Genomic DNA, 56,403 nt, shown 5'->3' with positions numbered 1-56,403 from the left:
GGCCGTCGCCTCCGGGACCGGCGGCTGGTTCTGCTCCTCGGGCACGGTGATCCTCGAACGCGGCTAGGGCTGACTGGGGCCGGCCAGGGCCCATGGCCAGTCCGGTCGACCGTGGGAGGACCGGCCGTCATGCGCGGTCCGTCCGGTCATGGGCGGTCCGGCCGGCCATGCGCGGTCCAGGCGGCTCGTGGGCGGTCCAGGCGGCTCGTGGGCGGCGGTCCGAAACGCCTCTTCCCGGTTGCGTGAGTACGCTGGCCCGGTCAGTGGATCTACGGGCGGCCGGAGAGGGGTGTCGCGTGGTCAAGCGGTTCGCCCTGCCTCTGGCCTGCACGCTCGTGCTGATCGCCGCCGCGCTGTGGACGCCGTGGGCCAGTCCTCAGCCGAACGGCCGGGAGAACTGGACGAACCAGGCCGCGGCCGAGTTCTGGACCCCGGAGCGGATGGCGAACGCCATGCCGCAGACCGCTCCGTTCGGGCCGGAGGAGCTGCCCGCTCCCAACGCGAACGTCAGCACGACCATCGCCCCGGCCGGCGCCGCCCGGCACATCAGCGGTATCCCGACCGTCGGCGTGCTCTTCTCCGTCGACGACTCGGCCGAGGCCCACTTCTGCTCGGCGAGCGTCGTCCACAGCCCTTCCCGCAGCCTGCTGCTGACGGCTGCGCACTGCGAGGCCGGTACTGACGTCGTCTTCGTCCCGGACTACGTGAAGGGCGCGAAGGTGCAGCCGTACGGGACCTGGGCCGTCGACCAGGTCTTCACCGACCCCCGATGGACGGATTACGACACCGGCTCGGGCTCCGACTACGACTTCGCCTTCGCCCGCGTGAGGAAGAACGACCAGGGCAAGAGCATCGAGGACATCACCGGCGCCAACGTCCTGGCCCGGACGCCCGGCTGGACCAACAAGGTCACCGTGATCGGCTATCCCGGCGAGGCCTTCGACCCGACCGGCCGGGCGATCAGCTGCACGACGGCGACCTCCCGGCTGGCCGGCCTGCGCCAGTTGCAGATGGACTGCGGCGGCTACTACGACGGCACGTCCGGCAGCCCGTGGCTGCTGGACTTCGATCCGCGGACGCGAACCGGGAAGGTCATCGGCCTGGTGGGCGGCCTGGACGGCGGCGGCCCGGACGACAGCGTCTCGTACAGCCCGCTCTTCGAGGACGCCTTCTTCACGCTCTACGGCACGGCGGGCGGCTGAGAGACGGGCCCCCGCGCACGGGTTCACAGGTTCACCAGGTTCACGGGTTCACGGGCTCACGGGGCTGACGCGTCGCCCGCTTCTCCTGCCGCCTTCGCGTCGCCCGCCCCGTCCGCGTCGCCCGCCTCGTCCACGCGGTTCTGGGCCTCCAGGACGTGCAGGCCGTGCTCGGCCGACCACTCGCCCACTGCCCGGATCGGGCCGAGGAATGAGCGGCCCAGACCCGTGAGTTCGTACTCGACGCGGGGCGGCGCCTCCGCGTAGGCGTGGCGCTCGACGAGCCCGTTGTACTCCAGGCGGCGCAGCGTCTCGTTGAGCACCTTCGCGCTGATCCCGCCGATGGCCGTCCGTAGCCGCCCCGGGCGCATGGGGCCGTCCGCGAGCGTGAACACGACGACGCTGTTCCACTGGTGGGTCAGCAGGTCGAACCCCACCCGCGCCCGGCAGTCCGCCAGGAAGTCGCCGTCGCCCTTCATCGCACCCCCGTCGCGCCACTGGTCGGAGCGCCACCGGCCGTCCGATGGTGGCACTACCGACGGTGGCCCCTCCGATGGGAACCGAACGGTTCCTGTCGGCCTGCCTAGATTCGCTCGGACCGAACCGACGGGTCAAGCGAAGGAGATCGGCATGAGAATCGGAATCTTGGGCGCGGGGGCCATGGCGGGGGCGCTGGGAGCGGGCTGGGCGAGAGCCGGACACGACATCGTGGTCGGGGCGCGCGATGCGGCCAGGGCGACGGGTCTGGCGGCCCGGCTCGGCGTCCGTGCGGGCACGTTCGCGGACGCCGCCGTCCACGGCGAGGTGGTGCTCGCGGCCCTTCCGCACGCCGCGATGCGCAACGTGATCGCGTCGCTGGCCGAGCCGCTCGCGGGACGGACGGTGATCGACTGCTCGAACCCAATCGTTCCGAGGCCCGGCGGGCTCGTTCTCGTCACCGAGGGCGGCCCGTCCGCGGCCCGCCGTATCGCGGACGCGGCGCCCGACGCGCAGGTGGTCAAGGCCTTCAACGTGTGCGCGGCCGGGGTGTGGGCCGAGCACGCGGAAGGCCTGGCCGTCCCCCTGTGCGGGGACCACGCGGGCGCCCTGTCCCTGGTGCGCACGCTCGTGACGGACCTGCGCGCGGTCCCGCTGGACGCGGGCGGGCTCGACCGGGCCGGCTACCTGGAGGCCACCGCCGCGTTCGCGATCGGCGTGTGGTTCACCGGCGGCGACCCGCGCGCGGCGCTGCCTCCGCTGGAGCACGCCCTGAGCTGACGGTGGCCGGCTCGTCGGAAGCGGCCGGCTCGACTGGAGCGAAGACGGCGACGGCTGGTGCGTCGGGGGCGGCTTCGTCGGTGCGGAAACGTACGCGCAGCTCCATACCGATGCGCAGGGCGGACGCTTCGCAGTCGATGACCTCGGTCATCATCCGTGGGCCCTCGGCGAGATTCACGACGGCGGCGACGTACGGCACCCGGGTGCCGAACGGCGGCAGGTCGTTGAGATGGACGACCGACCAGGTGTAGAGCGTGGCGCGGCCGCTCGCCTGCTCCCAGGCGACGTCCTCGCTCCAGCAGGACGGGCAGAACTCCCGCGGATAGTGGTGCGCGGCCCCGCAGGCTGCGCAGCGCCGGATCAGCAGGCGGCCGTCGGCGGCGGCCTCCCAGTACGGCCGGGTGAAGGCGTCGATGTCGGGAAGGTCGAAGCGCTGCGCCGTCACAGGAACAGCCCCCACAGGTTGTCGAGCGACCACGCCTGCCAGCTCATCGCGAAGAGCGCGACGAGCGATATGAGCGCCATCATCGCGTTCTGCCCCTGCTCGGCCCAGTCGTGGATCATCAGGACGAGATACAGCAGATTGAGGAGCAGCCCGCCGACGAGGGCCACCGGTGTCAGCAGGCCGACCGTCAAACCCAGCCCGAGCGCCAGTTCGGCGTACACGACGACGTACGCCATCAGCTTGGGCCGCGGCGCGACGACGCTGGTGAAGCCGCCCTGCACAAAACTCCAGCGGTGTTTGTCCGCCACGCTCTTCGCCCAGGCGATGCCGGTGCCGCGCTCGAACCAGCCCTTCTTGTCCTTGTGCCGCCAGCTCTCCAGCCACCACAGACCGAGGCCTATGCGCAGCACGGCGAGCCATTCGGCTCCGGTGAGCCAGATCGTCTGCATCGCAGGCCTCCCTCTCGAAATCTGACGGTACGTCAGTTCATCTGATGGAGACGGATCCGCGCAAGAGTCCGGCGCCAAACGCCCTCGGATTGATCGCTTCCAGGGCTACTCTCACTCCCGCGCCACCCGTCACCTTCCGGTTCGTCCCTCCGACAGCCCTCCGACAGGCCCCGGGAGCACCACATGGCCGACCATCCCACCTCCTCCGCCTCGCCGGCCCCCTCCGCGCCCACCCCGCCCCCGCCGCCCACCGCCTCCCCCGACGCGATCGTCATCGGCGCGGGACCCGGCGGCCTCGCCGCCGCGGCGGCGCTGGACCGGCGTGGCATCCGCACGCTCGTACTGGAGCGCTCGGACGCCGTGGCCTCGTCCTGGCGCGGCCACTACGACCGGCTCCACCTGCACACCACCCGACGGCTGTCCGGCCTGCCCGGCTTCCCCATCCCGCGCGCGTACGGACGCTGGGTCGGCCGCGACGACGTCATCCGCTACCTGGAGCGCTACGCGGCGCACCACCGGATCGACGTCGCGACCGGCATAGAGGTGTCCCGGATCGACCGCGTCGCCCCCGCGGGCAGCGTCGACACCGCCGATCGCGCCGGCACCGGTCCCGGAGCAGGCGGCGGCCAAGGCGGCAAGGGCGGTACGTGGCAGCTGCCCGCCACCGGCGGACGGCTGCTCACCGCCTCCGTCATCGTGGTCGCCACCGGCACCAACCACGTGCCCCACCTCCCGGAGTGGCCGGGCCGCGACACCTTCTCCGGCGAACTGCTGCACGCCGCCCACTACCGCAACGCCGAGCCCTACGCGGGCCGCGACGTGCTCGTCGTCGGCGTCGGCAACACCGGCGCCGAGATCGCCGTCGATCTCGTCGAAGCGGGCGCCGCACGCGTACGGATCGCCGTCCGTACGCCGCCGCACATCCTGCGCCGCACCACTGCCGGGTGGCCCGCCCAGGCCACCGGCATCCTCTGCCGGCGGCTGCCGGCCGCGCTCGTCGACCGCGTCGCCCCGTACGTGGAGCGACTCAGCGTCCCCGACCTGTCCGCCTACGGTCTCGCCCGCCCCACCTCCGGCCTCTACTCCCGCGTCCTCGACGACGGAGCCATCCCGGTGCAGGACGTCGGTCTCATCGACGCGATCCGCGCACGGCGGGTGGAGCCCGTCGCCGCAGTCGAGAGCTTCGACGGTGACAAGGTCGTGCTGTCCGACGGTTCGCGCATCAGCCCGGAGGTCGTCATCGCCGCCACCGGATACCGGCGCGGCCTCGAACCCCTTGTCGGCCATCTCGGCGTCCTCGACAGCAACGGCCGCCCCGTCGTCCACGGCCCGCACACCCCTCCGGGCGCTCCCGGCCTCTACTTCACCGGCTTCACCAACCCCATCAGCGGTATGTTCCGCGAACTCGCCATCGACGCCCGGCGCATCGCCCGCGCGGCCGCCCGAACCTCCCGGCGGGCGTGACCGGCCGGCCGTCCACCCCGTACCTACTTCGTTCCGGCCCTAGCTCCGGCTCTCGGTCCTGCCCTCCCTCCCGCCTTTACCCGCGCCTTCACTCCGGCGGCTCACGGGACCCGCCGGCGCTCCGGCGTGTCCGCTCCACCCGCATACGTCCCCTTCCGGCCGCGTCCGCCTCCGGACCCCGCGCTGTCCGCTTCCGGCCAAAATGCCACCGCCAGACCCACCGGCGTCGATTCGCGGCGCCCAAAACCCGCTGAATAGCGGCCCAGTTGGCCTCCTTCACATCTTTCACATGCCCGCACTGTTCCTGACAGGTCGTCAGTTCAGTAATCTGACTATGCGTCAGTTCTGTATACCTTCGAGCAGGAGCGGGCGAGACCGATGCTTGGATCGACATACAGCACCCGCAGCCCCGGCCCCGGGCCCGCCGCACGCGGCGCGTCCGACACCGACGTCGGTGGCCGTCCGCTGCACAACACCGTCCCGGACCTCGACCGGTTCTTCCGGCCGGAGACCGTGGCGGTCATCGGCGCGTCCGACACGGAAGGACGACCGAACACCGGCATCACCAGACAGCTCATCGCCTGGTCGCAGCGGGTCGGGGCCCGGCTCTTCCCGGTCAACCCCGGCCGCGAGACCGTCTTCGGCCTGCCCTGCCATGCCTCGGTGGCGGACCTGCCGGAGACCGTCGACCTCGCGGTGGTCCTCGTCGGTGACCCCCTTCCCGTCATCGAGCAGTTGGGTGAGGCCAAGGTCCGGTTCGCCGTCGCCTTCGCCTCCGGATTCGCCGAGACCGGCGCGGAGGGCGCCGCCGCGCAGACCCGGCTCGCCGAGGTCGTCGCCGCCTCCGGCATGAGGCTGCTCGGCCCGAACACCAACCTCAACGCCTTCGAGAAGTTCCGCGACGACCTCACCGGGCCGGCGATCGCCCTGATCACGCAGTCCGGCCACCAGGGCCGGCCCCTCTACACGCTGCAGGAACTGGGCATCCGCATCAGCCACTGGGCACCCACCGGCAACGAGGCGGACCTCGAAACCGCCGACTTCATCTCGTACTTCGCCGAGCAGCCCGAGGTCGGGGCCATCGCCGCGTATGTGGAAGGGCTCAGGGACGGCCGCTCGTTCACCCTCGCCGCCGACCGCGCGGCCCGTAACAAGGTGCCGGTGGTGATGGTGAAGGTCGGCCGCACCGAGACCGGAGCCCGGATGGCTGCCTCCCACACCGGCAAGCTGACCGGCTCCGACGCCGTCGTCGACGCGGCGCTCAAGCAGTTCGGCGTCATCCGCGTCGACGGACTCGACCAGCTCCAGGACACCGCGACGCTGCTCGCGCGGGCCAAGCCGCCCACCGCCGACGGTGTTGTCGTCTATTCCATATCCGGCGGCACCGGAGCCCACTTCTCCGACCTCGCCACGGCCGCCGGACTCGACATCCCGCTCCTGTCCGACGTGAAGCAGACCGAACTCCACCAGTGGATTCCGGACTACCTCAACGTCGCGAACCCGATCGACAACGGCGGCCACCCGGTGGGCGACTGGCGCGGCCGGAAGATCATCGACGCGATTCTCGCCGACCCCTCCGTCGGTGTGCTCATCTGTCCGATCACCGGTCCGTTCCCGCCCATGAGCGACAAGCTCGCGCAGGACCTGGCGGACGCGGCAGAAGCCACGGACAAGCTGGTGTGCGTGGTGTGGGGCTCGCCGCTGGGCACCGAGGACGCCTACCGCACCACCCTCCTCGGCTCGTCCCGGCTCGCGACCTTCCGTACCTTCGGCAACTGCATCAGCGCCGTCAAGTCCTACCTCGACCACCACCGCTTCGCCGCCGGCTACCGCTCCCCCTTCGACGACGCCCCCCGCACCCGCTCCTCCTCCGCCCGCAAGGCCCAGGCACTGATGCGCGCGGGCCACCAACTGAGCGAACACGCGGCGAAGCAGATGCTGCGCGCGTACGGGATCCGCGTGCCGCGCGAGCAGCTGGTCACCAGCGCCGCCGGTGCCGTCCGGGCCGCGGGCCTGGTCGGGTACCCCGTCGTCATGAAGGCCTCCGGCGCGCAGCTCGGCCACAAGACCGAACTCGGGCTGGTCAAGATCGGCCTGACCTCCGCCAGCCAGGTCCGCGACGCCTACCGCGATCTGACCGACATCGCCCGCTACGAGAGCGTGGACCTCGACGGCATCCTCGTCTGCCAGATGGTCGAGCGCGGCGTCGAGATGGTCGTCGGCGTCACCCAGGACCCCCTCTTCGGCCCGACCGTCACCGTCGGCCTCGGCGGGGTGCTCGTCGAGATCCTCGCCGACGCCGCCGTGCGCGTGCCACCGTTCGGCGAGGACATGGCCCGCGACATGCTCGGCGAACTGCGCGGCCACCGGCTGCTCGAAGGGGTCAGGGGCGCGCCCCCGGCCGACGTCGACGCGCTCGTCGATGTCGTCATGCGTGTGCAGCGGATGGCGATGGAGCTCGGCGGCGATCTCTCCGAACTCGACATCAACCCGCTGATGGTGCTGCCGCGCGGCCAGGGAGCGGTGGCGCTCGACGCGCTGGCGGTCTGCCGGTGACGGGGGCGGGGGCTGGGGCGGCTGACATGACGAGCCCGGCGGACACGGCCCGCGCGGCCGTAACAGCCTGGCCGGCGGCCGGGCCGCCCGTAACCGGCCCCGAAATCCGACCCGGACACCGCTCGGCGCTGCGCGCGCAGCCCTCCGTACAGCAAGGAGCCACTTCCTCATGACGCCCACCCCCCGTGAAGATCCCGTTGATCCGGTTGATGTTGATCCGGTTGCTTCATTGGTACTTCACGCCACTGACAACGGCGTCTCGTGGATCACTCTCAACCGCCCGGAGGCGATGAACGCCGTCACCTGGGACCAGCGCGAACGCATCATTTCCCTGCTCGAAGCGGCATCCGCCGACCCCGACGTCCGGGCCGTCGTCATCACCGCCACCGGCCGCGCGTTCTGCGCGGGTGCCGACCTCAGCGGCGGCGCGGGGCTCGGCGAGCGCGTCGCGGGCGACGTCGCCCGGACGATCCGGCGCGGCGCGCAGCGCCTCGTCGCCGCCGTCCTGGACTGCGAGAAGCCGGTGATCGCGGCGGTCAACGGCACCGCGGCCGGTATCGGCGCGCATCTCGCCTTCGCCTGCGACCTCGTTCTCGCCTCCGACCGGGCGAAGTTCATCGAGGTCTTCGTCCGCCGCGGGCTCGTGCCCGACGGCGGCGGCGCGTATCTGCTGCCGCGGCTCATCGGCCCGCAGCGCGCGAAGGAGCTGATGTTCTTCGGCGACGACCTCCCGGCCGCCGCCGCCGAACGCCTCGGCCTCGTCAACCGCGTCGTCCCCGCCGACGACCTGGAGAAGACCGCCCGCGAATGGGCCGAACGCCTCGCCTCCGGCCCGACACGTTCCATCGCCCTGACCAAGCAACTGGTCAACGCCTCACTGGACGCGGACCGTTCGACGGCTTTTGCGGCGGAAGCGGCCGCCCAGGAGATCAACATGACGACGGACGACGCCCAGGAAGGCGTCCGGAGCTTCGTGGAGCGCAGGTCCCCGGAGTTCGGAGGGCGGTGACGACGCGATCCCCACACCCGCGAACGCAATATTGAACGCGTTCAAAAGTATGCCCTGCGCAAGCCGCCGACGGATGCCCCTTCCAATCTGACAGACCGTCAGGTTCAATGGTTGATGTGATGGGACACGCAGGGATGGCGGCCACCGCCGTCCGGTACCTCAGGTCGGTAGGGGCCGCCACGACGGCGGGGCCCGTGGAACCGCTGCCGCGCCCGGACTTGCGGGCTGTGGGGCCGGACGAACGGGCGCCGGTGGATCCGGGGGTGTTCCGGAAGGTGCTGGGCACGTTCGCGTCCGGGGTGACGATCGTTACGGCTCCCGGGGCGGAGGGCCCGACCGGGTTCGCGTGCCAGTCGTTCGCGTCGCTGTCGCTCGATCCGCCACTGGTGACGTTCATGGTGGCGCGTACGTCCACGACATGGCCGAAGATCGCGCGCGCCGGTGTCTTCTGCGTCAACATCCTCGGCGACGAACAGGGCGCCCTGTGCCGCGGCTTCGCCGTGAGCGGGGCGGACAAGTTCGCGGGGGTCGACTGGACGCCGGCGCCCGTCACGGGGTCGCCGCGGCTGGCGGGCATACCCGCGTGGATCGACTGCACGATCCACGCGGTGCACACCGGCGGCGACCATCTGATCGTCGTCGGCCGGGTCAACGAACTCGGCTGCACGGAGCCCGATGACGCGGACGGCGCCACACCCGGGGTCGGGCCTCTGCTCTTCTACCGTGGACGCTTCGGCCGGTTCGCCCAGTAGTTCACGCAGCGGGGCCTGCGGTGGGGCGGCGGTTCACATCCTCATGCGCTCGCGCACTCACGCCAACGCAGTGGCCGGGATCCCCGTCGAGCGTCCTCGTCGGATGACCAGGACCATCAGCGCCGCGACCGCGCACAGCGCGCCAGAGCTGTACCAGACGATGTCGTAGGAGCCGAAGGCGTCACGCGCGACACCGCCCAGGAAGGCCACGACGGCGGCGCCGATCTGGTGTGCGGCCAGGACCCAGCCGAAGACGATGGCACTGTCGTCGCCGTAGTACTCACGGCAGAGGGCGATGGTCGGCGGAACGGTGGCGACCCAGTCGAGGCCGTAGAAGACGATGAAGACGATCATCGGCGGGTGCACGGTGTTGGCCATCAGCTGCGGCAGGAACATCAACGACAGTCCGCGCATCCCGTAGTAGACGGCGAGCAGCCGGCGCGCCTCGAACCGGTCGGTGAACCAGCCGGAGGCGATGGTTCCGGCGATGTCGAAGATCCCGATGACGGCGAGCAGCGACGCGGCCGCCGTGACCGGCATGCCGTGGTCGTGGGCGGCGGGCACGAAGTGGGTTCTGATCAGGCCGTTCGTGGAGGCGCCGCAGATCGCGAACGATCCCGCGAGCAGCCAGAAGGGGCCGGTGCGGGCCGCGACGGACAGTGCTTTCAGCGCCCGTCGGGCGGCGCCGCGCGCCGGGACCGGCTTCGGGGTGAACTCCGCTGCCCCGTACGCGGACAGGCCTACGTCCGCCGGGTGGTCGCGCAGCAGCAGCCAGACGAACGGGACGACGGCGAGCGCCGACAGGGCCACGGTCGCGGCGGCGGGGCGCCAGCCGTGCTGCTCGACGATCCAGGAGAGCAGCGGCAGGAAGACCAGTTGTCCGGCCGCGCCGGCCGCCGTCAGGATGCCGGTGACCAGTCCGCGGCGGGCGACGAACCACCGGTTGGCGACGGTGGCGGCGAAGGCGAGCGCCATGCAGCCGCTGCCCGTGCCGACGAGGATGCCCCAGCACAGGATCAGCTGCCAGGTCTGCGTCATGAAGATGGTGAGGCCGGCGCCGAGCGCGATCGTGGTGAGCGCGGCGGCGACGACACGGCGGATGCCGAATCGATCCATCAGGGCGGCGGCGAACGGTGCGGTGATTCCGTACAGCGCGAGGTTGATGGAGACCGCGAAGCCGATCATCCCGCGTGACCAGCCGAATTCCGCGTGCAGGGGCTCGATCAGCAGGCCGGGCAGCGAGGCGAACGCGGCCGCGCCGATGATCGTCACGAAGGTGACCGCCGCCACGAACCATGCGCGGTGGACCCTCGACCGCCGGCCGGAGGCGGCCGCCGCGGCGACCGCGGAGGCCGTAGGGGCCCCAGGCGTCGCGGAGGTCGCGGGCACCGCATCGGCCGGTATCGCGGGGTCGGGCGTCCCGCCGTCCGATGCCCCGGTGACCGGAAGATCCTGCGGGTTCTGCACGGGGGCTTGAGGTGTCTGCGTCACACGATCAGCTTCGGGCCTGCGCCGACACCGAACGAGTGGCCCGATGGCCATGATGTGAAAGAATCGGGCCATGACGACTCCGGACAGGAAGAGGACCACCGGAACTCCCGAAGCTGCCGACACCCCCGCAGGACCGTTCCGGCACCGGGACCGGCATCGGGTGGCGGTCCTGGTCATGCCCGGCGTGATCCCGTTCGAGCTGGGGATCCCCGCCCGGATCTTCGGCGGGGCCCGCACCCAGGAGGGTCGCAAGCTCTACGAGGTCGTGACCTGCTCGGCCGTGCCGGGGCTCGTCCAGACCGACGCAGACTTCCCGATCCTCGTCGAGCACGGACCCGAGGTCCTGGAGGCGGCCGACACCGTCGTCGTCCCCGCCACGCACGAGCTCGACGACATCTACGTCTCGGGCCGGCTGTGCGGCCCGCTGGCCGGCGCCTTCGCGCGCATCCGGCCCGGCACCCGCGTCGTGTCGATCTGCACGGGCAGCTATCTGCTGGCCGCCGCCGGCCTGCTGGACGGCCGGCCCGCCACCACCCACTGGGACAGCGCCGACCACTTCCAACGTCTCTTTCCGCAGGTCAAGGTCGACCCCGACGTTCTCTACATCGACGACGGCGACATCCTCACGTCGGCCGGCGTCGCCTCCGGCATCGATCTCTGCCTGCACATCGTCCGGCGGGACCACGGCACCGCGGTCGCGAACGCGGTCGCCCGCCGCACCGTCGTCCCCCCGCACCGCGACGGCGGCCAGGCCCAGTACATCCAACGTCCGCTCCCCGAACCGCAGCTGGCCAGCACCACGGCCGCCCGCGCCTGGGCGCTGGGCCGTCTCGACCAGCCGCTGACGCTGCGCGAACTCGCCCAGCGCGAGTCGATGAGCGTGCGGACCTTCACCCGGCGGTTCCGTGAGGAGGTCGGGATCAGTCCGGGGCAGTGGCTCGTGCAGCAGCGCGTCGAACGCGCCCGCCACCTGCTGGAGTCCAGCGGTCTGAGCGTCGACCAGGTCGCGCACCAGGCCGGATTCGGTACGGCGGCGTCCATGCGGCAGCACCTGCACGCGGCGCTCGGCGTCTCACCGTCCGCCTACCGCCGCACCTTCAACGCCACCGCACCCGCCCCCGCCACACCCACCGTCTGAGGCAATACCCCCTCCGACGTCCCCTCCGACGCCGCCGCTTCCGCCAACACTGCCGACGACAACATCTGCGACAGCGACAGCGTCCGCGCCCACGCCCACAACGCCCTTCCGCCGCGCCGCCCGCGCCCCTCCCACCGCGCTCACCGCCGTCAGCACGAGGGTGAGCGCCACGCCGCACAGGATCGCGGTCGACGGCGACGCCACGCTCTGCACCGCGCCCGCGAGCACCGCGCTGGAGGTGTAGCCGACGCCGATCGCCGCGTACAGCACCGAGTACCCGGCGCCCTGCGCGCTCGGCGGGAGCGCCTCGCGCAGCGAGAGGTTCCGGGTGACGTGCACGCCTGCCTCCAGCACTCCGGCGAGCAGGAGCGCCACCGCGATGGCGCCCAGTGCGGGTACGACGGCCGTCAGCGTCACACAGGCGCTGAGGCCGAGCAGCAGGACGAGGGACTGCGTTCCCAGCCGCCCCGGCCACCCGCGCGTCCCGTAGACGAACGCTCCGACGCCCGCCGCGACGGAGTATCCGGCCAGCAACGGTCCTGCCCAGCCGACCGCGAGGCCGCGCTGTTCCAGCAGGGCGGGCAGGACGAGTTCGGTGAGCGCCAGCAGGGACAGTCCCGCGGCGCCGGTCACGTAGACCGGCCAGGCGGCCGCCAGCGTCCGTGTCATGGACCGGCCCTTGCGATCGGCCGCGTCCGCCCGCCAGCCGGCGGGGAGGGCGAGCAGTCCGACGGCCGCCAGGGCGGCGAGCACCGCCGACAGGGCGAGGGGAACGGCCGGGGCCACGCTCAGCGCCAGGCCGCCGGCCAACGCCGGGGAGGCGGCCGCAATCCCGAAGGTCAGCACCGATTCGGCGCTCAGGGCCCGCGCCGCGGCCTTCTCCGGCGCCAGGTGCATGAGCAGCATCCGCAGGCCTCCCGGCACCGCCGCGGGTCCGCCGCCCGCCAGGACGGCCAGCGCCGCGAGCACCGCCGGGTGGGCGTTCGGCAGCACTGCGAGCCCGGCGAAGCCGGCGCCGCCGGCCACCAGTCCGGCCGCCAGGTGGATCCGCGCCCGTTCCGGTCGCATCAGCGTCCCCAGCCAGGGCGCCGCGATGACCTCGCCGATGACGAACGCCGCGGCCAGCACCGCCCCGAGCCCGTAGCCGCCCGGCCGCTCCCGCACCAGGAAGACGAGCGCCAGTGGCCCCATGACGGCCGGCGTACGGCCGGCGACGGCGACGAGCGCCCAGGTCAGCACGGGTCGGGTGGCGAGTTCGCGGTATCCCATGCCCGGAACGTAAACCGTGACACCGTGGCAGACTCAAGGGATGCGGATCGGGGAGCTGTCCGAGCGGACCGGCGTTGCCGTCCGCCTGCTGCGCTACTACGAGCAGCGCCACCTGATCCGCCCGCTGCGGCGGGCGAACGGCTATCGCGAGTACGCCGAGGACGACGTACGGCTGGTCGGCCGGATCCGTACGCTGCTCGCCGCCGGGATCTGCACCCCGATGATCGCCCGCATCCTGCCGAGCGTGTGTGAGGACGAGGAGGGCGTGCTGGTGCCGTGCACGCCGGAACTCGCCGACGAGCTGCGGCGCGAACGCGCCCGGATCGACGACCAGGTCGCCGAGTTGCTGGCGTCCAGGCGGGTGCTGGACCTGGTCATCGACGCGGCGCCCACCGCACTGGCGGCGGACGAGCCCGTCAGGAGGTGAGTCCGTCCCCCTACGGCCGGACTCGTCAGAAGGTGAGTACCCCCCGTGCCACCCGGCCGTGGTGGGCGTCGTCGGCGGCCTTCGCGAAGTCCTCGACGGGGTACGTCTCGGTGACGAGTTCGTCGAGCAGCAGCCTGCCCTGGCGGTAGAGCTCCGCGTAGAGGGCGATGTCGCGCTGCGGGCGGGACGAGCCGTACCGGCAGCCCAGGATGGACTTGTCCAGGTACATGGACGACACCAGGAAGCTCGCCTCCGCGTCGGCCGGCGGCACGCCCAGCAGGACGGCTTGGCCGCGCCGGTCGAGGAGGTCGATGGCCTGGCGGATGAGTTTGACGTTGCCGACGCATTCGAAGGTGTGGTCCGCGCCGGTCGGCAGCAGCTCGCGGACGGCCGCGACGGTGTCGTCCACGGCGGACGCGTCGATGAAGTCGGTGGCGCCGAACTGCCGGGCCACGTCCCCCTTGGCGGGGTTGGCGTCCACGGCGACGATCCGGGTGGCGCCCGCTATCCGGCACCCCTGGAGGACGTTGAGGCCGATTCCGCCGGTGCCGATGACGACGACCGTGTCGCCGCGGTCGACCTTCGCGCGGTTGAGCGCGGCGCCGACGCCCGTCAGGACGCCGCAGCCGATCAGCGCGGCGGAGGTGAAGGGGATCTCCTTCGGGATCTTGACGGCCTGCACCGCCTTGACCACGGTCTTCTCCGCGAAGGCCGAGTTCGAGGCGAAGTTGAACAGGTCCTTGCCCTGCCGGGAGAAGGGCTTGCCCGGGTAGCCGATCGCCTTGCGGCACATGGTCGGGCGACCGCGGTCGCACTGTGCGCAGGTTCCGCAGTTGGCGAGGGTCGACAGCGATACGTGGTCGCCGGGAACGACGTGGCTGACCCCGGGGCCGACCGCCTCGACGATGCCGGCGCCCTCGTGGCCGAGGACCACGGGTATGGGGAACGGGATCGTGCCGTCGATGACGGACAGATCGCTGTGGCACAGGCCCGCCGCCTGGATGGCGACCAGCACCTCGCCGGGGCCGGGGCCGCGGACCTCCAGGTCGTCGACCACCTGGGGCTGCGTGCCCTCGAAAATGACACCTCTCATGAACTGTCCTGTTCCCTCAAGGGCCTTCGGTTCAGGAAGGCCAGACGACCGATTGGAGTTCGCTGTACGCGTGCAGTCCGAACGAGCCGCCGTCCCGGCCGACCCCGCTCTCCTTGAAGCCGCCGAACGGCGTCTCGGGGTGGCGCTGAACGGTGTTGATGCCGACGTTGCCGCTGCGCAGCCGGGCGGCGAGCGCCCAGGCGCGGCCCGCGTCGTCGGCGAAGACGTAGTCGTAGAGGCCGTACGGGGTGCCGTTGGCGATCTCCACGGCCTCGTCCTCGGTGTCGTACGCGAGGGCGACGACGACCGGGCCGAAGAGTTCTTCCTGGGCGACGGTCATGCCGGGGGTGACGTCGGCGATGAGGGTGGGGGCGACGTAGAAGCCGGGCTTGAGGTCGGGACGTTCGCCTCCGGTGACGACGCGGGCGCCCTGGGCGCGGGCGCCGGCGATGTACGCCTCGACCCGGTCGCGCTGGGCCGCGCTGATGAGCGGGCCGACGACGGTCGAGTTATCCACAGGGTCCCCGGTGGTCAGCGCTCCGGCGTACTGTGCAAGTGCGGTGATCACCTGCTCGTACTGGTCGCGGTGGACCAGTACGCGGGTGGGCGCCGTGCAGATCTGACCGCTGTGGAAGGCCCAGGTGGAGGCGACCGCCCCGACCGCCGCCTTGAGGACCGCTCCACCCGATTCCGGCAGGACGATCGCCGCACCCTTGCCGCCGAGTTCCATCAGCGTGCGCTTCAGCGTCCGGCCGGACGCTGAAGCGATCGCTTTCCCGACCGCCGTCGACCCGGTGAAGCTGATCATGTCGACGTCCGGGTGCGCGACGAGTGCCTCGCCCGCCGCCGCGCCCGATCCCGCGATCACGTTGAACACTCCGTCGGGCAGGCCTGCCTCTTTGAGGATCTCGCCGAGCAGCAGGCAGGTGAGCGGGTCCTGCGGGGCGGGCTTGGCCACCACCGTGTTGCCCATCGCCAGGGCGGGGGCGACCTTTCCCGCGAGGTTGGCGAGCGGGAAGTTGTACGAGGTGACGCAGCCGACGACGCCGACCGGGCGGCGCACGGCGGCGGCGCCGATCAGTCCACCAGGAGCGAGAGGGGAGGCCTTTACGGGTTGTGGGGGAAGCGGGACGACATCGGGCTCGACCGCGCCGCGGGCGTAGCGGCGGAAGCGGTCGGCGGCCGGCGGCAGTTGCAGGGCGGAGGCTACTCGCGCGGTGGCGCCGGTCTCGGCCTGGAGGAGGGGGACGAGTTCGGCGGCGCGGGCGGAGATCGCGTCGGCTATCCGGTCGAGGACGGCGGCACGATCGCGCGGGGCGGTGCGCGACCAGCCGTCGAAGGCAGCGCGGGCCGCCCGGACGGCCGCGTCCACGTCGTCGGCAGTCGCCTCGGGGGCGTGCCCGACGATTTCCTCGGTGGCCGGGTTGATGATCGCGTAGTGGCCCTGGGCGGGCTCGTGCCACTGGCCGTTGATCCAGTGCGCGTAGGTCGGGGGTACAGGTCGGCTCATGGCCGCGGCTCCTTCGGGAGGCCGAGCACCCGCTCGGCGATGATGTTGCGCTGGATCTCGTCCGAGCCGCCGTAGATCGTGTCGGCACGGCTGAAGAGGAACATCCTTTGCAGCGCGTCGAGTTCGTAGGGCCGGGACGGGGTCCAGTCGGACGGGCCGGCGGCGGCCTCCGTTCCCCGGACCGCCATGGCCAGTTCGCCGAGCCTCTGGTGCCAGCCGCCCCAGAGCAGCTTGGCGACGCTGGGGGCGCCGGGCGAGTCGGTGCCCAGGGTGCGCAGGGCGTTCCAGCGCATCGTCTTCAGTTCGGCCCACTGGCGGACGATCCGGGCCCGCAGGATGGGTTCGGTGTCGGCGCCGGTGGTCCGGGCGAGGTCGGTGATCTCGCGCAGTTCCTGCTCGAAGCCGATCTGCTGGACGAGGGTGGAGACCCCGCGCTCGTAGCCGAGCAGGGACATGGCGACGGTCCAGCCACCGCCCTCCGTCCCGACGAGGTGGTCCGCGGAGGCGCGTGCGTCGTCGAAGAAGACCTCGTTGAACTCGGCGTCGCCCGACATCTGGCGGATCGGCCGGACGTCGATCCGGTCGGGCTGGTCCATCGGCACCAGCAGGAAGCTGAGGCCGTGGTGACGGCGGGATCCTGGTTCCGTGCGGGCCAGGACGAAGCACCAGTCGGCGTCCTGGGCGAGGGACGTCCAGATCTTCTGGCCGGTGATCCGGTAGCCGCCGTCGGCGTCCCGGACCGCCGCGGTGCGGATCCCGGCCAGGTCGGAGCCGGCGTCCGGTTCGCTGTAGCCCTGGCACCACAGTTCCTCGCCGCGGGCTATCGACGGCAGGAAGCGGTCCCGCTGTGCGGGGGTGCCGTGGGCGAGGAGGGTGGGCGCGAGCAGGTTCTCGCCGATGTGGCCGGACCGGCCGGGGGCACCGGATCTGGCGTACTCCTCGCCCCAGACGACCTGTTGGGCGAGGGTGGCCCGGCGGTTGCCGTAGTCCCCGGTCCAGCCGAGTCCTATCCAGCCGGCGGCACCGAGGGTGCGCTCCCAGCCGCGCCCGCCCGCCGGCCACCCGTCACGGTGTTCGGCGAGCCAGGCCCGCGCCTGCGCGCGGAAGGATTCGGCCTCCGGGCCGAACGTAAAGTCCACGGATCCTCCGGTCATCGGGCCGATAGTGAAGAGCCGGACGGTCCCTATGCGTTGGGTCGCTCGGCCGCGGCCGCTGCCGCGCGCATCGCTTCCAGCTGTTCGAGCATCGGCATCGGGTCGACGCCGATGGTTCCGGGCAGGACGTCCGCGATGCGTTCCGGTGTCCAGGGACCGTCGCCCCAGGCCGATCGCAGTTCGCGGGGCTGCGCCCAGACGGCGATCTTCGGCCCGGCGACGGTGTAGACCTGCCCGGTGATGTCGGAGGCTCGCTCGGAGAGCAGGAAGACGACCATGGCGGCCACGTCCTCCGGTTCGCCGATCTCCTTCAGCTCCATGGGCACGTTCGCCGACATGCGGGTGCGCGCGACGGGGGCGACGCAGTTCGCCGTCACCCCGTACTTGTTGAGGCCGAGTGCGGCGCTGCGCACCAGCGAGATGATGCCGCCCTTCGCCGACGAGTAGTTCGCCTGCGAGACGCTCCCCTGGTGGTTGCCGCTGGTGAAGCCGATCAGGGTGCCGGCGCCCTGCTTGCGCATGACCGCGGACGCGGCCCGGAAGACGGTGAAGGTCCCTTTCAGGTGGGTGGCGATGACCGGGTCCCACTCCTCCTCGCCCATGTTGAAGAGCATCCGTTCGCGCAGGATGCCGGCCACGCACACGACGCCGTCGATGCGCCCGTACGTCTCGACGGCCGTGGAGACGATGCGTGCGCCGCCCGCCATCGTCGACACGTCGTCGGCGACGGCGACGGCCTCGCCGCCCGCCGCCTGGATCTCCTTGACGACCGACTCCGCGATCTCGCTCGCCGGTTCGCTCGCGCCGTCGATCGAGACCCCGTAGTCGTTGACGACGACCCTGGCCCCCTCGGCGGCGCAGGCGAGCGCGACCGCGCGCCCGATGCCACGCCCGGCACCCGTAACAGCGACGACTTTTCCGGTCAGGAAGTTGCCCACGTCCCGCCCCTTCTCATGGTTTCTGACGGACCGTTAGATTCTAGGAGTGAGTACACACCCCAGCACAAGCCCTACGACCAGGAGGCCGCTGTGACGCTTCCCGCCGAGTTCCACGACATCGCCAAACGGATCAACAACTGGGGGCGGTGGGGCGAGGGCGACGAGATCGGCACGCTGAACCTGATCACCGACGAGGTGGTGCGCATCGCGGCCGGGACCGTACGCAGCGGCCGCCGCGTCCCGCTGGCCCTGCCGCTGCAGCAGGACGGGGTGCAGACGGGCATGATCCCCGGCCGGGTCAACCCGCTGCGCACGATGGTCGCGCTCAACCTGGAGATGTTCGGCCCGGGAACCATCGCCACCAGCGACGACGCCGTCACGATGGGCCTGCAGGCGGCCACCCACTGGGACGGCCTGACCCATGTCTCGCACTCAGGAAAGATCTACAACGGCCGTCCGGCGGACTCCGTCACCGCGCACGGCGGCGCCGCCTTCAGCGGCATCGAGAAGGTGCGGACCCTGGTCTCACGCGGCGTGCTGCTCGACGTCGCCGCCGCCAGAAAACTCGACCGGCTGCCCGGCGACCACGCGGTCACCCCCGAGGATCTGGAGGCGGCCGAGGAACTGGCGGGCACCACGGTCCGCGCCGGGGACATCGTGCTGGTCCGCACCGGCCAGATGCGCTCCTACCTGGGCGGCGACAAGCACGGTTACGCCTTTCCGTCCCCGGGGCTGTCCATCAGGACACCGGAGTGGTTCCACGCCCGTGATGTGGCGGCGGTCGCCAACGACACGCTCACCTTCGAGATCTTCCCGCCCGAGACAGAGAACCTCTGGCTGCCGGTGCACGGCCTCGATCTGGTGGAAATGGGGATGCTGCAGGGCCAGAACTGGAATCTGGAGGAGTTGTCAGAGGCCTGCGCCGAGGCGGGGCGGTACGAGTTCTTCCTGGATGCCACGCCCGAGCCCTTCGTGGGCGGGGCAGGCAGTCCGGTCGCACCGGTCGCAGTGCTCTAGGCGTTTCAGGCTGATCCGCTGATCCACGAGAGCCCGGTCCGTGAGAGGACGGTCTGCGAGGGGCCGGTCTGTGAGGGGCCGGTCCGCGAGAGGCCGGTCCGCGCGGGCGATCCGCTCGGCGCGGTCCACCTCGCACCAGATCCGCTTGCCGGCACCTTCGGGCTGCCAGCCCCACCGGTCGGCCAGCCCGTCCACCAGCTCCAGGCCGCGACCCCCGGTCTCGTCGCGGTGCGCGTGCCGCGGGGTGGGCGGGCAGTCGCTGGAGTCGGCCACCTCGACCCGGACCGTCGAGTCGGAGGCGTCGGGGAAGAGCATGCGCAGCACTGCCGGACAGCCGGTGTGCACGACCGCGTTCGTCACGAGCTCGGAGATCAGCAGGATCAATGTGTCAGCGAGCGGTTCGTCCGCCCCTATGCCGGAGCCCAGGAGTCGCGAGCGCGCCCACCGCCGGGCCCGGCCCACTTCCGCGGGATCCACACCGACCTCGAGCTGAACCTGAAGCACCTGCACCGCTCACACCATCCGAACCGGCGGACACATCGCCTCGCGCCACACAGGAGTCACCGTGCGTGACGTCCATGTAGCACAGCATGATTGACCTACAGTCACCCCAACAAGCGCTTCGGGCATATTCCAGCGCAAAGGAGTATGCGTACCGCATACTGTGCGGATCACAATCCGGGGCATGTGGGGACGATTCGAACACCCAGACGTCCCAGGCGCGGCGCCCGCCCGGCTCCGCCGGGCGGCGACCACTCGGCGCCTCTGTACCTCTCGCACCCGATGGAGCGTACCCGAGGCGGACGCCGACTCCAGTCCGTCACGAGTAACGCGTAGGACACAACCCGATACCAACGCAGCGTCACTGATCATTTACCGGGCCTTCACCTGAGCAGTTCCCCTGCCAGCTCTTCCTCGTAGCGCTCAGCGTCCGCGCGTCCGGCGGCGAGCACCCAGGACCGCTTGATGTGCAGGTGCACGTCGCCCTCCCAGGTGAAGCCCATCCCTCCGAAGACCTGCAGGCAGTCACGTGCGTTGCGGGCCGCCGCGTCGTCGGCGAGCAGCCGCGCCGCGGCCGTCTCGAAGCCGTCGCCCGACACCGCCGCCGCATAGACGGCCGTACGGGCCATCTCCACCCGGACGAGCATGTCCGCGCACAGATGCTTCACCGCCTGGAACGCCCCGATCGGCCGCCCGAACTGCTCGCGCTCCCGGGCGTGTTCCACGGCCATCGCCAGAGTCCTCCCGGCGCTGCCGACCTGCTGGGCCGCGGTCAGCAGCGAGGCTTCCCGCCGCACCAGGACCGGGTCGGCACCCGCGCCGCCGTCGAGTGCCCGGCCGACGGCAGCGCCGCTGCCGGCCAGGTGAAGAGGGGTGAGGGGGTCGACGGAACGGATCGCCGCCGCCGGGAACCCGTCCGCGGCGTAGAGCCCGACGGAACTCTCGCCGGACCGCGCCGGTACCAGGACGGCGTCCGCAGCGGCCAGGTGGCCGACCGGGGCGGGCGGCAGCGCCAGCGCCACCAGCAGGTCCCCGGCCGCCGCGCCCGCCGCCACCGGCCCGGTCAGATGGGTCGCCGCCAGATGCGTACCGACCAGCGGCCCCGGCAGCAGAACGCGGCCGGCCTCCTCGAAGACGAGCACGGCCTCGGGCAGCCCGAGGCCCACGCCGCCGTCCGCCTCCGGCAGCCTGAGCGCGAAGAACCCGGCCTCGCCCAGCTCACGCCACAGCGCCCGGTCGACCACCGGCCGGCCGCCCGCCGAAGCACCGGACGAACCAGTGCCCAGGGGGTCGCCTGCGGAGGCGTCCCCCGCGTCCACCGACGCTCGCAGCGCCTCGCGCGGGAAGCGCCCGGCGAGCAGCTCCCGCACCCCCGTCCGCAAAGCCACTTGATCTACTGTCGGTTGGAAATCCACGATCAGCCCCCGCTCCTCGGCGCTCAGCCCTTCGGGAGGCCGAGGATGCGCTCGGCCACGATGTTCTTCTGGATCTGGGAGGTGCCGGCCGCGATCGTGTACGAGAGCGACGACAGCCGCTCCGCCGTCCACGGATGCCCGGCGTCCTGCGCGAGCGGCCCCAGTACCTCGGCCGCCGTGTCGTACAGCTCCTGCCGGGCGTGCGAGTAGCGCAGTTTGAACACCGATCCGCCGGTCCCGGGCACGCCGGTGCCGCCCGCCCGCAGCGAGCGCTCCGCCTCGCTGACGTTCCACTGGGTGAGCCGCCACAGGACGGAGAACTCCGCCGAGAGCCGGCCCAACCTGCGCCGCAGCGCCGGATCGTCCCAGGTTCCGTTGGCCTTCGCGGCGCGCGCGACCTCGCCCAGGACGCGGCGGCAGGCGACGACCTCGCCGACGAAGGCCGTGCCGCGCTCGAAGGAGAGGGTGACCATGGTGACGCGCCAGCCGTCGTTCTCCTCCCCCACCCGGTTGGCGACCGGCACCCGCACCTCGTCGAGGAACATCTCGGCGAACTCCGTCGACCCCGCAAGGGTGCGCAGCGGCCGGACCGTGACGCCCGGGGCGTCCATCGGCATCGCGAGCCAGGAGATGCCGCGGTGCTTGGGCGCCTGCGGATCGGTGCGGACGAGCAGTTCGCACCAGTCGGCGACCTCCGCGTGCGAGGTCCAGATCTTCGAGCCGGTCACCACGTACGCGTCTCCGTCGCGCACCGCGCGGGTGCGCAGTGCGGCCAGGTCGGAGCCGGCGTCGGGCTCGCTGAACCCCTGGCACCACACCTCGTCGCCGCGCAGCACCGGCGGCAGCCAGCGCCGCCGCTGCTCGGCGGTGCCCTCGGCGGCGATGGTGGGGCCGGCGTGCAGCAGCCCGACGAAGTTGGCACCCACGTAGGGCGCGCCCGCCTTCTCCGTCTCCTCCAGGAAGATCAGGTGCTGCACCGGCGTCGCACCCCGGCCGCCCGCGTCGACCGGCCAGTGCAGGCCCGCGTAGCCCGCGTCGTACAGCATCCGCTGCCAGCCGGCGTCGTACGCCCGCCGGCCCGGCCAGTCGCGCGGGTCGGGCCGGGGCGGCAGCTTGGGCAGCACGTCGGCGAGCCAGGACCGCAGCCCGGCGCGGAAATCCTCCTGCTCCGCGGTGTACGTCAGGTCCACGCGAGCCTCACCTACCGGATCCGCCGGCCGCGCCGGCCACACCCGCCGCGCCGGCTACATGTGCCGTGTCCGCACCCGCCGGGCGCTGCCTCGCGAAGGAGGAGAGGTCGAGGCCGCGGTCGAAGTCGAGATCGAGCATCCGGATCGCGTTGCCGCGCATGAGCTTGTAGACGGTCTCGTCGTCGAGCCCCTTCATATGGTCCTCGGCGACCGCCTTGGTGTGCGGGAAGGTCGAGTCCACATGCGGGTAGTCCGTCTCGAAGGTCGCGTTGTCGCGCCCGACGACGTCCAGCGACGCGACCCCGTGCCTGTCGCGGAAGAAGCAGCAGAAGATCTGCCGGTAGTAGTACATCGACGGCGGCTCCGGGATGATGTCGCGCACCCCGCCCCAGGCGCGGTGCTCCTCCCAGACGGTGTCGGCGCGCTCCAGGGCGTACGGGATCCAACCCATCTGGCCCTCGCTGTAGGCGAGTTTGAGCGTCGGGAACTTGACGAGGACCCCGCTGAAGAGGAAGTCCATCATCGACGCCATCGCGTTGTTGAAGCTGAGCGCGGCCTGGACGGCGGGCGGCGCGTCCGGGGAGGCCGCGGGCATCTGCGAGGACGAGCCGATGTGCATGTTCACGACCGTGCCGGTCTCCTGGCACACGGCGAAGAAGGGGTCCCAGTAGCCGGAGTGGATGCTCGGCAGGCCCAGGTGCGTCGGGATCTCGCTGAAGGTGACGGCCTTGACGCCGCGTGCGGCGTTGCGCCGGATCTCGGCCACGGCCAGGTCGATGTCCCACAGCGGGATGATGCACAGCGGGATGAGCCGGCCGCCGCTGTCGCCGCACCACTCGTCGACCATCCAGTCGTTGTAGGCGCGCACGCAGGCGAGCGCGACCTCCTTGTCGCGCGCCTCGGAGAACGTCTGCCCGCAGAACCGCGGGAAGGTCGGGAAGCAGAGTGACGCCTCGACGTGGTTGAGGTCCATGTCCGCCAGGCGTTCCTTGGGGTCCCAGCAGCCGCGGCGCATCTCGGCGCGGGTGATGCCCTCCAGGGTCATGTCGTCGCGGTCGAAGCCGACGGCGGCGATGTTCCGCTTGTACGGGAACTTGAGGTCCTCGTAGATCCACCAGTCGGTGGGCGGTCCGTCCGGGTCCATCGTGATCTGGTACTTCCCGGCGACGTACGCCAGCTCACCGATTCCTGCGGTCAGCGGCTTCGGACCCCGGTCGCGGTACTTGGCCGGCAACCACCTCTCGAAGAGGTGCGCGGGTTCGATGACGTGGTCGTCGACGCTGATGATCCTGGGCAGTTCCATCGGCCTCTCCCTGCAGATCTGATGGATCGTCAGATTTAGAGTACGCACGCACGCACGCCGCGTCCATCGACGTCGCACCCCTGGACCGGCGGGGCCGCGCCGCATACGCTGCCGCCAGGATCTGACGCTACGTCAGGTGTGGTGACGGTACGGAGGAGACCGGCATGGACCCGACGCAGGAGACCGGAACGGCCCCGACGCAGGAGACCGGCACGGCTCCGATCCAGGAGACCGGCACGGCCCCGGCCCAGGCCCGGTCCCAGGCCGTCGCAGCAGCCCTCGGCGACTCACCCACCCTCTGGGCGCTCGCCGCCCGCCGCGCCGAACTCACCCCCGACGCCCACGTCCTCATCGACGCCGACGGCCGCCGGATCACCTTCGGAGAGCTGCGCGACCGGGCCGAACGCGTCGCCGCCGGACTCCACGACCTCGGCGTCCGGCCCGGCAGCCGGTTCGCCTGGCAGCTGCCCACCCGGATCGAAACAGTGCTGCTGACCTTTGCCCTCGCCCGGCTCGGCGCCGTGCAGACCCCGCTCATCCCCTTCTACCGGGACCGCGAGGTCGGTTACGCGCTGCGCGAGGCCGAGGCGGAGTTCTATGCCATACCCGGCGAGTGGCGCGGCTACGACTACGCGGCCATGGCCGACCGCCTCGCACCGCGGCTCACCCGGCCGCCGCTCCTGCTCACCACCTACGACCGGCTCCCCGACGGCGATCCGGCCGTGCTGCCCGAGCCGCCCGCCGACGGCACCTCGGTCCGCTGGATCTACTGGACCTCCGGCACCACTTCGGACCCCAAGGGGGTGCTGCACACCGACCGCAGCCTCATCGCCGCCGGTGGCTGCCTCGCCCACGCGCTGCGCCTCACCCCCGACGACGTCGGCTCGATGGCCTTCCCCTACGCCCATGTCGCCGGGCCCGACTACACCGTGATGCTGCTGCTCTACGGCTTTCCCGCGCTGCTCCTGGAGCACTTCGCGCTGCCCGCCTCGCTCGACGCCTACCGGGAGCACAGCGTCACGGTCGCGGGCGGCAGCACCGTCTTCTACTCGATGTTCCTCGCCGAGCAGCGCAAGGACCCCGCCAGCAAGCTCATCCCCAGCCTGCGGCTGCTCGCGGGCGGCGGCGCGCCCATGCCGCCCGAGCTGTACTACGAGGTCACCCGGGAGATGGGGTGCCAACTCACCCACGGCTACGGCATGACCGAGGTCCCCATGATCACCATGGGCGCTCCCGACGACACCCCGGACCACCTCGCGACCACCGAGGGACGCCCACCTGCCGCCATGGAGATCCGCATCACGGACTCCGACGGCAAGCCGCTGCCCGCCGGTACCGACGGTGAGGTCAGGCTGCGCGGCGAGGCCGTCTGCCAGGGCTACCTCCACGCCGCCCAGACCGCCGAGGTCTTCGACCCGGACGGCTTCCTCATCACCGGCGACCTCGGCCGGCTCACCCCGGACGGCCATCTCGTCCTCACCGGCCGGCTCAAGGACATCATCATCCGCAAGGGAGAGAACATCTCCGCCCAGGAGATCGAGGACCTGCTCTACGAACACCCCGCCGTCGCCGACGCCGCCGTCGTCGGACTGCCCGACCCGGATCGCGGCGAACGGGTCTGCGCCGTTGTGGAACAGCCCGCCGGCGCGCCCCCGATCACCCTCGCGGACATCACCGGATATCTGCGCGAACACGGCCTGTCCGCCCACAAACTGCCGGAAGAGCTGGAGATCGTGGACGCCCTGCCGCGCAACGACGTGCTGCGCAAGGTGCTGAAGTTCAAGCTGCGGGAGCGCTTCGGCGGCACCGGCCAGTCCTAGATTCTCCCGCTCCGTTCCCGTATTCTCACTGCTGCTCGCTGCCCTCGATATCGGACACCCGCACGAAGGCAATGTCCTTTCTTCAGCAGAGGGTTGCCTTGAGAACTCCGTCCGTCCGTGGAGCCGTGACCGGTGCCGTGGCCGCAGCCGTGTGCCTCCTGACGCTGGGATCCGCCGGCTCCTCGTTCGCCCGACCTTCCGCCGGCTCCGATGGTGATGGCGGCCAGGCCGAGGACATAGCGGTGACTGCGCCCGCCCGCCTCGTCGTGCCGGCGCCCGCCGCTCCCGATCCGGGCGCGCTGCGCACGTTGGAGGTCGGGCTGCGGCACGGCGGTTCCACGGGTTCGCTCACGCCAGGGGTGTTCACCGTCGACGCCGGCGGGCTGGCCAAGGTCGCGGAAGTGATCTGGCCCGCGAGCTGCACCCATGCCCGCGGCAGCGTCGTCGCCAAGTGCGACCTGCGCACCAGTCCTTCCAACCCGGGCAATCTGCTGGCGCTGCGCATACGCAGCCTCGTCGGCGCCCGGACCGGGGCCACCGGCGTGATCACGTACACCCCGAAGGGGGCGCCGAGCGCCGCCCGTGCGGTGCGGACCACGGTCTCCGTCGGCGCCGGCCCCGACGTCGTCACCTCCGCGCCGTCCCAACTCAAGGCGTCCGCGCTCCCCGCACCCGGCGCCATCGTGGTGCTGCCGTTCACCCTCACCAACGCCGGCACCGAGACGGCGCCCGGCGCGATAGTGCGCGTCTACGGATCCCGCGGCCTGGCCTGGTCCGCCGCGCACTCCAACTGCGAGTCCCTGCGGACGGCGTCGTCGGCCGACTTCCCGGCCTCGGTCTCCGCGCTCTGCGTGATCGACCAGCCGCTGGCGCCCGGGGCGACCTACGCGTTCGGCGACCCGCTGGCATTCCGCGCCGAAAGCTTCGCGCTCTGGGAGCGTACGGATCTGCGCGTGACGTCGAAATCCGCCGACGCGCTCACCGTCGCCCACGGGAACGGCTCCTGGACCAGAGGTACGGGCACCCCGCTGCGCCTGGTGCAGAGCCCGAATCCGTCGGCCGAGGACCTCTTCCAGGAGGACAACTACGCCACCACCGCGGTCGCCGTCCGCAACACCGCGGACCTCGCGGTGAGCGGAGCGCGGGTCTCCGGCAAGGTCGGCCGGCGCGTGACCGCCGCGGTGACGGTGACGAACCACGGCCCCGCCGCCGTCTCCGACCTCACCGTCGGAAACCCGGTCGTCGCCGTCGACATAAGCATTCCGGCGGGCACCACCGTCACCAAGGCGCCCAAGGGCTGTCGGCCGGTCCGCCCCAACGACGAGGACACGAATGGCGCCGACGGCGCTCCGCAGTACACCTGCGAGACCAGGAACTGGCTCGACCCGGGCGAATCCGTCGTCTTCCCGTTCCAGCTCCGGATCGACCGGATCATGGACGACTCGGCGGGCTCCGCGACCCTCCAGATCGACCACGACCCCAACTCGCGCACCAACTTCGACACCGACCCCGGGGACAACACCGCCACGATCGCCGTCACCGGCGACCGCCTGATCCTCACCCGCAACCGTGTCGCGCTGGCCGGTGGCCTCACGGCCTTGGCCCTCGGCGCCGGCTGGTACGTGCTGCGCCGCCGCAGGGCCCGGTCGCAGCAGAGCTGAGACCGACGGAAACGCGGGAGTTTTCGGGATGGATGGGATTATTCGGTCCGCTCGCACTCCCAGGTTTGGCGGGCCGTGACAGCTGCGGACGGACCCGCCGGGACAGCCGCTAGTCTGCGTCCTGCTGACCACGTAACTTCCGGGACGCGTCGCCGAGTTGACGCGAGCAGAACGTCCGGCCACGTGGCGCGACCAGGTCATGGGAGGCGGACGTGGCGGACGCTACGGGCAGTGCGGAGCCGACGGAGAGCGGTCCGCGCGACCGCCGGCCGGGCCGCGCGCAGGCGCAGGTGCACGCGGCGCGCCGACTGGGCGAGGCCAGGATCGCGCTCGCCAAGGGCGACGCGGCCACCGCGGCGGACCGGTTCGGCGCGGCGCTCGCCACCGCAGTGGACCACGAGCTCGCGGACGAGCACGTCTCGGCCCTGCTCGGTCTGGGCGACTGCGCCCTGGAGGTCGGGGAACTCGACGCCGCCCGCGAGCACTTCGAGGCAGTGGAGAACCTGTTGGCGGGCGAGCCCCTGCCGCGCCGGGCCGCGGCGATCCGCGGCCGGGCGGTCTCCCATCTGCTGGCGGGCGAGCTGCGCTACGCCTGCTACCTGCTGGAGAGCGCGATCGACGGGCTGCACGCGGCGGGAACGCGGGACCCGGACGCGCTGCTGCTCCTGCATACCGCCGTCATCGCCCCGTACATGGACATGGGCGCCCACGCCCGGGCCGCCCAGGCCGCCGAACTCGCCCTCGCTCTCGCCCCCAGCGCCACCGATCCCACACTCGTCGCGGGGATGCACCGCAGCGTCGCCCGCACCCTCATCGCCGAGGGCCGGATCGCCGAGGCCGATGCTTCGCTGGCCAAGGCACAGGAGCTCTACCAACGGCTGGGATTCCATTCCGACCTGGCGAAATGTCACTGGATGCGGGGATATGTACATGCCCAGGGCGGCAGTCTGGAGCACGCGGAGCGGGAACTGCGGATCGCCCGCGACATGCTGGCGTCGCAGCGGTCGGCACTCTTCACGGATCAGGTGGAGGTCGAACTCGCCGACGTCCTGCGCCGGCGGGGCAGCCACACCGAGGCGGGCGAGCTGCTCGCCCGGCTGCTCGACCGGATCGGTCCCGAACGCGGCGCCATCCACGCGGCCGGCGCCCACCGCCTGCTCGGCCTGATCGCTCAGGAGGACGGCGAGCTCGACGCCGCCGAGGAGCACTACGTCAACGCCCTGTCGCTGCTGGAACGCGCCGGCGCCGCCGGCGATCTCGCCGACCTCTGCCGGCTGTTGGGCGATCTGCTGCGCAGTACCGGCCGGGTCGAAGCCGCCCTGGACGCCTACCGCACCGGTCTCGGCCACCGTGCCGCGATCGGCACCACCACCTTGGGCCCGGCCCCCGCGAAGCCGCAGGTCCGACCACCGGCGTACTGAATCTCCCGAGCGGCAGAGCGCGACTACGCGGCTACGCAGTTACCGACTAAGTAGCTACGCGGATATCGGACGGGCCGAGTCGTCGGTGGCGGAGGCGAGGTCCGGGTAGACGTCGAAGAGCCGGCGGACGCCGAGAGCGGCGAGCACCCGGTTGACGTGGGACCCGTCGTCGGCGGCGCCCTGGTCCGGCAGGACGATACGGAGCCGGCCCGCGCACGAACGCATCAGGCGCCGCGCGGCGATCAGCACACCCACCCCGCTGGAATCGCAGAAGCGCACCTCAGCGAGGTCCAGGACCACACTGCGCCGCCCGTCGGCGACCGCCTCGTGCACGTGCTGACGCACGTTGGGGGAGGTCAGGAGGTCCATTTCGCCCGCGACGATCACCACGGCCCAGCCGTCCCGTTCGACCCGCGTTACTTCCACTGCGTCTCACCTCGCGACGTCGCTGGGAGCAGCCCGGCCACCCTGGCGGTCCGCGGAGGCCCGGAAGGCCACTCCTCGGGGAATTGCGACAGCGTCATCATGTGAACCCTATGCCCGGAATCCCGCACAACCGAGCAGTACCGCGGTCACACCCGCATAACACATCGCCAGAACCGGTCCGATACGGCGGCAGGATGGCGCAAAGGGGCGTACGCCGTCGTAGGTGGCGGTTACATTCGAGCAGACAGGGCTGACAGAGGCGACGCGGCCGACGGAACTGACAGCGCCGACCGGACGGGCAGACCGGCGCACGGCACCACCGGCGGCGAGGGGAGAGGGGCGGCGGCATGGCGACACCGGCACCACCCCGCTGGGACCGCAGGATGCAGCAGCGGCTGGCCCGCGGGGAGGAAGCCGCGCTCGGCGAGCTGTACGACCGGTACGCGTCGCTGGTGCACAGCCTCGCCCACCGCGTGCTGGACGACGACGAGGCCGCGAACCACATCACCCGCGACGTCTTCGGCTTCATCTGGGAGAACCCCGACGCCTACGACCCGAGGCGCGGCTCCCTGCGCTCCTGGATCGCCGCGCTCACCCAGCGCCGGGCCGTGCAGCGGCTGCGCCACGAGGAGAACCGCGGCCGGAGCAGTCAGGCCGAGGTCGAGGCGAAGGTCCGCGAGGCCAACACCGCCGCCCGCGCCGACTTCATCGTCACCTCCATGCCGGCCCCGCTGCGCGACGCGCTCGAACTCGCCTACTTCCGCCGGCGCGACTACCGGCAGACCGCCGCCGACCTGGGCGTGACGGAGGACGAGGCAAGGCGCCGGCTGCGCCTGGGACTGCAACTGCTCTCCACGGCCATGCAACCCGCCCCGCACGCGGCCCTCGACAGGCGGCAGCGGTGACCGGCGGGACGACCGGTGCCGGGCCGGACCGGGGACGGCTCCCCCCGTACGACCACGCCACCCTCAAGTCCCTGCTCGGGGCATGGGCGCTGGCCGCCTGCTCGCGCGACGAGTCGCTGGCCGTCGAGGTGCACCTGACGGACTGCGCGACCTGCGCGGACGAGGCGCTGCGGCTGCGCGACGCCGTCGGTCTGCTGCACCCGGAGGAAACGCTCGATCTTGATCCGCTGCTGCGGTCCCGGGTGCTGTCGGGCTGCCTCGACCGCCGCCCGGCGCGCATTCCGGTGCCCGAGTGGGCGTCCCCGTACGACGCGGAGACCGCCCGGCTGGACGCGCTGTTGCGCGACCTCGGCGACGGCTACTGGGACGCCCCGGTGGAGCTGCGCTGGTACGAGGACAAGCGCGTCGCCCGTGAGGTCTCCGTCGCGCAGGTCATCGGGCACCTGTCCGCGGTGGACGGCCTGGTCGCGTCCGCGCTCGGGCTGCCCATCGACGAGCTGCCGTTCGATCCGGTCCTGCGCACCGAGAGTTACTGGACCACGGTGCGGGACGTGCCGGGCGCTCCGTTGCGCGCCGCCTGGCGCGAACAGAGCCACACCCTGGTGCGCACGGTGTCCTTCGCCGGCCAGGGGACTGCCGGACTGGACGTCAGGTACGGCGAGTTCACGCTGCCGCTGCGCGACGCGTTCCTCGACCGGGCCTTCGAGTGCTGGATACACGCCTCGGACATCGCCGAGGCGGTGGACTACCCGTACGATCCGCCGGCGCCGCGCAATCTCAACCGCATGATCGACCTGGCGGCCCGGATGCTCCCCACCGCCATCGCGGGTCGCCGCCGCGCCGGCCTCACGGCCTCCCCCGCCCGGCTGACCGCCGCGGGTTCGCCCGGCCGGTCGGTGCATCTGGAGGTCGAGGGCCAGGGCGGGGGCAACTGGTACATCGCCCTGGACTCGCCCGGTGCGCTCGCCACCGCCGAGGAGGCGGTGGCCCATGTCGCGCTCGACAGCGTCGAGTTCTGCCAACTGGCCGCGGGCCATCTGGAGCCCGAGCGGATAGCTGTGGGCCAGGACGGGGACCGCGACGTCATCCGCGATGTGCTCTTCGCCGCCGCGAGCCTGTCCCGGCTCTGAGCGGCGCACGCCTCCCGTGCCCCGGCCGGGGCACGGGTGCGACGTGGGTCACATGTTGTACTTGAAACGGCCTGTCGGGCGGGCGTACTTGTCGTAGTTGTCCACGGCCGGGTACGCCTTGGCGGCCGGTCCCGCCTGGAAGGCCCTGAGTATGTTCTCGGCGACCTTCGTGGCGAAGGCGCCGGTGGCCTTGGGCAGTTTGCCCCAGCACGGCGAGATGTCCACGGCACACGTCCAGCCCAGGGTTCCCGCGCTGAAGACCCCGGCACCGGAAGCAGTGGTGTAGTAGGACGAATTGGCGAAGCTCTTGTCCTTGCCGTATATGAGCACCGGCGAATTCGAGAGGATCTGGATGGGCCGCGGGGTATTCACATCCGAGAAGACCCGGTCGAATTCGCTGCGGACGAGTCCCGGGTACTGCGAACCGGCATGGGCGCCGGTCCCCTTGTAGATCCAGGCGTCCGGGTCGGTGACCACGTACGGGGCGAGCACGCCGGCCCATTCGTACTGGATGCCGAGGAACGAGGCCTCAGGACGCGGGTTGGGCGCCTGCCGCCACTGCTGCGTGGCCTGGTCGGTGTCCGTGAGGCTCATCGGGTCCTCGGCGGCGTCCTTGTAGCAGGTGACCACGCGATCGCCGCCGAGCGGCGAGGACTCGAACCGCACGTGGCGGTAGGCGTTGTTCGCCCCGAAGAAGGCCAGGTTGACGCCCTTGTCACGCAGGGCGATGGTGTTGGTCCGCATCCCCGACGACCAGTACTCGTCATGGCTCGGGAAGATCATCCCGCGGGCGCCCCTGAACCGGCCCGGGTCGGAGTCCAGCTCCAGCGAGGTGCCGTAGGCCAGCGGGATGCCCATGCGCTCGGCGAGCGTCAGCATCGGCAGCTCGTGCCAGCCGAACAGGCCGTCACCCGCCCCCGCGTACGGGCGGTCGAAGCTCACCTTGCGCGCCCGGTCCCCGTAGCCCTTGACGCCGCCGTAGATGTTCGAGCCGCCCCAGGCGTTGTACGCCGCCCACGTGGCGACCGCGTTGATGAAGACGCTGCGGCCGGCGGCCGACTTCGAACGCACCGTGAGCGGCACCCAGCGGTCGTGGCCGGCGGCGGAGACGAGCTTCAGCCGGTAGTCGCCCTCGGGCCAGCCCTTGGTGGAGATCTCCAGGGAACGCTTCCAGGGGGCCCGCGCCAGGTAGATCTGCGGAGTCATCTCCCCGGCGGCCTGTCGCTGGCCCCGAACACGCTCGGACGACCAGACCAGCCGGCCCTGCTTTCCGCCGTACCAACCCATCCTGTACGCCTCCACCTGGAAATCACGCGCAGGGGTGGAGACGTACAGTCCGAATTTCTCGCCCGGGTCGACACTCACCCGATCGGCATAACCTTCGATAGCGTTTTGCGGACCGGGGCTCTTCAGTTTCCAGTCGGTCGTACCCGGAAGGGCATTTTCCTTGGCGACATTGATTCCGCCATCTTTTCCAGGACCGACGTTCTCGGGTGGCGGTGTCACCACCTGCACCGGCGGGCGCCCGGGTGTTGGGAGCGCGGTCACCGTCTCCTTGGCACTGTCCAACAGGCTGGTGCCGTACTGAACGCACACTGCGACAACTACGCCGAGGGCGGCGACAAGGAGAACTATCCGGCGCAGATTCATGATTTTACGATCATACAGGCGGGCAGGATCGCGGAAATAGGAATTCGCCCGGCCGGGCGAAGAACGTCGATAACGATTCGTTCACCGCCGCGGTGCAGCTGAGTAACAATCAGGCCGTGGGACCCCTACCGATGGAACCAAACGCGTGCCGAATCAATCCGGGGGTGCTCCCCCGGGGTCCCCGGCGGGCCGCTGCCGGCAGCAGGGTGAGCGCGTGCAGCCGTGAAGACCAGTACCGGCGGGAGGCCTTGGCGGCGCGGTTCCAGCCGTGGGCCGTCAGCCGTTCGGAGGTCTCCCGGAAGAACCGCCGTGCCTCGTCGAAGCGGTCCCCCGAAAGGGCCTTGGCCGACGACTCGCTGACGGCATGTCTGCGGTACTGGAAGCAGACGGTGTCCGTGACGACCAGTGAGGCCCCGTCGAGCAGCAGGTCGACGACGAGCGCCAGATCCTGGATGACCCCGAGGTCGGCCCGGAAACGGAATTTCCGCATCGCCTCGGTACGCCAACAGATGGACGGGAAGTAGAGCCAGTTGCCGCGCAGCAGGCTCACGGCCAGGTCCTCACCGCTGAGCGTGAGGGGCCGCGGGCCCTTCGGCGCGTAGAGCCGCTCCTTGGTGGTGTCCACCAGGGTGCGGGACAACCGTCCCTCGCCGTCGATGACATCGACGCCGGGCTGCACCATGGTCGCCTTCGGCTCATGGTCCAGGGCGGCGCGCACCGTTTGCAGATAGTTCGGCAGCAGCAGGTCGTCGCAGCCCATGAGGACGGTGTGCTCGCCCTCCGACAGTTCGACGCACCGGTTGAAGTTACCCGTCACCCCGAGGTTCTGCTCGTTGCGGAGGTAGCGGACGCGGTCGTCGGCGAGGGCCGCGAACCACTCCGGTACGCCCGCCTCCTTGCCGTCGTCGACCACGGTGAGCCGCCAGTCGTCGCCGTCCTGGGCCAGCACGCTGCGGACGGCGTCCTGCATCAGGGTGACGTCGCCGTAGTACGGCATCAGGATGTCGAAGCGCGGTCCGGCGGAGCCGCCGCCGGACGGAACGTGGTCCGTCATGCCGAGACCATCGTGTGCGGGGCCTGGGACGGCACCCGCCGGATCAGCGCGAGCAGCAGGACCAGACCGGCGCGGGCCAGGTACACCATCGCGCGCAGCGGCGAGTGGCTCGGCTTGCCGGTGGTGCGCGGCCGCATCGCGACCGGGACCTGCCGGACCGTGTAGCCGCAGCGGATCGCGCCGACGGTGCTCTCGACCGTGTCGCCGAGGTACTCCACCGGGTACCAGCCGGCGAAGAACTCGATCAGGTCGCGGTTGCAGGCGCGGAAGCCGGAGGTTGCGTCGGTCAGCCGGGTGCCGGCCAGCCGGGACATCACTCCGGAGAGCAGCCGCATCGCCCAGCGGCGCGGGCCGCGGGCCTGGTAGTCGCCCTCGCCGCCGAAGCGGGCGCCGACGACGAGGTCCGCGTTGTCGAGTTCGCGCAGCAGGGCCGGCACGTAGCTCGGGTCGTGCTGGCCGTCGGCGTCGATCTGGATCGCGACGTCGTAGTTGTACTCCAGCGCGTAGCGGTACCCCAGGCGCATGGCACCGCCGACACCGAGGTTGTACGGCAGGCGGGCGACGATGACGCCCTCCGCCGCGGCGACCTTGGCCGTCCGGTCGGTGGAACCGTCGTCCACGACGAGGATGTCCACGTCGGGCAGTTCCTTGTTGATCTCGCCCAGGGTCGTCGCCAGCCCGGCGTCCTCGTTCCATGCCGGCACGATCACCAGCACCCGTCGGCCATCGATCATGCCCGGGCCTCGCGATCGTCCGTAGGGGTGGTGGCGGTGGTGGCCTCGGCGGCGGTGTCGCCGTCAGCAGCCGTGACCGGAGTACCGGCGGCCGGCGTGCCGGCGACCGGCTTCGTCGCGTTGGCCGGCATCGGGTCGGCGCTCTGCGCCAAGTGCGCCCGGATCAGGGCCACTTCCTCGGCCAGGGTGCGCGTCTCGGCTTCGAGACGGCTGGACTCCCAGCTCAGGTGCAGTGTGACGAGCAGCACAAGGACGAAGCCGGCGAAGAGCACCAGGCTCACGCCGGAGGCGACGCCGAGCTTGTTGGCGATCGAGTCGAGCCACGTCGGGAAGAAGCCGAGCGGGGCGATGATCAGGCCGATGAGCAGCCACAGGGCCGCATACTTCTCGCGCAGTTGCTGGCGACGCAACAGCTCGACGATGCATCCGAGCACCGCCAAACCGGTCACCGAGGTAAGTACGGACAATTGCACGATTCAGCCGTCTTTCCGGTCGGAGTACGAGGCCGCCGCGTCACACCGGCGTCGGCTGACGTCCAGGGAATGACCGGCTACCTGGCAGAGGGCGAAGAAGACGTCCCGCCAACCCGCGACTGGGTGGCGACGTCACACACGCTGCCGGACACGGCGCTCATGGTACCCCTTGGCCACAAGAGCCGAAAGCCGGGTGGACGCCCACGCCCCAGGGGCTCCGACCCTGCTCGGGGGAACCGGTGCGGCGGGTACCTGTCATATCCGCCGGGGTATTCTTGCCGCCACATGAAGTCGCCCACAGCACTCCTGCGCACGCTCCCCACCGGGACCCTTCTCGTCGGGGCCGGGGTGGCGGCGAACGCCGGCGCCTCGTACATCTTCCTGGCCCTGGCCGGCCGGACGCTCGCCCATGACGACATGGCCCAGATCTCCGTCCTGTGGTCGGTGATCGCCTTCGCGGGCATCGGGCTGTTCTTCCCCGTCGAGCAGGAACTGACCCGGGTGGTGGCCGCGCGGACCGCCTCCGGGCTGGGCGCCGGGCCCGCGATCCGGCGCGGAGTACTGACGGCGACGGCGCTGCTGGCCGTGGTCCTGGTGGCGCTGGCCGCGGCCTCGGGCCCGCTGGCGGATCTGCTCTTCAACGGCGACCGGGCGATGGTCGCGGTCCTGGGTGCGGCCTTCGTGGGCTGGGCCGCGCAGCACACCGCGCGCGGCATTCTCGCCGGGTACGGGAACTTCCGCTGGTACGCCGTGCAACTGACCGCGGACGCGGTCCTGCGGGTGGGCGCCGCGGTGGCGCTGCTGGCCGTGGACGGCTCCTCCCTCGCGTTCGGTCTGGCCATGGCGCTGGCTCCGCTGCCCGCGGTGCTCCTGTGCGTGCCCGCGATGCGCCGGGCGGCCCGGCCGGGCCCGGCCGCCGGCATCAGCGAGATGCGCAGCGGCTTCGGAGTGCTGCTCGTCTCGACCCTGCTCATGCAGGCCGTGGCCAACGCTCCGGTCGTCACCGCCAAGCTCCTCGACCCGGACAACGCCCCGCTGATCACCGCACTGGTCTCGGCGCTGATCCTGGTGCGGGTTCCGCAGTTCCTGGTCAGCTCCATGCAGGCATCCCTGCTGGTGGAGCTGACCGGCCGGCACACCGACGGCGACAAGGCCGGCTTCCTGCGCACGCTGCGCAGCAACCTGATCATGGTGGCGGCGCTCGGAGCCGGCTGGGCGGCCGTCTGCGCGGTGATCGGGCCGGCCCTGAACGAGACCGCCTTCCACGCACCGCCGGCCCTCAGCTCCACGGACTTCGGCCTGCTGGGCCTCGGCGCGGTGGCCCACCTCGCGGCGATCGTGCTCAGCAGCGCCACTCTGGCCACCGGCGGCCACCGCGTCCTGTGCGCCGCCTGGACCGTCGGGGCCCTCGCCCTGGGCACCGCCCCCTTCCTGCCCGGTGGCACCGCGTTGCAGGTCGAGCTGTCGTACGCGATCGCCGCCGGCGCCGCGGCCGTCGCCCTGCTCTTCGGACTCCGCTCCGGCCTGCGCCACTTCGACCGCCCGCTCGACCCGACGGACCGGACCCTCGTCGGGGACGCCGAGGCGATCGGCACGGTCAAGCCCGGCTGACGGCCCCCGCCCGTCACCTGCCGGCCGCCCGGCGGCAAACCGCGAACAGTATTCCCGTACGATCTGGAACGCTGTCCCGCCGTACCTCATCAGTACCGGTGTGAGCAGCACCTCACACGTGAAGACGGCGGTGAGCACGCCGACCGCCTCATCCGTCCGGCTCCGGCACACGCATATGACCTCGTAGACGGTCACGCCGTCGCCAGGACGACCGACCGGATCGCTGGAGCTGACTGAGATATGACACCGACCGAAGCGCCGAGGGCGCCAGGAGCAGCAGGGGTGCTCAGCACCGCCGCTGCCGCTTTCAAGCCCTGGCGCAAACGGCTGGCGATGATCGCGGCCGAGTTCGCCGTCGCGATCGTGGCCGCTCTCGCCTTCGCCCGGTGGAGCACCACCATCGCGGTCAACCCGATGACCCGGATCGGTCAGGTCAGCGGGCTGGCAGCGCTGCAGTTCCGGCTCATCGCGGTGGCGCTGCCACTGCTCGCCCTCGTCCTCTGGTCGGTCTTCAAGGCCAGCCCGCGCGTGCACCGCATCGTGCTGCGCCTGGTCTGCGCCGCCATCGCCGGACTGGCGACGGGCATGACGGCCGGCGGACAGGTCGTCGCCCTGCGCGACACCCCCTGGCCGCTGAACGGCCAGAGCGGCGACAACGGGCGCCTGGAGGCGTGGGCCACCCAGATCCAGCAGACCGGCCACATGGTCAACATCTACCCGCCGGTGCTGCCGCACCTGACCGCGTTCTGGGCCGACCACTTCGTCAGCAACCACCAGTCGGCGTTCGCCCTCAAGTGGATCCTGATCATCTCGATCGCGCTCACCGGCCCGGCCGCGTACCTGGCCTGGCGGATGTTCCTGCGGCCGCTGCCGGCCCTCGGCGTCGGCATGCTGGCCGGCATCCCCTCGGTCGTGGTCTACAAGCCGTACAGCCCGCTGGTCCTCGTCGTCCTCATCCCGCTGCTCGCCAAGCTCCTGCAGCTGATGCGCAATTCCCCGCGCCGGCCGTACCCGGCCGTGGCATGGCGGGGCGCGGCCGTCGGCGCGATGCTCGGCATCCTGTTCATCGTCTACTCCGGGTGGCACGTCTGGTCCGCACCGGGGATACTGCTCGCCATCGTCGGGCTCTTCCCCTGGCGCTCCGGGCGTGACGGGATGCTCCGGGCCGGCACGTTCCTCGGGACGGCCCTGCTGGCGTTCCTGATCATCGGCGGCAAGTACGGCTACATGCTGCTGTCGGCGGCGGACAGCACCAAGGACCGCTTCTGCTCGACGCTGACGCTGGTCGACCCCGGCTACATCGCGATGACGCCGTTCTACACGCGCAACGCCAACCTGCCCGGCATGTGGCCGCCGCCGGGTGAACTCGGCGGCGTCGGGGTGTTCACCGCGCTGATGATGGTCGGCGTCGCGGTGGCGCTCACCGTGGGGCTGCGCCGCTCCGCCGTCATCGGCGTCGTCGCCTGCTTCGGCAGCGCGTGGGCGATCCGCTTCTTCTTCGCGTCCCACATGGAGCGCGACCAGGCGGTCCAGCTCTTCCCCCGCACCTACCAGACGCTGCTCTACTGCGGTCTCGCGCTCTTCGGCCTCGCCTGCGTCCTGACCGGCGAGCGCGTCAAGGAGCGGCTCGCCGCGATCCCCGCGCTGCAGTCGCCGGCCTCGTCCCGCAACGCGGGCCGCTACGCCGCGATCGGCGTACTGGCCGCCACCGTGGTGCTCACCGGCATGGCGGCCTCCGCCCAGTCCGACCCCTTCTTCCCGGAGAACCCGAAGGGCGTCAGCACCATGGGGCGGCTCGCCTACCAGGCGCACCGGATCGCGAAGCCGGACGGCACCTGCTCCAAGTTCGCCCCGCACGGCACCTGCGACCCGCCGCGCAAGCTCAACCCGAAGTCCCCGCCGGAGGCGGACGCGCTGCTGCACGGCTGCGAGTACACCTGGCGCAAGGACCAGCCGTAACCCGATGAAACAGAGGAGGGGCACCCGCTCGGGCGGGTGCCCCTCCTCTGTCGTTCTGCGGTCTTTCGCCGTGCGGCCGGCGGCCGGTGGGACTCAGGCTCCGGCGGGGAACGTTCCCGCCGCGACCGCGGCTTCCAGTTCCGCACGCCAGTCGGCCATCGCCGGCAGCCCGGCGGCCGCCCAGCGGTCGTGGCCCAGCACGCTGTAGGCCGGGCGCTTGGCCGGCCGGACGAACTTGTCGGCCGTGGTGGGACGGATCCGCTCGGGGTCGAGCCCCGACAGCTCGAACGCGGCGCGGGCCAGGTCGTACCAGGTGGCCTGGCCGGAGGCCGTGCCGTGGTACACGCCGGCCGGCGCGTCGCCCGCGAGCGCGGCGCGGCCCAGCTCGGTGAGCCGGACAGCCAGCGCGCGGGCCCAGGTGGGCTGGCCGAGCTGGTCGTTGACGACGTCGAGCGTCTCGTGGGTGGCCGCCAGCTTCAGCATGGTCGCGACGAAGTTGCGGCCGTGCGCGCCGTACAGCCACGCCGTGCGGACGGTGTAGCCGCTGTCGGGCAGCAGCTCGGCGACCGCGAGTTCACCCGCGAGCTTGCTGCGGCCGTAGGCGTTGACGGGCCCGGTCGGGTCGTCCTCGCCGTACGGCTTCTCGGCATCGCCGGGGAAGACGTAGTCCGTGGAGACATGGATCAGCAGCGCGCCCGCCGCGGCGCAGGCGGCGGCGAGATGGCGCACCCCGTCACCGTTGACGACGGTGGCGGCGGCCTCGTCGGCCTCCGCGCCGTCGACGTCCGTCCAGGCGGCGGCGTTGACCACGATCCGGTGGCCGCGGACCGCCGCGAGCAGCGCCGTGGGGTCGGTCAGATCGAGGTCGGCGCGGGTGGCGGCGGTGACGGCGGCGGCCGGAATAGGAAGGGGCAGCGCGAAGCGGTTCTGTGGAGGGGTGGTGGCGGGCGACGGGTGGGAGAGCGCCGCCACGACCTCCTGGCCGAGCATGCCGCCGGCCCCCGTCACCAGCCAGCGGGTGACGCCGGCGTCCGCGGTCGGGCCGTTGCTCGGAGCACCGCTCATGAAAGCGCCGCCTTGGCCTTCAGCGGCTCCCACCAGGACCGGTTGTCGCGGTACCAGGCGACGGTGTCGGCGAGGCCCTGGTCGAAGCTGATCAGCGGCTCGTAGCCCAGCTCGGCGCGGGACTTGCTGATGTCCAGGGAGTAGCGCAGGTCGTGACCCTTGCGGTCCTCGACGTACTGGACCATGTCCCAGTCGGCGCCGCAGGCTTCCAGCAGCCGGCCGGCGAGCTCCTTGTTCGTCAACTCGGTGCCGCCACCGATGTGATACACCTCACCGGCCTTGCCGCCCTGCAGCGCGAGCGCGATGCCCCGGCAGTGGTCGGAGACGTGCAGCCAGTCGCGGATGTTGCTGCCGTCGCCGTAGAGCGGGACCTTCTTGCCGTCCAGCAGGTTCGTCACGAACAGCGGGATCATCTTCTCGGGGAAGTGGTGATGCCCGTAGTTGTTGGAGCAGCGGGTGACCACCACGTCCATCCCGTGCGTGCGGTGGTAGGCGAGCGCGATCAGATCGGAGCCCGCCTTGGCCGCGGCGTACGGGGAGTTGGGCGCGAGCGGCCAGTCCTCGGTCCACGAGCCCTCGCTGATCGAGCCGTACACCTCGTCCGTGGACACGTGCACGAAGCGGCCGATGCCGAGCTTGTGGGCGGCGTCCAGCAGGGTCTGGGTGCCGAGCACGTTCGTGGTGACGAACGCGGCCGCACCGGTGATCGAGCGGTCGACGTGGGATTCCGCGGCGAAGTGCACCACCGCGTCATGACCGGGCAGGACGGAGGCGACGAAGTCCGCGTCGCAGATGTCGCCGTGCGCGAACCGGTAACCGGGCAGGTGGGCGACCGGAGCGAGGTTCGCGGGATTGCCGGCGTAGGTGAGTTTGTCCAGTACGGTGACGGAGGCGTCCTCCAGCCCCGGCATCTCCCCTGACAGGACTGCGCGGACGAACTGCGAGCCGATGAATCCGGCGCCACCGGTAACAAGAATGTTCATGAGTGCCAGAGTCCAGTCAGGCCCCTACTGGGGGGCGGCGTAAGATGGTTTGCTTCGCCGTAACTCTAGCCGTTCCCCGAGTGCAGGGGCGATGCCGAGCAGTCATCGGCCGCCTGCCGCCGGAGAAAGTAGAAACAACATGCGTGGTATCCTCCTCGCCGGCGGGACCGGGTCCCGGCTGTGGCCGATCACCAAAGCGGTCTCCAAGCAGCTGATGCCGGTCTACGACAAGCCGATGGTCTATTACCCGCTGTCGACGCTCATGATGGCGGGAATTCGCGACATACTGCTCATCACCACCGAGCAGGACCAGGAGCAGTTCCGCCGACTCCTCGGCGACGGCTCGCAATTCGGCATCAATATCGAATACCGCACCCAGCCGAATCCCGGTGGAATCGCCCAGGCATTCCAGATCGGTGCGGACTTCATCGGCGGCGAGCCGGTGGCGCTCATTCTCGGTGACAACATCTTCCACGGCGCGGGCCTCGGGCGGCAATTGCAGGACCACAGCTCCCCCGACGGCGGCGTGATCTTCGCCTATCAGGTGAAGGACCCCACCGCGTACGGCGTCGTCGAGTTCGACGAGCACGGCAACGCGCTGTCGATCGAGGAGAAGCCGGAGCGGCCGAAGTCGCGGTTCGCGGTGCCGGGGCTCTACTTCTACGACAGCCAGGTCGTGGAGATCACCAACAGCCTCCAGCCCAGCGCGCGCGGCGAACTGGAGATCACCGAGGTCAACGCCACCTACCTGAAGCAGGGCAAGCTCCGCGTCTCGGTGCTGGACCGCGGCACCGCCTGGCTGGACACCGGCACCTTCGACTCCCTCGTCCAGGCCTCCGAGTACGTCCGGGTCATCGAGGAGCGGCAGGGCCTCAAGCTCGGCTGCGTCGAGGAGACCGCCTGGCGGATGGGGTTCATCGACTCCGAGCAGCTGCGCAAGCTGGCCGAACCGCTGCTGAAGAGCGGCTACGGCGACTACCTGATCAACACGCTCGCCCTCGAAGAGGACCTCCCGCGATGAACATCCGACCGCTCTCCTTCCACGGCGCCTGGGAGATCACCCCCCAGCAGCACGGCGACCCGCGCGGCCTGTTCCTGGAGTGGTATCGCTTCGACCGGCTGGAGGCCGAGGTCGGGCACCCGATGCGGCTCGCGCAGGCCAACATGTCGGTGTCGTCGAAGGACGTCGTACGCGGCATCCACTTCGCCGACGTCCCCATGGGCCAGTCCAAGTACGTGACGTGCGTACGCGGCGCGGTGCTCGACGTCGTGGTCGACCTGCGGGTCGGCTCGCCCACCTTCGGTCAGTGGGAGGGCGTCCGGCTGGACGACGTGGACCGCAAGGCCCTCTACATCGCGGAGGGCATGGGCCACGGCTTCTGCGCCCTCAGCGACGACGCCACGCTCTCGTACCTCGTCTCGGACGTCTTCCGTCCCGACAAGGAGCACGGTGTGCACCCGCTCGACCCGGAGCTCGGCATCGACTGGCAGACCGGCGCGCCCCAGCTGTCCGCCCGGGACGCGGCCGCCCCCAGCTTCGCGGAGATGCGTGACGGCGGCCGGCTGCCGGACTTCGACGTCTGCCAGGCCCGCTACAAGGAGCTGGGCGCCGGCGCCTGACCGGCCGGGCCGGGGAATGCCCCGGCCCCCTCCCCCGGCCCCGGGCACCGCGCGTCAGGCGAAGACGACCGTGCGGTGCCCGTTGATCAGGACGCGGTGCTCGCTGTGCCACTTCACCGCGCGCGCCAGCGCCTGGCACTCGACGTCACGGCCGATCGCCACGAGCTGCTCGGGGGTGACCTCGTGGCCCACCCGCTCGACTTCCTGCTCGATGATCGGGCCCTCGTCGAGGGCAGCCGTCACGTAGTGCGCGGTCGCGCCGATCAGCTTCACCCCGCGAGCGTGCGCCTGGTGGTAGGGCTTGGCGCCCTTGAAACTCGGCAGGAACGAGTGGTGGATGTTGATGATCCGTCCGGGCAGCCGCTTGCAGAGGTCGTCGGAGATGACCTGCATGTAGCGGGCCAGCACCACCAGGTCCACGCGCTCCGCCTCGACCAGCTCCAGCAGCCGGGCCTCCGCCACGTCCTTGGTGCCGGCGGTCACCGGGATGTGGTGGAAGGGGATGCCGTACGAGCCGACGAGCTCCTCGAAGTCCGTGTGGTTGGAGACCACGGCCGCGATCTCGACGGGCAGCGCACCGATCCGGGTGCGGAAGAGCAGATCGTTCAGGCAGTGCCCGAACTTGCTGACCATGAGAACGACGCGCATCTTCTCGTCCGCGGGGTGCAGCTGCCAGTCCATCTGGAAGGCGCTGCCGATCGCCGCGAAGCTGGCGCGCAGCTTGTCCGGGTCCACCGGCGGCTCGGCCGTGAAGTGCACGCGCATGAAGAACAGTCCGGTGTCCTGGTCCCCGAACTGCTGGCTGTCCACGATGTTGCAGCCGGTCATGAAGAGATAGCTCGACACGGCATGCACAATGCCCTGCTTGTCGGGACAGGACAGCGTCAGCACATATTCCGGCTCGTTCACCTGGCAAGCCTCGCACACGCCACGGCCGGGGCGGCGCGGCTGTCCGTCAGGCGGTACGCGTGTAGATCGCCAGGACGTCGAGGGAGCGCGGCGGCGCGTCCACGTCGTCCCCGTCGGCCGTCGCGAGCTTGACGTGCGCCTCACGGGCGGCACGGACCGCCTCCGGCCAGGCGTGGTGCTCCAGGTAGGTGCTGACCGGCGCGTCCGCGCCCACCTGGTGCAGGATCTTCAGCACCCGCAGCACCGCGACGTCGACGAGCGCGGCCTCCTGCGAGTCGCGGAAGATCGTGCCGACGTACTTCTCGGCGGACCAGTTGTCGAGCCAGGTGTCCTCGACGAGACGGTAGACGGCGTCGGTGACGTCGCCAAAACCGGGCGCCCCGGCGAGCCAGCACTCCTGCTGGAACACCGGGTCGCTGATCATGTGCAGCGCCGAGCGCACATTGCTGCGCCAGCGCCACCAAGGCATGTCATTGAGCGGCATGCCCCCCATCGTGGAGGAGCGGGCACCGCGGCGGGAAGTCTTCTCCGAAGTCTGCACGGTGACCGATCGTACGTTCCCTCGAATCCGCACCTGTAATTCACCTGAACGTGACGGTGCGTTCTCCCGGGGTCACCCCCGCGTTGGGTGCGGAACGGAAACGTCCATGTTCATGACTGAGCGGCGTTCGCGCAAGGCTGTCCTGTTGGCTGTTTCGACGACCTGCGCGGCGCTGATCAGCGGCTGCGGCGTCATCCCGGGGGGCGCGGGGGGCTCCCCGGGACCCGTGGTCGTCATGACCTGGGCGCCAGACGGGACAAAATCGACAAACATGCCCGGAATGCCCGCCATGGCCCAGGCGTTCGCCGCCCAGATCAACGACTCGGGCGGGCTCAACGGCCGCGAACTGAAGGTCCTCACCTGCAACGACCAGAACGACTCGGTCGAAGCCGCCAAGTGCGCGAAGCGGGCGACGGACGAGGGCGCGGTCGCCGTCCTCGGCTCGTACAGCGAGCACCCGAGCATCTCCACGCTGGAAGCGGCCGGGATCCCGTACATCGGGGGGTACGGGATCACCCAGGAGGAGTTCCAGAGCCCGCTGTCCTACCCCGTCAACGGCGGCCTGCCGGCCCTGCTGACGGGCAACGGGAAGCAGCTGGCCGGCTCCTGCTCCAAGGTGAGCCTGGTGCGGCCCGACACCATCGTCGGCGACCAGTTCCCGCTCTTCCTCGACGCCGGGCTCAAGGCCGGCGGCCGGCCCGCCGCCAACGACCTGCCGACGGCCGACGACTCCACCGAGTACACCGGCGTCGCCCAGCGGGCGGTCGGCAGCGCCCCCAAGGACTCCTGTGTCGCGGCCGTGCTCGGCGACCGTACGGACACGTTCATCGACTCGCTGCGGCGGCTCGGCAACGAGCTGCCGGACGTGCGGTTCTCCTCGGTGATCGGCAGCATCCAGCAGTCGCTCATCGACAGCACCGGCGGGAAGAACAGCCCGCTGGAGAACGCGTTCGCCACCGGCTGGTACCCGCCGACCTCGGATCCCAAGTGGGACGCGATGAAGGAGGTCGTGAAGAAGTACGCCTTCGGTGACAACCGGATCGACGTCGCCGACCCCGGCGTCCAGACCACCTGGATCGCGTACTCGGTCTTCACCGCGGCCGTCCGGGCGATGGGCGAGGAGGAGGTCAACCCCATGAGCCTCAAGCGCGCGCTGGACAAGGCGACCGGCATCTCCACCGACGGCCTCACCCCGGACCTGGCCTGGCGCGACGAGGACATGCTCCCGGTGCCGGGCCACCCGCGGATGGTGAATGCGAAGGTCGTCTACCAGGTCGTCCGTGACGGGCGCTTGGTCGCCGCCCGCACCGGATTCGTGGACATGGCGCCGACGCTGGCCCGCCCTGCGAACCGGAACATGGAATAGCGGAGCACAACCATCTAAAGCGGTTCACAACTGTCCATAACGGCGGGCGCCCGGCAAGGTGCGGGCGCCCGATCGTCGGCTCAGAGCTGGGAGTACTCGCGCTCGGTCAGGCTGTGCTGCTTCGCGATCGCGTTCCAGATGCGGACGGCACGCTTCTTCTGCGCCGTCGCGCTGCCGCTCTCGCGGTCGCCCACCGACTTCACCGGCGTGCCCTTCGCGTGGCCGCCCTTGCAGGTCTTGCCGTCGCTCGCCGCCTGGTCCGCCCAGGAGGCGTACGCGTTGTCGGCCGCGGCCGACGCCGCCCACGCCTTGTTGAGCGCCTCGGTCAGTTCGGCGTGCTGCGGCAGCTGGTCCACCTGCAGGGCCGCGAGGCGGGTGACGAGGGTGCCGCGCTGGCCGGCCGCCGCGCGCAGGTCGCTCGCCGCCTGACCCAGGTTCTTGCAGGACTTGATCGACTCCACCGCGCTCACCACCGAGGACCGGCTGCTGCCGCTGTCCTTGAGCAGCGCGTCCAGGGACTTCGCCTGCTTCGTCGCCGCGTCGTCACCGGCGCCCGTCGGCGCGGACGCTCCGGTCGACGCGGCCGGTGTCTTGCCGCCCTTGGCCGTGTCCTCGCTGTCGTCACCGCCGCCCATGCTGAGCGCGGCGCCCGCTGCCAGTCCGGCCAGGGCGCAGCCGCCGACGACGATGCCGATCACCGCGGCCGCCGAGAGCCGGCGGCGCGATCCGCCACCGCCGCCACCGTTCGGGCCGTTCACACCGTTCGGGCCGTTGGAGCCGTCGTAGGGGTCCGCGTAGCCCGGGGCGGGCGTCGGAGCCTGCGCCGCGGCCTGGACGCGGTACTGCGGTTGGCGCGGCTCCGGCCGCGGCTGCTGCCGGGGGCCGTCCTGCCGGTACAGGTGGTCGTAGTCGCCCGGCGGGGCGGGCTGCGGCGCATCGTACGGCTCCTCGTACGGGGGCGCCTGCGGCTGGTCGTAGGACGGTTCGTCGAAGATCGAGAGCGACAGGTGCCTGGTGGCCTCCGCCTCGCTCTCGGCGGGGTACCCCCCGGGCCCGGCCCCGTCCCCGGGCTGCGCGGGCGCGAAAGGTTCCGGTGCGAAGGGTTCCGGCGCGAACGGCTCGGGATGGAACGGGTCAGGGGTGAACGGCTCCGCGGGCGGCGACGAGCGCGGGTACGGGGGCAGGAACTGGGTGGCGTCCGCCTCCTGCACCGGCGGGGCCGCCATCGGCGGCGTCGGGGGCATCGCGGGCGGTGCGGGCGGCATCGGGGGAGCCGGCGGAGTGGCCTGCGGGTACGGCGGGAACATCATCGTCGCGTCCGCCCCCGCGCCGGCCTCGGGCGGCATCGGCTGCGCGGCGCCCGGCGTACGGTCCCACGGCTGCCCGCCGGCGGGCCGTACCTGGTCGCCGTAGTGCTGCGGCGGCTGCTCCGGTGGCAGCACCACACCCCTGCGGGGCTCGGGTGTCCCCGGGCTCTGCCGGTACTGATCGTCCGGCGTCTCGTCGCCGTGTCCGCTGTGCATCGCCGGAACTCCCGCCTTTACCCCGTCGTCGGACCCGTCATCGGACTCGACGGCTCACGCTACCGGGTCAGCCTGAGAACCCACCACGCACCCGATCGGGCGAAGGCCCGGCACGGCCACGTTGACGACGGGGAAGGACCGAATGGCGAGGTATCGGACGTCTCTTGGGCCGCTGTGCGCGGCGATGTCGTTCCGGTAACGATTCCGGCGGGTGGCGATTCCGCCGGTACCGCGAACGCACAGGTGGCGCACCCCTTGGTGGAGCCTCCGGGAGGCTACGCCGCCGCCTCCTGCTCCTGCAGATGGGCGCCGAACTCCCGTACCGCGGGCTCCGCTCCGTACGGTTCGAGACGGCGGCGGAAGTCGTCGAGGTACTCGGCACCGCGGTTGGAGCGCAGCCCGGTCAGCAGCGCCACCGCCTCGGTGCCCGTGTGGCAGGCCTGCTCGATCTCGCGCTGCTGCACCTGGGCGTCGGCGAGCAGGAGCAGGCCGATCGCGCGGCGGCGCACCCGTGTCGGGGGATGCCCCGCGAGGGACTCCTCGGCGCGCCGGGCGGCCGGGGCGGCCTGGCCGAGGTCGCGGTGGCCGTGCGCCAACTCGTCGGCCAGATAGGCCTGGTCGAAGTGGGAGATCCAGTCCGGGTCGTCGTCCGGGTTGGAGTGTTCGAGCGCGTCGACGGCCTGCCCGGCGACCGAGGCGAATGTCCGGGCGTCACCGAGCAGCGCGTGCCCGCGGGCCTCCGCGGCGTAGAACATCGCCTGCGCCGTGGGGGTGACCTGCCCGCGCGCGCCCTCCTGCGCGGCCCGCGCGAGTTGCGCGATCTCGCGCGGATTGCCGAGCGTCTCGGCGAGATGGCTCATGCCGGCGGCCAGCACGTACCCGCCGTACCCGCGGTCCCCTGCGGCCTGCGCGAGCCGCAGCGCCTGGATGTAGTAGCGCTGCGCGAGCCCCGGCTGCCCGGTGTCGACGGCCATGTACCCGGCGAGTTCCGTCAACCGCGCGACGGAGGCGAAGAGCTGACGCCCGGTCGCCTCCCGGTACGAGCCCGCCAGCAGGCCCGACACGACGCTGTTGAGGTAGTGCACGACGACCGGCCGCACATGGCCGCTGCCGAAGCGGTGGTCCAGGTCGACGAGCGCCTTCGTCGTGGCCCGCACCGCCTCCACGTCCGCCTTGCCGACCCGCGAGCCGCCGGCGCGCGCCACGGCGCCGTCGGTGCGGGTGATCAGCCAGTCGCGGCTGGGCTCGACGAGGGCCGAGGCGGCCACCGAGGACCCGGTGAGGAAGTCCCGGCGGCCGACGTCGCTGCGCCACAGCTCGCAGACCTGCTCGATCGCGCCGAGGACGGTGGGAGCGAAGTGCAGCCCGATACCGGTGGCGAGGTTCTTGCCGTTGGCCATGCCGATCTCGTCGATGGAGACGGCGCGGCCGAGTTTGCGGCCCAGCGCCTCGGAGATGATGGCCGGGGCCCGGCCGCGCGGCTGCTGACCGCGCAGCCAGCGGGCCACGGACGTCTTGTCGTAGCGCAGGTCGAGGCCGTGCTCGGCCCCGCACATGTTGACCCGGCGGGCCAGACCGGCGTTGGAGCAGCCGGCTTCCTGGATGAGCGCCTGCAGCCGTTCGTTCGGCTGCCGCGCCACCAGTGGTCGTGCGGCCATGTCGTGCCCCTCCTTCAGCGCGGGACACCCGGGCACGCGCCCGTCGCCCCGCTTCCCCCTGGTGACCCTGGCGATCTTCGTCAAGAGATCAATGCCCAGCACACATGACGTGAATTCACCGTTTTCCCGGCATTTCTTCCCAGGGCGTACGTCAACGCACCCACCAGGGACTACCCGCATCCGAGGCCGCCTTCTCGCACGCGCCCCCGGCCGTGCACCCGTGCGCCCGCGATGAGCCGCGGCTTCACCCCGTAACCCTTGGTGACGGACGTAGTTGTGCAGCGCGTGGAAGACACCATCGGAGCCCCCCCGCAGCAGCTCACCGACCAACTGCTCGACACAGCGGTCCGATACGCGGAGGAGCGGCACTGGGACGTGCTGCCCGGCTCCTGGCTGGAGGACGTCGGCAGCGGGTCCCGCTGCTCCTGCGACTCCCCCGCCTGCCCGGCGCCCGGCGCGCACCCGACCCGCCCCGACTGGGCGACGCAGGCCAGCGGCAGCGCCGTCGCGGTGCGCCGGATGTGGTCCAAGCAGCCGCGTGCGTCGATCCTGCTGCCGACCGGACGAACCTTCGACGCGATCGACGTCCCCGAGGTGGCCGGCTGCCTCGCCCTCGCCCGCATGGAACGCATGGACCTGCCGCTGGGCCCGGTGCTCTGCACCCCCAACCGGCGGCTGATCTTCCTGGTGCTGCCCGGCGCGACCGTCAAGGTCCCCGACCTGCTGCGCAAGCTCGGCTGGCCGCCCGCCTCCCTGGACCTCGTGGTCCGCGGCGAGGGCGACTTCGTCCCGTCCCCGCCCACCCGTACCGGCACCGGTGGCTCCGTGCAGTGGGCACGCCAGCCCACCGCCCTCAACCGCTGGCTCCCCGACGTCGAGGAGCTGCTGAGCCCGCTGGCGTACGCATGCGGCCGTGAAGCGGCGGCCGGCCGAACCCGCTAGCGAGCCTGCCCTAGGCTTCCCCGTGGATCAGCGGTCTCCACGGGGAAGGACGGCGCAACATGCCGAAGACATTGGAGCCGGGGGGACCCGACGAGGGCGCGCCGGACCAGGGCGCACCGGATCACGGCTACGCGGTCAGTGTCCACAACCTGTGGAAGAGCTTCGGTGAGCAGGTGGCGGTGGCCGGCATCCACCTCGAACTCCCGGCCGGACGGTTCATCGGTCTCGTCGGCCCGAACGGCGCCGGCAAGACCACCACCCTGTCCATGGTCACCGGCCTGCTCCGGCCCGACGACGGCACCGTCCTGATCACCGGCCACGACGTCTGGACCGACCCCGTCGGTGTGAAGTCGCGCATCGGTGTGCTCCCCGAAGGACTGCGCCTGTTCGAACGCCTGTCGGGTCGCGAACTGCTCGCCTACACCGGCCGGTTGCGCGGTCTGCCCGGCGCCGAGGTCGACAAGCGCGCGGCGCAGCTGCTCGACGTCCTCGACCTCTCCGCCGCGCAGAACAAGCTGGTCGTCGACTACTCGACCGGTATGCGAAAGAAGATCGGGCTGGCCGCGGCCCTGCTCCACAACCCCGAAGTGCTCTTCCTCGATGAGCCCTTCGAAGGCGTCGACCCGGTCTCCGCCCAGGTCATCCGGGGTGTCCTGGAGCGGTACACCCGGTCGGGCGCCACCGTCGTCTTCTCCTCCCACGTCATGGAGCTCGTGGAGAGCCTCTGCGACTGGGTCGCGGTGATGGCCGCGGGCCGGATCGTCGCCCAGGGCCCGATCGCCGACGTCCGGGGCGAAGCCGCCTCCCTCCAGGACGCGTTCCTGTCGCTCGTCGGCGCGACCGAACGCGGCGGCCAGGACCTCGACTGGCTGGGTGGCGCACGATGAGCGCGACCGGCACGCCGTCCGCCCCGTCGGTCCAACCGTCGCCGTCCGCCCCCTCGGTCACTCCGGTCTTCATCCGCCTCAAGCTCGCCATCATCCGCAACGGGCTGCGGCAGTCCACCGGCCGCACCATCGGCTGGATCGTCGGTGTCGTCTTCGCGATGCTGTACGCGCTCGCGATGGGCGTCGGGATGATCGCACTGCGCGGCAGCGAGTACGGGCCGGCGGCCGCCGTCGGGCTGGCCGTCGTCCTCGTCATCGGCTGGGCCGTCATGCCGCTCTTCCTCTTCGGCGGCGACGACACCCTCGACCCCACCCGCCTCGCCATGCTGCCGCTGCGCCCGCGGCCGCTGATCTCCGCCCTGCTGATCTCGTCGCTGCTGGGCGTCGGACCGGTCTTCACCGTCATCGTGACGGCGGGCGCGGTGTCCGCGCTGGCGGGCAACGCGGCCTCGCTGGTCGTCGCGGTCGTCGCCGTCGCCCTCGTGCTGCTGCTGTGCGTGGCGCTGTCGCGCGCCGTCGCCGCCGCCAACACCCGCCTGCTCACCAGCCGCAAGGGCCGCGACCTCGCGCTGCTCAGCGGCCTGTTCGTGGCGGTCGGCGCGCAGCTCGTCAACCTCGGCGCCAGCTCGCTCGCCTCGTCCGACGGCCTGGAGCGCGTCAAGTCCCTGGCCTCCGTGGTCCGCTGGCTGCCGCCCGCCCCCGCGATAGACGCGGTCCGCGCCGCGGCCGAGGGCTCCTACGGGCTCGCCGTCCTCGATCTCCTCTACGTCGCGGCCGTCCTCGCCCTGGTGATCCGCTGGTGGCACCACAGCCTGTACCGGCTGATGGTCACCCCCGACGCCTCCACCCTCCAGGCCGCGGAGAAGGAGGCGGGCACCGGCGGCGGCCGGCTGGCCGCGCTGCTGCCCACCGGCCGCACCGGCACCGTCATGGAACGCCAGTTCCGCTACGCCTGGCGCGATCCGCGCTCCAAGGCGGCCTGGGCGACGGCGCTGGCCGTCGGACTGCTGCTGCCGATCGTGGCCGCCGTCCAGCACGGCAGCATCTACTCGGCGTGCTGGGCCGCCGGGCTCCTCGGCATGCAGATGTACAACCAGTTCGGTGTCGACGGCTCCGCCTTCTGGACCGTCGCCTCCACCATCTCCACCCGCGCCGACGCCCACGCGGAACTGCGCGCCCGCGCACTGGCCCTGGCGACCGTCGCCGTCCCGTACGTCACGGTCGTCACCATCGGCTCGGCCCTGCTCCTCGGCCGTCCGCGCGCCATCCCGGAAACCCTGGGCCTGTCCTTCGCCCTGCTGGGTGCACTCATCGCCGCCGGCGCCTTCGCCAGCGTCCGCTTCCCCTACGCCCTCCCCCAGAACAACCCCTTCGGCAACTCCGCCCCCGGCCAGGGCGGCCTCGCCGCCATGAGCCTGTTCGGCGGCGGCCTCACGGGAGCGGCCTGCTGCCTCCCGCTCGTCGGCCTGACCATCTACCTCCACGTCGCCGACCTGCACGCGTACCTCTGGACGCTCCTCCCGGTCGGCGCCCTCTACGCCCTGACCCTGGCCACCGCTTCCCTCCACTTCACCGCCCCCCGCTTCCTCAACCGCCTCCCGGAAATCCTGACGGCGGTGGCGAAGGGCTGACCCTGACGGGCACCCGGGCGTGCGGACGCGCGGGCGGCGGGCCGAAGCCCGGCGCCCGGCTCCGGAAGGTCAGTTGGCGATGCTGCCGCGCCAGGCCGGGAGGAGTTCGTCCAGGAGGGCTTCGACGCGGGGCGGCAGGCCGCGGGCCGCGCCGTTGAGGGACTGGTTGCGGGCCAGGAGGGATTCCGCGGCCGCTTCGAGGCGGGCGGGGTCGCCGGTGGCGTGGGTGGCGTGCAGGAGGGCGAGCCAGAGTCGCTCGTCGGAGCCGGTGACCGCCAGGGCGGTCTGGACGGCGGCGACGGCCGCCTTGGGCTTGCCCGCGTCCAGGTGCAGGCCCGCGAGGGCGAGGGCGACCTCCGCGACGAGCACCGGGTGCTGGGCGTCGACGATCTCGTGGGCGAGCCAGCCGTAGCGGCCAGGGGCGCGGTCCTCCAGGAGGGAGCCGCGGGCCAGGGCGAGGGCGTCGGCCAGGAGGCGACGACGGGTCTGCGGGTCGTTGGCGCCGGGGCCCTCGGAGGCCGCGTGGTGCAGGGTCTGCAGGACGTCCCAGTCGGAGACGACCGAACTGGACAGCACGAGGCGGCCGGTGGCGTCGTACGACATCCGCGACGAGCCGTCGGGGTCGGTGCCGAGCCACTCCCGCAGCCGGTCGATGAGCGCGTCGCGCACGTCGTCGGTGACGCCGCGCGGCCAGAGCGCAGAGGCCAGGACCCGCGGGTGGACGCCCTCGCGGTGCAGGAGGAGCAGCGCCAGCGCCTCGTGGAGGAGCAGGCTGCGCCCCGCCTCGGGGGTTTCGAGACCGATGAGTTCGAACGGGCCGAGGAGGCGCGCGTACACCCCGGGCCGGCCCTGGTCGGTGAGGTCGACCATGAACGGCGGGACGGAGGCGGACGGTTCGCGGTCCGGGTCGGCCGCCGCGAACAGCCCGAGGACCGCCTGGTACTGGGCGGCCGGGAGGAGCTGCGCCTCCAGGTCCAGGCCGAGGAGCGGGGCGAGCAGCCGGCCCGCGGGGGTGATCTCGAGCGCCCACGCGGCGCCCGGCAGGTTGTCGCGACCCGAGGCGACGAGATAGCCGATGCCCAACCGCCCGGAGTCGGCGGCGAGTTCGGCGAGCTTGTCGGCCTCCTCCTCGGTGGGCTCGGTGGCGATCAGGACGAGGTGCGGGGCGCGCTGGGTGTGCTGGGCGCTGCCGGTCCGGCCGGTCAGCACGTTGTCCTGGCCGGCGGTACGCAGCGCGCCGGAGCGCTGCGCGGTCTCGGCGGCCATCGTCTCGATGACCTCGGGGACATCCGCGAGGTGCCGGATCCGGGCCGGCGCGAGCGCCGTGAGGTCCTCGGCGAAGCCCACCAGCGTCACCGTCATCCGGTCCGACCAGCCGTTGGTGGCCAGTTCGGCGGCGACAGCGGCGAGTACCGCCTCGCGGTCGGCGCGGGCGCCGGTCAGCGACACGATGCCGGGCACCGCTTCGAGGTTGAGCATCAGCCGGGCGCCGTCGAGGGTGCCGAGGGCGGCCAGGCCCGGGTACGGGGCGCTGGCCGAGACGTCCGCGTCGGCCGGCAGGTCCGCCCGGTCCAGCCGCCAGAACGTCTGGTCCTGGCCGAGCTGCCAGGGCGCGGGCGGCTGGCCCTCGGGCCAGGCCAGCTGGAGGTGGAGCGAGTCGGCGGTGAGCCACGCCGCGTAGACCGTGGGCAGCTTGCCGCCCTCCGAGGCGAGCCGCGCCGACAGGGCGCGCAGCGCGCGGTCGAGGAACGCGACGGTGTCGGGGTCCGCGCCGATCCGCAGCGCGTCCGCGGCGTCGGCCTCGGGCCCGGTGGGGGTGCGGGGCGTACGGACGGCGCCCGCGGTGACCGACTGCCACAGCGCGGTACGGCGGCGCCGGCCCAGCGCGGCGAGGAGGCCGGCGGCCAGCAGCGGGGCGCCGATGAGCGCCTCGGGCAGGCCGAAGCCGTGGGATCCGGACTGCTCGCCGACGGACGGCGCGGCTGGGGTCTGCTCGTGGTGGGCGGGCCCCTGGACCGGCAGTTGGGCCGGGGTCTGGGCCGGAGCGGGCGCGGCATACTCCGCGTGCGCGCCCTCGGCCGTCGTGTCCTTGACCCCACCGCGCTCGGCGTAGTGCTTCACGTCAGGAGCGGTCTTCGGCGCCGCGACCGGCATCTGCACGAGGTCGCCGCCGTGCGCGTCGGCCGGCATCTCCATGATCCAGCCGGGCCGGATCAGGCTTGCCTTGGACAGCTTCGAACCGTCGGGCTGCGCCCGGTCCTTGTTGAGCTGGTAGATCTCGTTGTAGCGGCGGCCGTCGCCGAGGTGGCGTTCGGCTATTTCCCACAGCGAATCGTGGTGCCGGCCCTCGGGCGGCTGGATCCGGTAGAACTTCGTCGCCGCCTTGCCGGCCTCGGCGGCGGCGGCCGCACCCGGCGTCACCGTCGTGGAGGCGGGCCCGCCGCCCTGCTGCTGCGCACCGGCCGCGTTCTGCTGGTGCTGCTGCACCTGCCCCGGCGTCTGCTGTGCGGTCACGGCCGGGCCGCCCCGGTGCGGCTGGTCGTGCAGGTTGCCGAGTTGCGCGAGCCCCGGCGTGAGGCTGGCGGCGCTCGCGCCGATCAGCAGCAGCGCCGCGATCAACTGGCGCGCCAGCAACTGGCTCGGCCCGGACGCGGGTACCCGCGACGGCATCCCGATCCCGGAGATCGCGGCCTTCGCCTCCACGATCACGCACGCCGCGAACTGCGCCCACGCCAACCAGACCACGACCGCCAGCACGTTGATGAACGTGTCCGTCGTGATCGGCTCGCGCAGCACGTCCATCGAGAACTCGCTCGGCAGCGGCGAACCGATGATGTACAGCAGTGCGCCCGGCACACCCACCACCAGAACGGCGAGCGCGAGGAACGCCATGAGCGCGCGGACGACGTCCCCGAACGTACGGCGGCGCCGTGGCGGCTGCGGCCGGCCCGGTTGAGCCGGTTGGGCCGGTCGCCGGCTGGCGGTCGTGCGTGCCATGGGCTCGTTCCTCTGCCTTCTGCCTTCGATGCTGCGGTGGAGGTGCTGGACGGTTCCGGCTGCGGTCGGCGGTGGAAGCCGGGTCAGCCGGTGGCGATCTCGGCTGCCGCCGTCCCGTGGACCGTGAAGTCCTTGGTGTAGAAGAAACCGGTCAGGGTGGGACTGTAGGTGAGCTGGATCCTCACCTCTACATGCTGGTCGGTGGTCTTGGCCATGTCGCAACCCGAGGCGGCGGCGTCCTGGATGCTGAGCCCGGACTCCGAGGCGAATTGGCGGACCCGGTCGGTGCAGTTCGCGGTGTTGATGCGCGGCGCGGTGCCAGCGGGCGCGTTCCGCAGCGCCTCCACGTCGATGTCCTGGGCCGCGTAACGGGCCGCCTGCTCCGCGATGTCGGCGGCGCGCTCGCGCTTGTGGATCGACAGGCCGCCGTCCACGACGAAGGCGGCGAGCGTCATGAACACCAAAGCGAACATGAGCATCGCCGCGGTCCCGGAACCGCGATCGTCGAGCGCAGCGGCGCCGGCTCCGCTTTCGTCGAGCGTCGCGGTTGCCGAGCCGCTTTCGTCGAGCGTCGCGGTGCGTCGCGTCTTCAGCCACCTCACGGTGCTGCCCTCCGGTACGGGTCGAGCGGTGAGGCTCCGGTGGAGGTGATCGTGTTGTGGATGTCGAGCCCCAGGACCCCGAATCCGCGGATGGTGCAGGTCACCTCGACGGAGAAGAGCTCGCCCGCCACGAAGCCCTTGCTCTTCTTCGTGACCGTCGGGTGGTCGAGGCAGGTGTCCTTCAGATCCGCCTCGGCCGCGTCCTGGGCCTGGCTCATCGCCGTCGTGCCGTCGCGCTGCAGCGAACCGGCCCGCGCGGCGTCGCGCGCGGCGCCGTCCACCGCGCCCCGGCCGTCGACCAGCTGTCCGAAGGCGACCAGGACGAGGATGAACAGGATCATGACCGGTGCGAGGATCACCACCTCGATGGTGGAGATCCCCTCGTCACCGGCCCGACGGGCCCTGTTCCGCAGCCAACTGCGCATGTCCGGCCTCAGCCCCCGATGTCCGGTACGAAGCGTTCGATCGGACCCTGCGAATGCTCGTTCACCGTGAACTTCATTCCCGGGAAGACCGTCGGCACGGTGGCCGTCACCCGGATCCCCACGGTGTTGTTGGCGGGGCCCGAGGACGTCACCGTCGGGCCTTCGAGCAACTGCGGCCCGAGTTGGGCGATATAGCTCAACGCGGTCGATTTGGCCTTCGCCTCCCAACCGCCGGGGTTGGCGTCCGCCTCGGCGCGCGCCTTGCGGGCGCCCGCCTGCGCCGCGGCCTGCGCGACGTGGTCGGCGAAGTAGAAGAGCCCGAACTGCACGGTCGCGAAGATCATGAAGAAGAGCACCGGGGTCAGGAAGACGAACTCGATCGCGGTCATGCCGCGGTCGCCCTTGGCGTGGCTGCCCACGCCGCTGTCGCCGCGGGCGGCGTCCAGCCTGCGGCGTACGAAAGACCCGGATCGGGTGCTCATCGACCTGTTCCCCGTTGTCGTGTCACTGTTCCTGGTCGCGCCTACTACTTGCAGGTACCGGTGTCGGTGGTGCCCGAAATGCAGTTACCGACCTGCTTGGCCTTACCCTGCAGCGCGTTGTTGATCAGCGCGGCGACCACGCCGACGATGGTCACGACCACTGCCGAGATGATGACCCACTCGACGGCGGAGGCGCCCCGCGAGGTCTCCTCCGCACGGGCACGCTGCACCCGCCCCTGAATGAACGTGACGAGGAAATCGATCGCGGGGTGACTGATGGGCAAACGGTTCATGGTTCAAGTCCTCTCGACTCGGTGACTACGTGGATCAGACTCTTCAGAAACAGACGAT

The 56,403-nt window shown here is 71.5% G+C and carries 51 protein-coding genes and 1 pseudogene (1 of these 52 running past the window's edge); 23 read left to right on the top strand and 29 right to left on the bottom strand.

The window, feature by feature from the left end; genetic code table 11:
• On the top strand, positions 1–67 hold the 3' portion of the coding sequence (locus AC07DC_RS11300; protein ID WP_478914020.1) for an acetyl-CoA acetyltransferase. The gene continues 1,103 nt to the left of window position 1, outside the view; 67 of the gene's 1,170 nt are visible here — the last part of the coding sequence; its start codon lies beyond the left edge, outside the window; the stop codon is at positions 65–67.
• A gap of 229 nt (positions 68–296) precedes the next feature.
• Positions 297–1,202, top strand: coding sequence for a trypsin-like serine peptidase (locus tag AC07DC_RS11295; RefSeq protein ID WP_478914018.1), 906 nt, complete (start codon positions 297–299; stop codon positions 1,200–1,202).
• Between the two features lie 56 nt (positions 1,203–1,258).
• Here the strand turns inward: AC07DC_RS11295 and AC07DC_RS11290 are convergent, their stop codons facing one another.
• Positions 1,259–1,678: a winged helix-turn-helix transcriptional regulator gene (locus tag AC07DC_RS11290; protein WP_478914016.1), complete on the bottom strand. Its 420-nt coding sequence runs from the start codon at positions 1,676–1,678 to the stop codon at positions 1,259–1,261.
• Here AC07DC_RS11290 and AC07DC_RS11285 point away from each other — a divergent pair.
• Positions 1,569–2,456: an NADPH-dependent F420 reductase gene (locus AC07DC_RS11285; protein ID WP_478914014.1), complete on the top strand. Its 888-nt coding sequence runs from the start codon at positions 1,569–1,571 to the stop codon at positions 2,454–2,456. The genes AC07DC_RS11290 and AC07DC_RS11285 overlap by 110 nt on opposite strands.
• Here AC07DC_RS11285 and AC07DC_RS11280 read toward each other — a convergent pair.
• Together AC07DC_RS11280 and AC07DC_RS11275 are read right to left on the bottom strand one after the other, a co-directional pair.
• Positions 2,401–2,916 (bottom strand): Zn-ribbon domain-containing OB-fold protein, encoded by a 516-nt coding sequence (locus AC07DC_RS11280; RefSeq protein ID WP_478914013.1) that lies wholly within the window; start codon positions 2,914–2,916, stop codon positions 2,401–2,403. The two genes, AC07DC_RS11285 and AC07DC_RS11280, sit on opposite strands and share 56 nt — an antisense overlap.
• A complete protein-coding gene (locus AC07DC_RS11275; protein WP_478914011.1) occupies positions 2,898–3,350 on the bottom strand; it encodes a DoxX family membrane protein in 453 nt (150 codons plus the stop codon). Before AC07DC_RS11275 ends, AC07DC_RS11280 begins: the two co-directional genes overlap by 19 nt.
• A 183-nt stretch (positions 3,351–3,533) precedes the next feature.
• Here AC07DC_RS11275 and AC07DC_RS11270 point away from each other — a divergent pair, with 183 nt between their 5' ends.
• The 4 genes from AC07DC_RS11270 to AC07DC_RS11255 all read left to right on the top strand — a co-directional run bounded on the left by AC07DC_RS11270 (position 3,534) and on the right by AC07DC_RS11255 (position 9,131).
• Positions 3,534–4,814, top strand: coding sequence for a flavin-containing monooxygenase (locus AC07DC_RS11270; protein WP_478914010.1), 1,281 nt, complete (start codon positions 3,534–3,536; stop codon positions 4,812–4,814).
• Between the two features lie 378 nt (positions 4,815–5,192).
• A complete protein-coding gene (locus AC07DC_RS11265; protein WP_478914009.1) occupies positions 5,193–7,370 on the top strand; it encodes an acetate--CoA ligase family protein in 2,178 nt (725 codons plus the stop codon).
• A 169-nt stretch (positions 7,371–7,539) separates the two neighbouring features.
• Positions 7,540–8,379: an enoyl-CoA hydratase/isomerase family protein gene (locus AC07DC_RS11260; protein WP_478914007.1), complete on the top strand. Its 840-nt coding sequence runs from the start codon at positions 7,540–7,542 to the stop codon at positions 8,377–8,379.
• Between the two features lie 119 nt (positions 8,380–8,498).
• Entirely contained in the window at positions 8,499–9,131 is a 633-nt protein-coding gene (locus AC07DC_RS11255; protein ID WP_478914005.1) for a flavin reductase family protein, read from the top strand.
• A gap of 57 nt (positions 9,132–9,188) precedes the next feature.
• Here the strand turns inward: AC07DC_RS11255 and AC07DC_RS11250 are convergent, their stop codons facing one another.
• The gene (locus tag AC07DC_RS11250; protein ID WP_478914124.1) at positions 9,189–10,520 is read right to left on the bottom strand and encodes an MFS transporter; all 1,332 of its coding nucleotides are present in this window, start codon (positions 10,518–10,520) and stop codon (positions 9,189–9,191) included.
• A gap of 172 nt (positions 10,521–10,692) precedes the next feature.
• On the opposite strand from AC07DC_RS11250, the gene AC07DC_RS11245 reads away from it, so the two are divergent.
• Entirely contained in the window at positions 10,693–11,760 is a 1,068-nt protein-coding gene (locus AC07DC_RS11245) for a GlxA family transcriptional regulator (protein ID WP_478914004.1), read from the top strand.
• On the opposite strand, the gene AC07DC_RS11240 is transcribed toward AC07DC_RS11245, so the two are convergent.
• Complete coding sequence (locus AC07DC_RS11240) at positions 11,695–13,029, bottom strand: MFS transporter (RefSeq protein WP_478914002.1); 1,335 nt, start codon at positions 13,027–13,029, stop codon at positions 11,695–11,697. The two genes, AC07DC_RS11245 and AC07DC_RS11240, sit on opposite strands and share 66 nt — an antisense overlap.
• A 40-nt stretch (positions 13,030–13,069) precedes the next feature.
• Here AC07DC_RS11240 and AC07DC_RS11235 point away from each other — a divergent pair, with 40 nt between their 5' ends.
• Complete coding sequence (locus AC07DC_RS11235) at positions 13,070–13,456, top strand: MerR family transcriptional regulator (protein WP_478914000.1); 387 nt, start codon at positions 13,070–13,072, stop codon at positions 13,454–13,456.
• Between the two features lie 25 nt (positions 13,457–13,481).
• Here AC07DC_RS11235 and AC07DC_RS11230 read toward each other — a convergent pair whose 3' ends face one another.
• From AC07DC_RS11230 to AC07DC_RS11215, 4 genes are read right to left on the bottom strand one after another with little or no spacing between them, the layout of a single operon-like run.
• Complete coding sequence (locus tag AC07DC_RS11230; RefSeq protein ID WP_478913998.1) at positions 13,482–14,549, bottom strand: Zn-dependent alcohol dehydrogenase; 1,068 nt, start codon at positions 14,547–14,549, stop codon at positions 13,482–13,484.
• 31 nt (positions 14,550–14,580) lie between these two features.
• Positions 14,581–16,059 carry an aldehyde dehydrogenase family protein gene (locus AC07DC_RS11225; RefSeq protein ID WP_478913997.1) on the bottom strand — a complete coding sequence of 493 codons (1,479 nt, stop codon included), beginning with the start codon at positions 16,057–16,059 and terminating at the stop codon, positions 14,581–14,583.
• Entirely contained in the window at positions 16,056–17,198 is a 1,143-nt protein-coding gene (locus AC07DC_RS11220) for an acyl-CoA dehydrogenase family protein (RefSeq protein ID WP_478914122.1), read from the bottom strand. Before AC07DC_RS11220 ends, AC07DC_RS11225 begins: the two co-directional genes overlap by 4 nt.
• Positions 17,199–17,242: 44 nt before the next feature.
• On the bottom strand, positions 17,243–18,151 hold the full coding sequence (locus AC07DC_RS11215) for an SDR family oxidoreductase (RefSeq protein WP_478913995.1): 909 nt from the start codon (positions 18,149–18,151) through the stop codon (positions 17,243–17,245).
• A gap of 90 nt (positions 18,152–18,241) precedes the next feature.
• Between AC07DC_RS11215 and AC07DC_RS11210 the strand changes: the two genes are divergently transcribed.
• On the top strand, positions 18,242–19,168 hold the full coding sequence (locus AC07DC_RS11210) for a cyclase family protein (protein WP_478913994.1): 927 nt from the start codon (positions 18,242–18,244) through the stop codon (positions 19,166–19,168).
• Between the two features lie 90 nt (positions 19,169–19,258).
• On the opposite strand, the pseudogene AC07DC_RS11205 reads toward AC07DC_RS11210, so the two are convergent.
• From AC07DC_RS11205 to AC07DC_RS11190, 4 genes and pseudogenes are all read right to left on the bottom strand, one after another.
• Positions 19,259–19,678: pseudogene (locus tag AC07DC_RS11205) on the bottom strand (ATP-binding protein); the annotation flags it as partial.
• 374 nt (positions 19,679–20,052) lie between these two features.
• Entirely contained in the window at positions 20,053–21,084 is a 1,032-nt protein-coding gene (locus tag AC07DC_RS11200; protein ID WP_478913992.1) for an acyl-CoA dehydrogenase family protein, read from the bottom strand.
• Between the two features lie 23 nt (positions 21,085–21,107).
• Complete coding sequence (locus tag AC07DC_RS11195) at positions 21,108–22,274, bottom strand: acyl-CoA dehydrogenase family protein (RefSeq protein ID WP_478913990.1); 1,167 nt, start codon at positions 22,272–22,274, stop codon at positions 21,108–21,110.
• A 7-nt stretch (positions 22,275–22,281) separates the two neighbouring features.
• Positions 22,282–23,577, bottom strand: a complete 1,296-nt coding sequence (locus AC07DC_RS11190; RefSeq protein WP_478913988.1) for an amidohydrolase family protein — start codon at positions 23,575–23,577, stop codon at positions 22,282–22,284.
• A gap of 164 nt (positions 23,578–23,741) precedes the next feature.
• Here AC07DC_RS11190 and AC07DC_RS11185 point away from each other — a divergent pair, with 164 nt between their 5' ends.
• The 3 genes from AC07DC_RS11185 to AC07DC_RS11175 all read left to right on the top strand — a co-directional run bounded on the left by AC07DC_RS11185 (position 23,742) and on the right by AC07DC_RS11175 (position 28,479).
• Positions 23,742–25,397: a class I adenylate-forming enzyme family protein gene (locus tag AC07DC_RS11185; RefSeq protein WP_478913987.1), complete on the top strand. Its 1,656-nt coding sequence runs from the start codon at positions 23,742–23,744 to the stop codon at positions 25,395–25,397.
• Positions 25,398–25,522: 125 nt separating this feature from the next.
• Entirely contained in the window at positions 25,523–27,058 is a 1,536-nt protein-coding gene (locus AC07DC_RS11180; protein ID WP_478913985.1) for a hypothetical protein, read from the top strand.
• A gap of 212 nt (positions 27,059–27,270) precedes the next feature.
• Entirely contained in the window at positions 27,271–28,479 is a 1,209-nt protein-coding gene (locus AC07DC_RS11175; protein ID WP_478913983.1) for a tetratricopeptide repeat protein, read from the top strand.
• Between the two features lie 54 nt (positions 28,480–28,533).
• On the opposite strand, the gene AC07DC_RS11170 is transcribed toward AC07DC_RS11175, so the two are convergent.
• Positions 28,534–28,905 (bottom strand): STAS domain-containing protein, encoded by a 372-nt coding sequence (locus AC07DC_RS11170; RefSeq protein ID WP_478913981.1) that lies wholly within the window; start codon positions 28,903–28,905, stop codon positions 28,534–28,536.
• Positions 28,906–29,252: 347 nt separating this feature from the next.
• Here AC07DC_RS11170 and AC07DC_RS11165 point away from each other — a divergent pair, with 347 nt between their 5' ends.
• Together AC07DC_RS11165 and AC07DC_RS11160 are read left to right on the top strand one after the other, a co-directional pair.
• A complete protein-coding gene (locus AC07DC_RS11165; RefSeq protein WP_478913979.1) occupies positions 29,253–29,810 on the top strand; it encodes a sigma-70 family RNA polymerase sigma factor in 558 nt (185 codons plus the stop codon).
• Entirely contained in the window at positions 29,807–30,940 is a 1,134-nt protein-coding gene (locus tag AC07DC_RS11160) for a maleylpyruvate isomerase N-terminal domain-containing protein (RefSeq protein ID WP_478913977.1), read from the top strand. The genes AC07DC_RS11165 and AC07DC_RS11160 overlap by 4 nt, the downstream gene beginning before the upstream one ends.
• 48 nt (positions 30,941–30,988) lie before the next feature.
• Here AC07DC_RS11160 and AC07DC_RS11155 read toward each other — a convergent pair whose 3' ends face one another.
• From AC07DC_RS11155 to AC07DC_RS11140, 4 genes are all read right to left on the bottom strand, one after another.
• Positions 30,989–32,305, bottom strand: coding sequence for a N,N-dimethylformamidase beta subunit family domain-containing protein (locus AC07DC_RS11155; RefSeq protein WP_478913975.1), 1,317 nt, complete (start codon positions 32,303–32,305; stop codon positions 30,989–30,991).
• A gap of 394 nt (positions 32,306–32,699) precedes the next feature.
• A complete protein-coding gene (locus tag AC07DC_RS11150) occupies positions 32,700–33,644 on the bottom strand; it encodes a glycosyltransferase family 2 protein (RefSeq protein ID WP_478913973.1) in 945 nt (314 codons plus the stop codon).
• Positions 33,641–34,378 carry a glycosyltransferase family 2 protein gene (locus AC07DC_RS11145; RefSeq protein WP_478913971.1) on the bottom strand — a complete coding sequence of 246 codons (738 nt, stop codon included), beginning with the start codon at positions 34,376–34,378 and terminating at the stop codon, positions 33,641–33,643. Before AC07DC_RS11145 ends, AC07DC_RS11150 begins: the two co-directional genes overlap by 4 nt.
• On the bottom strand, positions 34,375–34,827 hold the full coding sequence (locus AC07DC_RS11140; protein ID WP_478913969.1) for a DUF2304 domain-containing protein: 453 nt from the start codon (positions 34,825–34,827) through the stop codon (positions 34,375–34,377). Before AC07DC_RS11140 ends, AC07DC_RS11145 begins: the two co-directional genes overlap by 4 nt.
• Positions 34,828–35,136: 309 nt before the next feature.
• On the opposite strand from AC07DC_RS11140, the gene AC07DC_RS11135 reads away from it, so the two are divergent.
• Together AC07DC_RS11135 and AC07DC_RS11130 are read left to right on the top strand one after the other, a co-directional pair.
• Entirely contained in the window at positions 35,137–36,462 is a 1,326-nt protein-coding gene (locus AC07DC_RS11135) for a lipopolysaccharide biosynthesis protein (RefSeq protein WP_478913967.1), read from the top strand.
• Between the two features lie 282 nt (positions 36,463–36,744).
• Entirely contained in the window at positions 36,745–38,421 is a 1,677-nt protein-coding gene (locus AC07DC_RS11130; RefSeq protein ID WP_478913966.1) for a hypothetical protein, read from the top strand.
• Positions 38,422–38,514: 93 nt separating this feature from the next.
• Here the strand turns inward: AC07DC_RS11130 and rfbD are convergent, their stop codons facing one another.
• Positions 38,515–39,486 (bottom strand): dTDP-4-dehydrorhamnose reductase, encoded by a 972-nt coding sequence (gene rfbD, locus AC07DC_RS11125; protein ID WP_478913964.1) that lies wholly within the window; start codon positions 39,484–39,486, stop codon positions 38,515–38,517.
• Positions 39,483–40,469, bottom strand: coding sequence for a dTDP-glucose 4,6-dehydratase (gene rfbB, locus AC07DC_RS11120; RefSeq protein WP_478913962.1), 987 nt, complete (start codon positions 40,467–40,469; stop codon positions 39,483–39,485). Before rfbB ends, rfbD begins: the two co-directional genes overlap by 4 nt.
• Before the next feature lie 139 nt (positions 40,470–40,608).
• On the opposite strand from rfbB, the gene rfbA reads away from it, so the two are divergent.
• Together rfbA and rfbC are read left to right on the top strand one after the other, a co-directional pair.
• The gene (gene rfbA / locus AC07DC_RS11115; protein WP_478913960.1) at positions 40,609–41,490 is read left to right on the top strand and encodes a glucose-1-phosphate thymidylyltransferase RfbA; all 882 of its coding nucleotides are present in this window, start codon (positions 40,609–40,611) and stop codon (positions 41,488–41,490) included.
• Positions 41,487–42,089: a dTDP-4-dehydrorhamnose 3,5-epimerase gene (gene rfbC / locus AC07DC_RS11110; RefSeq protein WP_138353537.1), complete on the top strand. Its 603-nt coding sequence runs from the start codon at positions 41,487–41,489 to the stop codon at positions 42,087–42,089. Before rfbA ends, rfbC begins: the two co-directional genes overlap by 4 nt.
• Positions 42,090–42,143: 54 nt before the next feature.
• On the opposite strand, the gene purU is transcribed toward rfbC, so the two are convergent.
• Both purU and AC07DC_RS11100 read right to left on the bottom strand, forming a co-directional pair.
• Positions 42,144–42,998, bottom strand: a complete 855-nt coding sequence (purU, locus tag AC07DC_RS11105; RefSeq protein ID WP_478913958.1) for a formyltetrahydrofolate deformylase — start codon at positions 42,996–42,998, stop codon at positions 42,144–42,146.
• A 46-nt stretch (positions 42,999–43,044) separates the two neighbouring features.
• Positions 43,045–43,491 (bottom strand): SCO4402 family protein, encoded by a 447-nt coding sequence (locus tag AC07DC_RS11100; RefSeq protein ID WP_478914120.1) that lies wholly within the window; start codon positions 43,489–43,491, stop codon positions 43,045–43,047.
• Between the two features lie 154 nt (positions 43,492–43,645).
• Here AC07DC_RS11100 and AC07DC_RS11095 point away from each other — a divergent pair, with 154 nt between their 5' ends.
• Positions 43,646–44,905 (top strand): ABC transporter substrate-binding protein, encoded by a 1,260-nt coding sequence (locus tag AC07DC_RS11095; RefSeq protein ID WP_478913956.1) that lies wholly within the window; start codon positions 43,646–43,648, stop codon positions 44,903–44,905.
• An 80-nt stretch (positions 44,906–44,985) separates the two neighbouring features.
• Here the strand turns inward: AC07DC_RS11095 and AC07DC_RS11090 are convergent, their stop codons facing one another.
• Positions 44,986–46,428 carry a hypothetical protein gene (locus tag AC07DC_RS11090; RefSeq protein ID WP_478913955.1) on the bottom strand — a complete coding sequence of 481 codons (1,443 nt, stop codon included), beginning with the start codon at positions 46,426–46,428 and terminating at the stop codon, positions 44,986–44,988.
• Between the two features lie 275 nt (positions 46,429–46,703).
• Complete coding sequence (locus tag AC07DC_RS11085) at positions 46,704–48,086, bottom strand: transcriptional regulator (protein WP_478913953.1); 1,383 nt, start codon at positions 48,084–48,086, stop codon at positions 46,704–46,706.
• 285 nt (positions 48,087–48,371) lie between these two features.
• Between AC07DC_RS11085 and AC07DC_RS11080 the strand changes: the two genes are divergently transcribed.
• The 3 genes from AC07DC_RS11080 to AC07DC_RS11070 are packed head-to-tail and all read left to right on the top strand — an operon-like array spanning position 48,372 to position 51,546.
• Positions 48,372–49,028, top strand: coding sequence for a bifunctional DNA primase/polymerase (locus tag AC07DC_RS11080; protein ID WP_478913951.1), 657 nt, complete (start codon positions 48,372–48,374; stop codon positions 49,026–49,028).
• A gap of 59 nt (positions 49,029–49,087) precedes the next feature.
• Positions 49,088–49,915, top strand: a complete 828-nt coding sequence (locus tag AC07DC_RS11075) for an ABC transporter ATP-binding protein (protein WP_478913949.1) — start codon at positions 49,088–49,090, stop codon at positions 49,913–49,915.
• Positions 49,912–51,546 carry a transporter gene (locus AC07DC_RS11070; protein ID WP_478913947.1) on the top strand — a complete coding sequence of 545 codons (1,635 nt, stop codon included), beginning with the start codon at positions 49,912–49,914 and terminating at the stop codon, positions 51,544–51,546. Before AC07DC_RS11075 ends, AC07DC_RS11070 begins: the two co-directional genes overlap by 4 nt.
• A 69-nt stretch (positions 51,547–51,615) precedes the next feature.
• Here AC07DC_RS11070 and AC07DC_RS11065 read toward each other — a convergent pair whose 3' ends face one another.
• From AC07DC_RS11065 to AC07DC_RS11045, 5 genes are all read right to left on the bottom strand, one after another.
• Entirely contained in the window at positions 51,616–54,543 is a 2,928-nt protein-coding gene (locus AC07DC_RS11065; RefSeq protein ID WP_478913946.1) for a LysM peptidoglycan-binding domain-containing protein, read from the bottom strand.
• 83 nt (positions 54,544–54,626) lie between these two features.
• Positions 54,627–55,145: a pilus assembly protein TadG-related protein gene (locus tag AC07DC_RS11060; protein ID WP_478913944.1), complete on the bottom strand. Its 519-nt coding sequence runs from the start codon at positions 55,143–55,145 to the stop codon at positions 54,627–54,629.
• The gene (locus tag AC07DC_RS11055) at positions 55,142–55,570 is read right to left on the bottom strand and encodes a TadE/TadG family type IV pilus assembly protein (RefSeq protein ID WP_478913943.1); all 429 of its coding nucleotides are present in this window, start codon (positions 55,568–55,570) and stop codon (positions 55,142–55,144) included. Before AC07DC_RS11055 ends, AC07DC_RS11060 begins: the two co-directional genes overlap by 4 nt.
• Before the next feature lie 8 nt (positions 55,571–55,578).
• Positions 55,579–56,052 carry a TadE family protein gene (locus AC07DC_RS11050; RefSeq protein WP_478913942.1) on the bottom strand — a complete coding sequence of 158 codons (474 nt, stop codon included), beginning with the start codon at positions 56,050–56,052 and terminating at the stop codon, positions 55,579–55,581.
• A gap of 44 nt (positions 56,053–56,096) precedes the next feature.
• Complete coding sequence (locus AC07DC_RS11045; RefSeq protein ID WP_478913941.1) at positions 56,097–56,345, bottom strand: hypothetical protein; 249 nt, start codon at positions 56,343–56,345, stop codon at positions 56,097–56,099.
• Positions 56,346–56,403: the final 58 nt, after the last annotated feature.

The organism is Streptomyces sp. NPDC045021, from assembly GCF_056432645.1.
This window is presented reverse-complemented; position numbering and strand designations above follow the sequence as displayed.

Coding starts and splice junctions, on each gene's coding strand:
- AC07DC_RS11285 (WP_478914014.1), top strand. CDS start 1,569: ATGGGGCCGTCCGCGAGCGTGAACACGACGACGCTGTTCCACTGGTGG.
- AC07DC_RS11290 (WP_478914016.1), bottom strand. CDS start 1,678: ATGAAGGGCGACGGCGACTTCCTGGCGGACTGCCGGGCGCGGGTGGGG.
- AC07DC_RS11275 (WP_478914011.1), bottom strand. CDS start 3,350: ATGCAGACGATCTGGCTCACCGGAGCCGAATGGCTCGCCGTGCTGCGC.
- AC07DC_RS11270 (WP_478914010.1), top strand. CDS start 3,534: ATGGCCGACCATCCCACCTCCTCCGCCTCGCCGGCCCCCTCCGCGCCC.
- AC07DC_RS11265 (WP_478914009.1), top strand. CDS start 5,193: ATGCTTGGATCGACATACAGCACCCGCAGCCCCGGCCCCGGGCCCGCC.
- AC07DC_RS11260 (WP_478914007.1), top strand. CDS start 7,540: ATGACGCCCACCCCCCGTGAAGATCCCGTTGATCCGGTTGATGTTGAT.
- AC07DC_RS11255 (WP_478914005.1), top strand. CDS start 8,499: ATGGGACACGCAGGGATGGCGGCCACCGCCGTCCGGTACCTCAGGTCG.
- AC07DC_RS11245 (WP_478914004.1), top strand. CDS start 10,693: ATGACGACTCCGGACAGGAAGAGGACCACCGGAACTCCCGAAGCTGCC.
- AC07DC_RS11240 (WP_478914002.1), bottom strand. CDS start 13,029: ATGGGATACCGCGAACTCGCCACCCGACCCGTGCTGACCTGGGCGCTC.
- AC07DC_RS11235 (WP_478914000.1), top strand. CDS start 13,070: ATGCGGATCGGGGAGCTGTCCGAGCGGACCGGCGTTGCCGTCCGCCTG.
- AC07DC_RS11230 (WP_478913998.1), bottom strand. CDS start 14,549: ATGAGAGGTGTCATTTTCGAGGGCACGCAGCCCCAGGTGGTCGACGAC.
- AC07DC_RS11225 (WP_478913997.1), bottom strand. CDS start 16,059: ATGAGCCGACCTGTACCCCCGACCTACGCGCACTGGATCAACGGCCAG.
- AC07DC_RS11190 (WP_478913988.1), bottom strand. CDS start 23,577: ATGGAACTGCCCAGGATCATCAGCGTCGACGACCACGTCATCGAACCC.
- AC07DC_RS11185 (WP_478913987.1), top strand. CDS start 23,742: ATGGACCCGACGCAGGAGACCGGAACGGCCCCGACGCAGGAGACCGGC.
- AC07DC_RS11165 (WP_478913979.1), top strand. CDS start 29,253: ATGGCGACACCGGCACCACCCCGCTGGGACCGCAGGATGCAGCAGCGG.
- AC07DC_RS11150 (WP_478913973.1), bottom strand. CDS start 33,644: ATGACGGACCACGTTCCGTCCGGCGGCGGCTCCGCCGGACCGCGCTTC.
- AC07DC_RS11145 (WP_478913971.1), bottom strand. CDS start 34,378: ATGATCGATGGCCGACGGGTGCTGGTGATCGTGCCGGCATGGAACGAG.
- AC07DC_RS11135 (WP_478913967.1), top strand. CDS start 35,137: ATGAAGTCGCCCACAGCACTCCTGCGCACGCTCCCCACCGGGACCCTT.
- rfbD (WP_478913964.1), bottom strand. CDS start 39,486: ATGAGCGGTGCTCCGAGCAACGGCCCGACCGCGGACGCCGGCGTCACC.
- rfbB (WP_478913962.1), bottom strand. CDS start 40,469: ATGAACATTCTTGTTACCGGTGGCGCCGGATTCATCGGCTCGCAGTTC.
- rfbA (WP_478913960.1), top strand. CDS start 40,609: ATGCGTGGTATCCTCCTCGCCGGCGGGACCGGGTCCCGGCTGTGGCCG.
- rfbC (WP_138353537.1), top strand. CDS start 41,487: ATGAACATCCGACCGCTCTCCTTCCACGGCGCCTGGGAGATCACCCCC.
- AC07DC_RS11100 (WP_478914120.1), bottom strand. CDS start 43,491: ATGGGGGGCATGCCGCTCAATGACATGCCTTGGTGGCGCTGGCGCAGC.
- AC07DC_RS11095 (WP_478913956.1), top strand. CDS start 43,646: ATGTTCATGACTGAGCGGCGTTCGCGCAAGGCTGTCCTGTTGGCTGTT.
- AC07DC_RS11090 (WP_478913955.1), bottom strand. CDS start 46,428: ATGCACAGCGGACACGGCGACGAGACGCCGGACGATCAGTACCGGCAG.
- AC07DC_RS11085 (WP_478913953.1), bottom strand. CDS start 48,086: ATGGCCGCACGACCACTGGTGGCGCGGCAGCCGAACGAACGGCTGCAG.
- AC07DC_RS11075 (WP_478913949.1), top strand. CDS start 49,088: ATGCCGAAGACATTGGAGCCGGGGGGACCCGACGAGGGCGCGCCGGAC.
- AC07DC_RS11070 (WP_478913947.1), top strand. CDS start 49,912: ATGAGCGCGACCGGCACGCCGTCCGCCCCGTCGGTCCAACCGTCGCCG.
- AC07DC_RS11065 (WP_478913946.1), bottom strand. CDS start 54,543: ATGGCACGCACGACCGCCAGCCGGCGACCGGCCCAACCGGCTCAACCG.
- AC07DC_RS11055 (WP_478913943.1), bottom strand. CDS start 55,570: ATGCGCAGTTGGCTGCGGAACAGGGCCCGTCGGGCCGGTGACGAGGGG.
- AC07DC_RS11050 (WP_478913942.1), bottom strand. CDS start 56,052: ATGAGCACCCGATCCGGGTCTTTCGTACGCCGCAGGCTGGACGCCGCC.
- AC07DC_RS11045 (WP_478913941.1), bottom strand. CDS start 56,345: ATGAACCGTTTGCCCATCAGTCACCCCGCGATCGATTTCCTCGTCACG.